Origin of the sequence: Pseudomonas sp. LAIL14HWK12:I1, assembly GCF_003202095.1 — a bacterium.
GTDB classification, from domain to species: domain Bacteria; phylum Pseudomonadota; class Gammaproteobacteria; order Pseudomonadales; family Pseudomonadaceae; genus Aquipseudomonas; species Aquipseudomonas monteilii.
In genome coordinates, this window is record NZ_QJKG01000001.1 from 977489 (window position 1) to 1033545 (window position 56057).

Annotated in this window: 53 protein-coding genes, 5 tRNA genes and 2 pseudogenes (2 of these 60 running past the window's edge); 22 read left to right on the forward strand and 38 right to left on the reverse strand. The window is 61.9% G+C overall.

Annotated features, from left to right (window positions below; genetic code table 11):
* On the reverse strand, positions 1 to 590 hold the 5' portion of the coding sequence (locus D906_RS04455; RefSeq protein ID WP_016711968.1) for an SH3 domain-containing protein. It extends 271 nt beyond the left edge of the window; 590 of the gene's 861 nt are visible here — the first part of the coding sequence; the start codon lies at positions 588 to 590; its stop codon lies beyond the left edge, outside the window.
* 357 nt (positions 591 to 947) lie between these two features.
* Between D906_RS04455 and D906_RS04465 the strand changes: the two are divergent.
* A pseudogene (locus D906_RS04465) lies at positions 948 to 1127 on the forward strand (DUF3077 domain-containing protein); the annotation flags it as partial.
* Positions 1128 to 1203: 76 nt separating this feature from the next.
* Here D906_RS04465 and D906_RS04470 read toward each other — a convergent pair.
* The 5 genes from D906_RS04470 to dapA form a co-directional block, all read right to left on the reverse strand.
* Positions 1204 to 1293 (reverse strand) — tRNA-Ser (locus D906_RS04470).
* Positions 1294 to 1384: 91 nt separating this feature from the next.
* Complete coding sequence (purC, locus tag D906_RS04475) at positions 1385 to 2095, reverse strand: phosphoribosylaminoimidazolesuccinocarboxamide synthase (RefSeq protein ID WP_011535129.1); 711 nt, start codon at positions 2093 to 2095, stop codon at positions 1385 to 1387.
* A gap of 30 nt (positions 2096 to 2125) precedes the next feature.
* Positions 2126 to 2884 (reverse strand): MBL fold metallo-hydrolase, encoded by a 759-nt coding sequence (locus D906_RS04480; RefSeq protein ID WP_019098480.1) that lies wholly within the window; start codon positions 2882 to 2884, stop codon positions 2126 to 2128.
* Complete coding sequence (gene bamC / locus D906_RS04485) at positions 2885 to 4006, reverse strand: outer membrane protein assembly factor BamC (protein WP_016711979.1); 1122 nt, start codon at positions 4004 to 4006, stop codon at positions 2885 to 2887.
* Between the two features lie 15 nt (positions 4007 to 4021).
* Positions 4022 to 4909 (reverse strand): 4-hydroxy-tetrahydrodipicolinate synthase, encoded by an 888-nt coding sequence (gene dapA / locus D906_RS04490; RefSeq protein WP_019098479.1) that lies wholly within the window; start codon positions 4907 to 4909, stop codon positions 4022 to 4024.
* A gap of 259 nt (positions 4910 to 5168) precedes the next feature.
* On the opposite strand from dapA, the gene D906_RS04495 reads away from it, so the two are divergent.
* Both D906_RS04495 and D906_RS04500 read left to right on the forward strand, forming a co-directional pair.
* A complete protein-coding gene (locus D906_RS04495) occupies positions 5169 to 5729 on the forward strand; it encodes a glycine cleavage system protein R (RefSeq protein WP_003254741.1) in 561 nt (186 codons plus the stop codon).
* 10 nt (positions 5730 to 5739) lie between these two features.
* Positions 5740 to 6213 (forward strand): peroxiredoxin, encoded by a 474-nt coding sequence (locus D906_RS04500; RefSeq protein ID WP_016711981.1) that lies wholly within the window; start codon positions 5740 to 5742, stop codon positions 6211 to 6213.
* 34 nt (positions 6214 to 6247) lie between these two features.
* Here D906_RS04500 and D906_RS04505 read toward each other — a convergent pair whose 3' ends face one another.
* Both D906_RS04505 and D906_RS04510 read right to left on the reverse strand, forming a co-directional pair.
* Positions 6248 to 7318, reverse strand: coding sequence for an AI-2E family transporter (locus D906_RS04505; RefSeq protein ID WP_019098477.1), 1071 nt, complete (start codon positions 7316 to 7318; stop codon positions 6248 to 6250).
* Positions 7319 to 7338: 20 nt separating this feature from the next.
* The gene (locus D906_RS04510) at positions 7339 to 7578 is read right to left on the reverse strand and encodes a sulfurtransferase TusA family protein (RefSeq protein ID WP_008097503.1); all 240 of its coding nucleotides are present in this window, start codon (positions 7576 to 7578) and stop codon (positions 7339 to 7341) included.
* 121 nt (positions 7579 to 7699) lie between these two features.
* Here D906_RS04510 and D906_RS04515 point away from each other — a divergent pair, with 121 nt between their 5' ends.
* Entirely contained in the window at positions 7700 to 9136 is a 1437-nt protein-coding gene (locus D906_RS04515; RefSeq protein WP_016711983.1) for a M48 family metalloprotease, read from the forward strand.
* A 108-nt stretch (positions 9137 to 9244) separates the two neighbouring features.
* On the opposite strand, the gene nadA is transcribed toward D906_RS04515, so the two are convergent.
* Positions 9245 to 10303 carry a quinolinate synthase NadA gene (nadA, locus tag D906_RS04520; protein ID WP_016711984.1) on the reverse strand — a complete coding sequence of 353 codons (1059 nt, stop codon included), beginning with the start codon at positions 10301 to 10303 and terminating at the stop codon, positions 9245 to 9247.
* A gap of 215 nt (positions 10304 to 10518) precedes the next feature.
* Positions 10519 to 12027 carry a YdgA family protein gene (locus tag D906_RS04525; RefSeq protein WP_027609385.1) on the reverse strand — a complete coding sequence of 503 codons (1509 nt, stop codon included), beginning with the start codon at positions 12025 to 12027 and terminating at the stop codon, positions 10519 to 10521.
* A 441-nt stretch (positions 12028 to 12468) separates the two neighbouring features.
* On the opposite strand from D906_RS04525, the gene D906_RS04530 reads away from it, so the two are divergent.
* The 4 genes and pseudogenes from D906_RS04530 (at position 12469) to D906_RS04540 (ending at position 17005) form a co-directional block, all read left to right on the forward strand.
* Positions 12469 to 13821, forward strand: coding sequence for an APC family permease (locus D906_RS04530; RefSeq protein ID WP_025753911.1), 1353 nt, complete (start codon positions 12469 to 12471; stop codon positions 13819 to 13821).
* A gap of 285 nt (positions 13822 to 14106) precedes the next feature.
* Positions 14107 to 15096 (forward strand): annotated as a pseudogene (locus D906_RS26980) (HAMP domain-containing protein); the annotation flags it as partial.
* A gap of 102 nt (positions 15097 to 15198) precedes the next feature.
* The gene (locus D906_RS26985) at positions 15199 to 15954 is read left to right on the forward strand and encodes a methyl-accepting chemotaxis protein (protein ID WP_371058798.1); all 756 of its coding nucleotides are present in this window, start codon (positions 15199 to 15201) and stop codon (positions 15952 to 15954) included.
* 91 nt (positions 15955 to 16045) lie between these two features.
* The gene (locus D906_RS04540; RefSeq protein ID WP_019098473.1) at positions 16046 to 17005 is read left to right on the forward strand and encodes a cation diffusion facilitator family transporter; all 960 of its coding nucleotides are present in this window, start codon (positions 16046 to 16048) and stop codon (positions 17003 to 17005) included.
* A 75-nt stretch (positions 17006 to 17080) separates the two neighbouring features.
* Here D906_RS04540 and D906_RS04545 read toward each other — a convergent pair.
* The 18 genes from D906_RS04545 to D906_RS04630 form a co-directional block, all read right to left on the reverse strand.
* A tRNA-Lys gene (locus tag D906_RS04545) sits at positions 17081 to 17156 on the reverse strand.
* Between the two features lie 63 nt (positions 17157 to 17219).
* Positions 17220 to 17894 (reverse strand): 7-cyano-7-deazaguanine synthase QueC, encoded by a 675-nt coding sequence (gene queC / locus D906_RS04550; RefSeq protein ID WP_016711989.1) that lies wholly within the window; start codon positions 17892 to 17894, stop codon positions 17220 to 17222.
* Between the two features lie 17 nt (positions 17895 to 17911).
* On the reverse strand, positions 17912 to 18559 hold the full coding sequence (gene queE, locus D906_RS04555) for a 7-carboxy-7-deazaguanine synthase QueE (RefSeq protein WP_016711990.1): 648 nt from the start codon (positions 18557 to 18559) through the stop codon (positions 17912 to 17914).
* 168 nt (positions 18560 to 18727) lie between these two features.
* Positions 18728 to 19534: a tol-pal system protein YbgF gene (gene ybgF, locus D906_RS04560; RefSeq protein WP_019098471.1), complete on the reverse strand. Its 807-nt coding sequence runs from the start codon at positions 19532 to 19534 to the stop codon at positions 18728 to 18730.
* 6 nt (positions 19535 to 19540) lie between these two features.
* Positions 19541 to 20041, reverse strand: coding sequence for a peptidoglycan-associated lipoprotein Pal (pal, locus tag D906_RS04565; RefSeq protein WP_003254755.1), 501 nt, complete (start codon positions 20039 to 20041; stop codon positions 19541 to 19543).
* A gap of 54 nt (positions 20042 to 20095) precedes the next feature.
* Positions 20096 to 21367, reverse strand: coding sequence for a Tol-Pal system beta propeller repeat protein TolB (gene tolB / locus D906_RS04570; protein ID WP_019098470.1), 1272 nt, complete (start codon positions 21365 to 21367; stop codon positions 20096 to 20098).
* A gap of 26 nt (positions 21368 to 21393) precedes the next feature.
* Positions 21394 to 22512, reverse strand: coding sequence for a cell envelope integrity protein TolA (gene tolA, locus D906_RS04575; protein ID WP_016711993.1), 1119 nt, complete (start codon positions 22510 to 22512; stop codon positions 21394 to 21396).
* On the reverse strand, positions 22512 to 22964 hold the full coding sequence (gene tolR / locus D906_RS04580; protein ID WP_003254760.1) for a protein TolR: 453 nt from the start codon (positions 22962 to 22964) through the stop codon (positions 22512 to 22514). The genes tolA and tolR overlap by 1 nt, the downstream gene beginning before the upstream one ends.
* Positions 22965 to 22978: 14 nt before the next feature.
* Positions 22979 to 23674 carry a protein TolQ gene (gene tolQ, locus D906_RS04585; RefSeq protein WP_010952367.1) on the reverse strand — a complete coding sequence of 232 codons (696 nt, stop codon included), beginning with the start codon at positions 23672 to 23674 and terminating at the stop codon, positions 22979 to 22981.
* 2 nt (positions 23675 to 23676) lie between these two features.
* Positions 23677 to 24129 (reverse strand): tol-pal system-associated acyl-CoA thioesterase, encoded by a 453-nt coding sequence (gene ybgC, locus D906_RS04590; RefSeq protein ID WP_016711994.1) that lies wholly within the window; start codon positions 24127 to 24129, stop codon positions 23677 to 23679.
* A gap of 125 nt (positions 24130 to 24254) precedes the next feature.
* Positions 24255 to 25301 carry a Holliday junction branch migration DNA helicase RuvB gene (gene ruvB / locus D906_RS04595; RefSeq protein ID WP_019098466.1) on the reverse strand — a complete coding sequence of 349 codons (1047 nt, stop codon included), beginning with the start codon at positions 25299 to 25301 and terminating at the stop codon, positions 24255 to 24257.
* Positions 25298 to 25915, reverse strand: coding sequence for a Holliday junction branch migration protein RuvA (gene ruvA / locus D906_RS04600; protein ID WP_019098465.1), 618 nt, complete (start codon positions 25913 to 25915; stop codon positions 25298 to 25300). The genes ruvB and ruvA overlap by 4 nt, the downstream gene beginning before the upstream one ends.
* Before the next feature lie 109 nt (positions 25916 to 26024).
* Positions 26025 to 26549, reverse strand: coding sequence for a crossover junction endodeoxyribonuclease RuvC (gene ruvC / locus D906_RS04605; RefSeq protein ID WP_003254769.1), 525 nt, complete (start codon positions 26547 to 26549; stop codon positions 26025 to 26027).
* A 121-nt stretch (positions 26550 to 26670) separates the two neighbouring features.
* A complete protein-coding gene (locus D906_RS04610; RefSeq protein WP_016711997.1) occupies positions 26671 to 27417 on the reverse strand; it encodes a YebC/PmpR family DNA-binding transcriptional regulator in 747 nt (248 codons plus the stop codon).
* Between the two features lie 113 nt (positions 27418 to 27530).
* The gene (aspS, locus tag D906_RS04615; RefSeq protein WP_019098464.1) at positions 27531 to 29306 is read right to left on the reverse strand and encodes an aspartate--tRNA ligase; all 1776 of its coding nucleotides are present in this window, start codon (positions 29304 to 29306) and stop codon (positions 27531 to 27533) included.
* Positions 29307 to 29399: 93 nt separating this feature from the next.
* A complete protein-coding gene (locus D906_RS04620) occupies positions 29400 to 29621 on the reverse strand; it encodes an FmdB family zinc ribbon protein (RefSeq protein ID WP_003254776.1) in 222 nt (73 codons plus the stop codon).
* A 92-nt stretch (positions 29622 to 29713) separates the two neighbouring features.
* On the reverse strand, positions 29714 to 30043 hold the full coding sequence (locus D906_RS04625; protein ID WP_019098463.1) for a ribbon-helix-helix domain-containing protein: 330 nt from the start codon (positions 30041 to 30043) through the stop codon (positions 29714 to 29716).
* Positions 30044 to 30213: 170 nt separating this feature from the next.
* Entirely contained in the window at positions 30214 to 30687 is a 474-nt protein-coding gene (locus tag D906_RS04630) for a Dps family protein (protein WP_003254783.1), read from the reverse strand.
* Between the two features lie 281 nt (positions 30688 to 30968).
* Here D906_RS04630 and D906_RS26935 point away from each other — a divergent pair, with 281 nt between their 5' ends.
* A complete protein-coding gene (locus D906_RS26935) occupies positions 30969 to 31562 on the forward strand; it encodes a cold-shock protein (protein ID WP_027615342.1) in 594 nt (197 codons plus the stop codon).
* A 60-nt stretch (positions 31563 to 31622) separates the two neighbouring features.
* Here the strand turns inward: D906_RS26935 and D906_RS04640 are convergent, their stop codons facing one another.
* Both D906_RS04640 and D906_RS04645 read right to left on the reverse strand, forming a co-directional pair.
* Positions 31623 to 31829, reverse strand: coding sequence for a SlyX family protein (locus tag D906_RS04640; protein WP_027615343.1), 207 nt, complete (start codon positions 31827 to 31829; stop codon positions 31623 to 31625).
* Position 31830: 1 nt separating this feature from the next.
* Positions 31831 to 32250: an HIT domain-containing protein gene (locus tag D906_RS04645; RefSeq protein WP_019098461.1), complete on the reverse strand. Its 420-nt coding sequence runs from the start codon at positions 32248 to 32250 to the stop codon at positions 31831 to 31833.
* A 690-nt stretch (positions 32251 to 32940) separates the two neighbouring features.
* On the opposite strand from D906_RS04645, the gene D906_RS04650 reads away from it, so the two are divergent.
* The 3 genes from D906_RS04650 to D906_RS04660 all read left to right on the forward strand — a co-directional run bounded on the left by D906_RS04650 (position 32941) and on the right by D906_RS04660 (position 37068).
* Entirely contained in the window at positions 32941 to 34221 is a 1281-nt protein-coding gene (locus D906_RS04650; RefSeq protein WP_019098460.1) for an OprD family porin, read from the forward strand.
* Positions 34222 to 34381: 160 nt separating this feature from the next.
* Complete coding sequence (locus D906_RS04655; RefSeq protein ID WP_016712005.1) at positions 34382 to 36097, forward strand: proline--tRNA ligase; 1716 nt, start codon at positions 34382 to 34384, stop codon at positions 36095 to 36097.
* A gap of 20 nt (positions 36098 to 36117) precedes the next feature.
* Positions 36118 to 37068, forward strand: a complete 951-nt coding sequence (locus D906_RS04660) for a hypothetical protein (protein ID WP_016712006.1) — start codon at positions 36118 to 36120, stop codon at positions 37066 to 37068.
* A gap of 40 nt (positions 37069 to 37108) precedes the next feature.
* Here the strand turns inward: D906_RS04660 and dinB are convergent, their stop codons facing one another.
* Positions 37109 to 38167, reverse strand: coding sequence for a DNA polymerase IV (gene dinB / locus D906_RS04665; RefSeq protein WP_177325286.1), 1059 nt, complete (start codon positions 38165 to 38167; stop codon positions 37109 to 37111).
* Between the two features lie 220 nt (positions 38168 to 38387).
* Between dinB and D906_RS04670 the strand changes: the two genes are divergently transcribed.
* From D906_RS04670 to D906_RS04690, 5 genes are all read left to right on the forward strand, one after another.
* Positions 38388 to 38464, forward strand: a tRNA-Met gene (locus tag D906_RS04670).
* Between the two features lie 134 nt (positions 38465 to 38598).
* Positions 38599 to 38675: transfer RNA gene (locus tag D906_RS04675), tRNA-Met, on the forward strand.
* A gap of 133 nt (positions 38676 to 38808) precedes the next feature.
* Positions 38809 to 38885, forward strand: a tRNA-Met gene (locus tag D906_RS04680).
* Positions 38886 to 39145: 260 nt separating this feature from the next.
* Entirely contained in the window at positions 39146 to 41788 is a 2643-nt protein-coding gene (gene mprF / locus D906_RS04685) for a bifunctional lysylphosphatidylglycerol flippase/synthetase MprF (protein WP_027615345.1), read from the forward strand.
* Positions 41788 to 43080, forward strand: a complete 1293-nt coding sequence (locus D906_RS04690) for a virulence factor family protein (RefSeq protein ID WP_019099843.1) — start codon at positions 41788 to 41790, stop codon at positions 43078 to 43080. Before mprF ends, D906_RS04690 begins: the two co-directional genes overlap by 1 nt.
* A 34-nt stretch (positions 43081 to 43114) precedes the next feature.
* Here D906_RS04690 and D906_RS04695 read toward each other — a convergent pair whose 3' ends face one another.
* Entirely contained in the window at positions 43115 to 45025 is a 1911-nt protein-coding gene (locus D906_RS04695) for a potassium transporter Kup (protein WP_025755056.1), read from the reverse strand.
* Positions 45026 to 45259: 234 nt separating this feature from the next.
* On the opposite strand from D906_RS04695, the gene rimO reads away from it, so the two are divergent.
* Complete coding sequence (gene rimO, locus D906_RS04705; protein ID WP_016712011.1) at positions 45260 to 46591, forward strand: 30S ribosomal protein S12 methylthiotransferase RimO; 1332 nt, start codon at positions 45260 to 45262, stop codon at positions 46589 to 46591.
* 57 nt (positions 46592 to 46648) lie between these two features.
* Here the strand turns inward: rimO and D906_RS04710 are convergent, their stop codons facing one another.
* Genes D906_RS04710 through D906_RS26735 form a run of 4 tightly spaced genes read right to left on the reverse strand, consistent with a single transcriptional unit; the run spans position 46649 to position 50688 of the window.
* Positions 46649 to 47398: a hypothetical protein gene (locus D906_RS04710; RefSeq protein WP_025755057.1), complete on the reverse strand. Its 750-nt coding sequence runs from the start codon at positions 47396 to 47398 to the stop codon at positions 46649 to 46651.
* A gap of 54 nt (positions 47399 to 47452) precedes the next feature.
* Positions 47453 to 49174: a DUF5666 domain-containing protein gene (locus D906_RS04715; protein WP_027615346.1), complete on the reverse strand. Its 1722-nt coding sequence runs from the start codon at positions 49172 to 49174 to the stop codon at positions 47453 to 47455.
* Positions 49171 to 49965 carry a DUF6502 family protein gene (locus tag D906_RS04720; RefSeq protein ID WP_019097277.1) on the reverse strand — a complete coding sequence of 265 codons (795 nt, stop codon included), beginning with the start codon at positions 49963 to 49965 and terminating at the stop codon, positions 49171 to 49173. Before D906_RS04720 ends, D906_RS04715 begins: the two co-directional genes overlap by 4 nt.
* A gap of 57 nt (positions 49966 to 50022) precedes the next feature.
* Positions 50023 to 50688 carry a hypothetical protein gene (locus tag D906_RS26735; RefSeq protein ID WP_110321035.1) on the reverse strand — a complete coding sequence of 222 codons (666 nt, stop codon included), beginning with the start codon at positions 50686 to 50688 and terminating at the stop codon, positions 50023 to 50025.
* 197 nt (positions 50689 to 50885) lie between these two features.
* Between D906_RS26735 and D906_RS04730 the strand changes: the two genes are divergently transcribed.
* From D906_RS04730 to tsaA, 4 genes are all read left to right on the forward strand, one after another.
* On the forward strand, positions 50886 to 51338 hold the full coding sequence (locus tag D906_RS04730) for a GNAT family N-acetyltransferase (protein WP_019098114.1): 453 nt from the start codon (positions 50886 to 50888) through the stop codon (positions 51336 to 51338).
* Between the two features lie 77 nt (positions 51339 to 51415).
* Entirely contained in the window at positions 51416 to 52126 is a 711-nt protein-coding gene (locus D906_RS04735; RefSeq protein ID WP_019098115.1) for an rRNA pseudouridine synthase, read from the forward strand.
* 47 nt (positions 52127 to 52173) lie between these two features.
* Entirely contained in the window at positions 52174 to 52635 is a 462-nt protein-coding gene (locus D906_RS04740; RefSeq protein WP_019098116.1) for a DUF1456 family protein, read from the forward strand.
* A gap of 6 nt (positions 52636 to 52641) precedes the next feature.
* Complete coding sequence (tsaA, locus tag D906_RS04745) at positions 52642 to 53334, forward strand: tRNA (N6-threonylcarbamoyladenosine(37)-N6)-methyltransferase TrmO (protein ID WP_019098117.1); 693 nt, start codon at positions 52642 to 52644, stop codon at positions 53332 to 53334.
* Positions 53335 to 53397: 63 nt separating this feature from the next.
* Here the strand turns inward: tsaA and D906_RS04750 are convergent, their stop codons facing one another.
* Both D906_RS04750 and D906_RS04755 read right to left on the reverse strand, forming a co-directional pair.
* Positions 53398 to 54720: a dicarboxylate/amino acid:cation symporter gene (locus tag D906_RS04750; protein WP_019098118.1), complete on the reverse strand. Its 1323-nt coding sequence runs from the start codon at positions 54718 to 54720 to the stop codon at positions 53398 to 53400.
* Positions 54721 to 55069: 349 nt separating this feature from the next.
* On the reverse strand, positions 55070 to 56057 hold the 3' portion of the coding sequence (locus tag D906_RS04755) for an ATP-binding protein (RefSeq protein WP_019098119.1). Its footprint extends 359 nt past the window's final position; 988 of the gene's 1347 nt are visible here — the last part of the coding sequence; the start codon falls outside the window, past its right edge — the gene reads right to left on this strand; its stop codon occupies positions 55070 to 55072.

Here is a 56057-nt window from a genome sequence, read left to right on the forward strand (position 1 = left end):
CCAACAGTCACGCCCTTGCGGCCGACCAGGATCCAGTCACCCGTGGAGCCGACGGCGGTGAACTCGGTGTGGTTCTTCAGGCTGCCGACTTTTTCACCGTTCTGGTTAGGCGCGGCACGCACGTTCAGGTTGTCGCTGATGGTCACGTAGGGTTCGTTGATCAGCTTCATCGACGGCACCGCCTGAATCTTCGGCGCGCGCTTGACCTCGACCTTCTTGGTCTGGGTGTATTCCTTGCCCGGCACGATCTGCGCGGTGGCGCCCGAGTGGTCGGATGTCCAGGTCACCGGCTGGGCGCTGGCGGTAGTCTGCTGTTGGCTCAACACTTCCTGGGTGCGCAGCGCCAGGGCCTGCTGGTCCTTCTCATCCAGCATGTGGCCAATGCGGTTGCCCACGTAGGCACCGATGCCACCTGCAATCAGGGCCGCGGCGATCTTGCCGTTGCCGCTGCCCATGGTCGAGCCGATGGCCACACCGGCCAGGCCACCGATCACGGTGCCCGCTTGCTCTTTGCTGATCCCGAGCTGTGCACAGGCCGTGGTAGAGGCGATGGCAACCGCCAAGAGGGACGCGACGAATTTCTTACGCAAGTGGAGCACTCCATTTTCGGTGGGGCGCACAGCCGCGTACCGCAGCCAGGGTCTGGCGGCAGCATTCGACGTTGTGCGGGGATTTCAGAGAGGGTGCAGCACTGGCTGCAGACGACAATTCAGCCGTCCAGCGAAGGGCATAGAGGGAGACCAGTACGGCGCGAAGCATCCAACGAATCCATGTCAGAAAAAGGTCATCGCCCAGCGCGTAATCATTACGGCGTTTGGTCTGGGCGTGAAAGGCGTATTAGAGGAGCGCATTGTAGCGCAAGGTGACATTGGCAGTTCAAGACAAAATGTTGCGAAAAACGGCTCTACAACAGGCCTGCTTCGCAGACCATCGCCGGCAAGCCAGCGCCCGACATCCCCTGCCAGGACGCTCGTAAACAGGCATCCGAACCGATGGGCTACGTCCGCGACCTGATCATCACCGGCTTGATGGACGACGACCGGAAACTGATCTGGGCTTCGCATTACCTCAGCGCGATGGCCAAGGCGCTGCTGGATGATGCTGAGTTGGGGATGATGAAAAAATGAGCGGCGATATGCCGATTCTCGATGGTCCAGAACGAAAAAGCCCCGCAGATCTAAATCTGCGGGGCTTCTCGATGTATGGCGGAGAGATAGGGATTTGAACCCTAGGTACTGTTGCCAGTACAACGGATTTCGAATCCGTCCCGTTCGACCACTCCGGCATCTCTCCAATGCCGCGCATCTTACCAGCGTTTTTTAAAAACGCAAACCTTTTTTTCAAAAAAATCGCGTGGTATCAGGCGCTTGCGTGAACGCGCCGCTTACAGCGGCACGCCCAGGCGCTTGGCAACTTCTTCGTAGGCTTCGATCACGTCGCCCAGGCCCTGGCGGAAGCGGTCCTTGTCCATCTTCTTGCGGGTTTCTTTGTCCCACAGGCGGCAACCGTCCGGGCTGAACTCGTCGCCCAGCACGATCTGGCCGTGGAATACGCCGAACTCCAGCTTGAAGTCGACCAGCAGGAGGCCGGCGTCATCGAACAGCTTGCTCAGCACTTCGTTGACTTTCAGCGACAGCTTTTTCATTTCCACCAGCTGCTCGGCGGTGCCCCAGCCGAACGCGACAACGTGGGATTCGTTGATGAAGGGGTCGCCCTTCTCATCGTTCTTCAGGAACAGCTCGAAGGTGGACGGCTCCAGCTTGATGCCCTCCTCCACGCCCAGGCGCTTGACCAGGCTGCCGGCGGCGTAGTTACGCACTACGCATTCGACCGGGATCATGTCCAGCTTCTTCACCAGGCACTCGTTGTCGCCCAGCAGCTTGTCGAACTGGGTCGGCACGCCGGCTTCTTCCAGCTTCTGCATGATGAAGGCGTTGAACTTGTTGTTCACCATGCCTTTGCGGTCGAGTTGTTCGATGCGCTTGCCGTCGAACGCCGAGGTGTCGTTACGGAACAGCAGGATCAAGCGGTCGGCGTCGTCGGTCTTGTAAACCGATTTGGCCTTGCCGCGGTAGAGTTCGTCGCGTTTTTCCATGATTGGGCTCCGCTTGCTTGAGGTGTTGGGCTAGGCGATTTCGCGCCAGTCGAGCCCGTGTTCCTGATTCGCCACCTGGAGCCAGTCCGGGTCGCACCCAAGGGTGTCGACGAAGCACTGGCGAGCCAAGTGTGGCAGGTTGTTCTTGCTGCTGAGGTGGGCCAGCACCAGGTGTTGCAGGTTGTTCCAGCCCAACTCGTGCACCAGGCGCGCGGCCTGGTGATTGTTCAAATGCCCTTGCATGCCCCCTACCCGCTGCTTCAAGAAGGCCGGGTAGTGACCGCGTGCCAGCAGGTCGCGGCAGTGGTTGGCCTCGATCAACAATGCATCCAGGCCCTGGTAACGCTCCAGCAACAGCGCGTCATAAGAGCCCAGGTCGGTCAGCATACCGAAGCGCCGCTGGCCATCGCTGATCACGTATTGCAACGGCTCGTAGGCATCGTGCTCGACCCGCGCGGCGGTCACTTCCAGGCTGCCGATACGCAGGCTTTGGCCACAAGCGAGAAAACCGGCCACCTCCACCGGCTTGCGCATGCCGCGCAACGTGCCTTGGCTGAGGTAGACCGGTACATTATAGCGCCGCGACAGCAAGCCCACCCCATGCACGTGGTCGGCATGTTCGTGGGTCACCAGCACCGCACTGAGCTGAGCCGCCGATACACCGAGCAGCGCCAGGCGCCGCTCGGTTTCGCGCAGGGAAAAGCCGCAATCGACCAGGATGAACGTGTCACCACTGGCGATCAGCGTGCCGTTCCCTTGGCTGCCGCTTCCGAGTACCGCGAAGCGCACTTAGCCCAGGTGGTCCTGAATGGCGCTCAGCACGCGGCGGGCGACATCGGCCGGGGCAACGGTGTTGATGTTTTTCTCGACCGTGACCTGCACGCTATCACCCACCTTGCTCAGGCGAACCTGGTAGCGCTCGGCACGGGCTTCACGCTCTTCCTTGGTCGGCTCGCTGCCGAACATCCGGCCGAAGAAGCCAGGCTGGTTCTGCTTGTCGTCCGGTTTTTCCGACAGGTTGATGTAGTACAGGCCCAGGCTGCGGTTGATGTCTTCAACACGCCACTCGCCACCCTGCTCCAGGGCACGGCCTACGCCAGACCAGGCACGGTCCAGGTCGGAACCCAGGTACAGCACCGGGTTGCCGCTGCCGTCTTCGCTCAGGCTGACACGGCTTGGCGCGTCGAAATCGCGCGCGGCCAACAGCGATACCGAACCGCCTTTCTCGGCGCTGCGGTTCATGCTGGCGAGCATTTCGTCGACCAGCAGGGCATCGGCACCCGTGTTGCTGGAGGTGGACGGGAAGTCAGGCTCGGCGGTGCTGCCGGCCGGGCGCTCGACGCTGACCACATACACCTCGGAGGTGTTGCGCTGCACGCCCGGCTCCATGCGGACACGCACGCGCACTTCGCTGTCACCGCTGCTGGCGGTGCTCGCCAGGCGCTGGCCAAGCGATGCCGACAGCTCGTCGAAACGCTGCCAAGTGGTGTTGAACTCACCGGTCTGCGGGCGCTCCTCAGCGATGCGGAAGCCATTGTCCTCGAAGAACTGGCGAGCCACCGGCCACACTTCGGCTGGCGAGTGCTGGGCCAGCACCCAACGGCTGCTGCCGCTGCGTTGCAGGCTGTAGTCGGTGACCTGGGCGGCACCGCCGGTCAGGGGTTGCGGGCGCGGCACTTCGAACTCGCCCGTGACGTGATCGTCGGCGACGTTACGCGGAATGGGCAGCAGCGGGTCAAGGCGTTTGACGTTGCTGGCGTCCGGCGGCAGCTGCATCGGCGCAGTCGGGTGCGCCTGCAGGTAGTCGCTGCCGCGGTCGCGGAAATAGCCATCCTCGCCCCACAGCCAGCCACACCCACTGGTGCTGGAGATAATCAGGGCAAGGGCGGAAAGACCAGCCAGTCGCTTCATGCGGTGTACTTCCTCTTAAACCAGTACGCCGGACTGGCGCAAGGCAGTACGGACTTTTTCGTGGCAGCCTTCGCTTAGCCAGGTCAGTGGCAGGCGAATGCCCTTTTGCATCAGGCCCATTTCGACGAGCGCCCACTTCACCGGGATCGGGTTGGCTTCGCAGAACAGGTCTTTGTGCAGCGGCATGAGTTTTTCGTTGATCGCGCGGGCCTTCTCGGCATTGCCCTCAAGGGCGGCCTCGCACAGATCGGCCATTTCACGCGGGGCGACGTTGGCGGTAACAGAAATGTTGCCCTTGCCGCCCATCAGGATCAGCTCGACGGCAGTCGGGTCATCGCCGGACAGGACGATGAAGTCCTTGCTGACGCCATCGAGGATGGCCTTGGCGCGGACCAGGTCGCCGGTGGCTTCCTTGATGCCGATGATGTTCGGCACGGTCGACAGGCGGATCACGGTCTCGGCCTGCATGTCGCAGGAGGTGCGGCCGGGTACGTTGTAGAGGATCTGCGGAATGTCGACGGCTTCGGCAATGTGCTTGAAGTGCTGGTACAGGCCTTCTTGCGTCGGCTTGTTGTAGTACGGCACTACCAGCAGGCAGGCATCGGCACCGGCGCTCTTGGCGTTCTGGGTCAGGTGCACGGCTTCGGCAGTGGCGTTGGCACCGGTACCGGCAATGACCGGAACGCGGCGGCTGCTGCGTTTGACGCGCTCGACCACGTGCTTGATGACCAGGATGTGTTCTTCGACATCCAGCGTGGCGGACTCACCCGTGGTGCCTACAGCGACGATCGCATGGGTGCCGTTTTCCAGGTGGAAGTCTACAAGTTTGTCGAGGCTGCCCCAGTCCACACGCCCTTGTGCATCCATGGGTGTGACCAATGCCACCATACTGCCCGCAATCATGTAACTGCTCCTGCCGGAAAAAGAGAGCCGTAATGGTACTGGGGGCATCGGCCTTGCACAAGCGAAGCAGGCAGGCGGAGCATTCCCCTCGGCGCCTTATTTCGCTACCCTTGATCCTTTGATCGGTGCAGCGCGGCCCGCCGGGCCGTCGACCTTGCTCCCCGCCAGCGTCCACGACCTCGCATGCGAGCCCCGGGCCCTGCCGACAGGAGGCTTTCGCCCGTCCTGTACCGACCGCTCATCGCTTTAGGAATGCTGCATGTCCACCCCCACCGTCCGCGAACAATTCCTTGTCATCAGTGCCTTGGGCCCGAACCCCATGGAACTGGCCAACGTCCTCAGCCGCGCCGCTTTCGAAAACCGCTGCGCGGTGGTCACCTCGCGCCTGAGTCGCCACGGCGAGACCAGCGCCCTGGTGCTGCAAGTGGGCGGCAGCTGGGACGCCCTGGCGCGCCTGGAGTCCACCCTGCCGGGCCTGGGCAAAAAACATGGCCTGACCCTGGACGTGGTGCGCAGCGCCGACCAGGAAGTGCGCCCGCAGGCTCTGCCGTACGTGGCCTACGTCAGCGCCGCCTACCGCCCGGACATCATCAACGAGCTGTGCCAGTTCTTCCTCGACCACCGCGTCGAGCTGGAAGCCATGACCTGCGACACCTACCTGGCTCCGCAAACCGGCAGCAGCATGCTCAACGCCCAGTTCACCGTGATTCTGCCGGCCGGTACGCAAATCAGCTGGTTGCGTGACCAGTTCCTGGACTTTGCCGATGCCCTGAACCTGGATGCGCTGATCGAACCTTGGCGCCCACAGAACCCCATGTAAGGAAACCACCATGGCTGTAGCACTCGACCAACCTGTTGCGGACTTTCAGGCCCAGGCCACCAGCGGGCAAACCGTCAGCCTGGCCGAACTCAAGGGCCAGCAAGTGGTGGTGTACTTCTACCCGAAGGACAGCACGCCGGGCTGCACCACCGAAGGCCAGGGGTTCCGCGACCAGCATGACGCCTTTGCCGCCGCCAACACCGTGGTGTTCGGCGTGTCGCGCGATGGCATCAAGTCGCACGAGAACTTCAAGGCCAAGCAAGGCTTCCCGTTCGAGCTGATCAGCGACAAGGACGAAGCCCTGTGCCAGCTGTTCGACGTGATCAAGCTGAAGAAGCTGTACGGCAAGGAATACATGGGCGTTGACCGCAGCACCTTCCTGATCGACAAGAAGGGTGTACTGCGCCAGGAATGGCGTGGGGTGAAGGTGCCAGGGCACGTGGATGCCGTATTGGCAGCAGCCCAAGCGCTGAACAAGGCTTGAGATCGTTTGGGGCCGCAAAGCGGCCCCAATCAGATCAAAGCATCGGTGAAACGCTAGGCTCCTGCCGCGGCCAGGCATCCAGCACGGCCTTGATCAGGGTCGCCAGCGGGATGGCGAAGAAAATCCCCCAGAACCCCCACAACCCGCCAAACAGCAGTACCGCGCAAATGATCGCCACCGGGTGCAGGCTCACCGCCTCGGAGAACAGCAACGGTACCAGCACGTTGCCATCCAGCGCCTGGATGATCGCGTACACCGTCATCAGGTAGATGAACTGGTCGCCCCAGCCCCACTGGAACAGCGCAATCAGCGTCACCGGCACCGTCACCACCACCGCCCCCACGTAGGGCACTACCACTGACAGCCCCACCAGCAGCGCCAGCAGTGCAGCGTAGTTGAGCCCCAGGCTGATGAAGGCGATGTAGGTGGCAATGCCACAAATCAGAATTTCGATGCCCTTGCCACGGATGTAGTTGGCGATCTGCCGGTTCATCTCGCTGCCCACCCGGTTCAGCAGGGTGCGCTGGCGCGGCAGATAGCCACTCACCCAGCGCCCGATCAGTTCGCGGTCCTTGAGGAAGAAGAACACCAGGATCGGCACCAGCACCAGGTAGATCATGGCATTGACCAGCAACGGCAGGCTCGACAGCGAGAAGGTCAGCGCCCACTGGCCAAACTTGCCGATTTCGCCACGTACCGACTCGATGGCATGCAGCACCTGCTCGTCCGACACCAGGTGCGGGTAGCGCTCGGGCAGCAGCAAAAGCAGCGACTGCCACTTACCGAGCATGCCCGGCAGCTCGTTGAACAGGGTAATAAGCTGGTGCCACAGCAGCGGCACCAGCACCAGCATGAACAGCGCCAGCGCACCCATGAACAGGGCGAACACCAACATTACCGCCAGCCGCGTCGGTACCCGCACACGCTCCAGGGCGTTGACCAGGCCCTGCATCAAGAACGCCAGCACCATACCCGCCAGCACGGGCGCGAGCATGCCGCCCAAGGTAAGAACAGCCGTGAAAGCCAGAAACAGAAGGACCGCCAGCACCACTGCTTCTTCATCGGAGAAGTAGCGCTGCATCCAGTCGCGAAGCACTTTGAACATTGACGATCCTTGGTAAAGACTCAGGCCTTGCGCAGCCAGTAAGTGTAGGTGCCGGCCTCGGCCGTTTCACGCAGCAGGGTATGACCGGCCAACTGGGCGAAAGTGCGGAAGTCACGCTGCGACCCGGCATCCGTGGCGATCACCTTGAGTACCGCGCCACTGGCAAGGCGATTGAGCTCCATCTTGGCTTTGAGCAGCGGCAAAGGGCAATTCAGCCCGCTGGCGTCCAGTTCGGCATCGCAGGTAAGGGTGTCACTCATCGCAGGGTCTCCAAAGGCGTTGCCAGACTGCTTGCTGACAGGGTCGGCTAGGATAGCGCCACTGGTCGCCAACGTGTGAGCCCGCTACAGTAGGTATCTTTGACCGACGCGAGCTTCATGCATGAATCTACTGCGCCCTACCCTGCTGACGCTGGCCTGCCTGATGGCCCTTCCCGGCCATGCTGACGACCTGCCATCACTGGGTGACGCCAGTTCCGCGATCGTTTCGCCGCAACAGGAGCACCAGCTGGGCCGCGCCTGGCTAAGCCTGCTGCGTGGCCAGGTCAACCAGCTGAACGACCCACAGCTCAAGGACTATGTCGAAACCAGCGTCTACAAACTGGCCGAAACCAGCCAGCTGCAGGACCGGCGCCTGGAATTCATCCTGATCGACAGCCGCGAGCTGAACGCCTTTGCCGCCCCGGGTGGCATTGTCGGGGTCAACGGCGGGCTGTTCCTCAACGCCCAGACCGAAGGCGAGTACGCCTCGGTACTGGCGCACGAACTGGCGCACTTGTCGCAGCGCCACTTCGCCCGAGGCGTCGAGGCGCAGCAGCGCATGCAGCTGCCGATGATGGCGGCGTTGCTGGCCGGTATCGTGCTGGCCGCCGGTGGCGCCGGCGATGCGGGCATCGGCATGATTGCCGGTACCCAGGCGGCGGCGATCCAGGAACAGCGCCGGTTCTCACGCCAGAACGAACAGGAAGCCGACCGTATCGGTATCCAGAACCTGGAAAAGGCTGGCTACGACCCGCGCAACATGCCGACCATGTTCGAGCGCCTGGCACGCCAGTATCGCTATGACGCCAAGCCGCCTGAATTCCTGCTGACCCACCCTGTGACCGAATCCCGTATCGCCGATACCCGCAACCGGGCCGACCAGGCGCCCAAGGGCGGCATTGAAGACAGCATGCGCTACCAGCTGATTCGCGCCCGGGTGGCGCTGACCTACGAAGGCACACCAGGGCTTGCCGCCAAGCGCTTCCGTGCCCAGCTGGACGAAGACCCGAAACTGGACGCCGCGCGTTACGGCCTGGCCTTGGCTCAGATCAAAGGCGGGCAGCTGAACGAAGCGCGTGAAATGCTCAAGCCGCTACTGGCCAAGGCACCCAACGACATCACCTACAACCTGGCGCAGATCGACCTGGACATCACCAACAACCGCCTGGCCGACGCCCAGCAGCGGGCCGAACGGATGCAGGGGCTGTATCCGGGCAACTACCCGCTGAAACAGGTCCGCGCCGATTTGCTGGTGAAGCAGAACAAGCCTGCCGAAGCGGAGAAGGTGCTCAACGAACTGGTCAAGAGCCGGCCGGATGACCCGGACGTGTGGTATGACATGGCTGAAGTGCGGGGCTTGTCGGGCAATACCATTGGCCTGCACCGCGCACGGGCCGAGTATTTCACCCTGGTGGGGGACTTTGACCAAGCGATCCAGCAATTGGATTACGCCAAGCGCCGGTCGGGCAGCAACTTCCCGCTGGCCTCGCAGATTGACCAGCGCCAGCGCGAGATCATGGAGCAGCAGCGCATGGTGCGGGAAATGATGGGGCGCTGAGGGCCATTCGCGGGCACGCCCGCGCCCACAGGGATCGCACCGCCTGCGAGCGCTGCGCTGTATCTGTGGGAGCGGGCGAGCCCGCGAAGAAGACGACGCGGTCTGTCGTCAGGCGTTACCGGACAGTTTCAGCCTTGCAGCCTGGGTAAAGTCCAGCATCCGGTTCAGCGGCTTGATCGCCTTGGGCACCAGCGCCGGGTCGACGAAAATCTCATCACCGCCATTACGCAAGCAGTGCAGCACGCGCTCCAGGGTATTCATCGCCATCCACGGGCAGTGCGCGCAGCTGCGGCAGGCCGCGCCATTGCCGGCAGTAGGCGCTTCGACGAATTCCTTGTCCGGGCACAGCTGCTGCATCTTGTAGAAGATGCCGCGATCGGTGGCGACGATGAAGGTCTTGTTCGGCAGGGTCTGCGCTGCCTTGATCAGCTGGCTGGTAGAACCCACCGCGTCGGCCAGTTCGATGACCGCTTCCGGCGACTCAGGGTGCACCAGGATCGCTGCGTCCGGGTACAGTGCCTTCATGTCGGCCAGCTGGCGCGATTTGAATTCTTCGTGAACGATGCAGGCACCGTCCCACAGCAACATGTCGGCACCGGTCTGCTTCTGGATGTAACGGCCCAGGTGCTGGTCCGGCCCCCAGATGATGGTCTCGCCGTTATCCATCAGGCTTTCGACGATTTCCAGCGCGCAGCTTGAAGTCACTACCCAATCGGCACGGGCCTTTACGGCAGCGGACGTGTTGGCGTAAACCACCACGGTGCGTTCAGGGTGCTGGTCGCAGAACGCAGAAAACTCTTCGACCGGGCAACCCAGGTCGAGCGAGCAGGTCGCCTCCAGGGTCGGCATCAGCACGCGCTTTTCCGGGGTGAGGATTTTTGCCGTTTCGCCCATGAAACGCACGCCAGCCACGATCACGGTCTCGGCCGGATGGTTCTTGCCGAAGCGGGCCATTTCCAGCGAGTCGGACACGCAGCCGCCGGTTTCTTCAGCCAGCGCCTGGATGACCGGGTCGCAGTAATAGTGGGCAACCAGCACTGCGTTCTGGGCCTTGAGCTCGGCAGCGATGGCCGCACGGTATTCGGCCTCCTGCTCGGCTGTCAGCGGGTTGGGCTGCTTGGCGTCGAGGTGGGCCTGAACCAACAGGCGTTCGGAAATCTGGGTCATGATCGCTGGACCTGCAGGCGCGCGTGCGCGTCAAATCGAGTGTATCACCCGGCCCTGACAGATCGGCTAAGGGCGCCGGACGGCATACTGCCCGCCACGGCCCTCTGCGGGCACGGATTATTATCGGAGGCCGAAGGCTACAGACAATCCAGCGATTACTAAAGTGGTTTTTGTGTTGCCTGTGCCGGCGACAGGGCCAGCACAGGCAGAACCAATCAACCCTGCGGCGACAACGCGGCCAGGTGCGCCGCCATCAGCATGGCGAACTCTTCCACGGTCATTTTCCTGCCGTTGAAGTCAACCATGCCATCGGCATAGTGCAGGCTGCTCACCACATCATTACCTTCGACAGTCGCCATGCCACTCTGCAGCGCCATCATGCCAACCATCTCCCCGGCCTGGCTGGACTGCATGGCAATCGCCTGAGCGTCAGTCTGACCATCCAGCAGCGCCTGCAAGGTCGCCAGGTCACCCATCATCGACTTGGACAACGACAGCTTGCTCTTCACCTCGGTGATCATCTGCTTGCTCAACTGGTCCGGCGGCAGGTCGAAGCTGGACGGGGCGGCAAAGTCCATCGACAGGTTGAAGCGGCTCTCGCCATTGGCGGTCTTGAACGACAGATTTTCAATCGCCACCTTGGGCCTGGCGGCGAGCAGCTTCTGCAGATCACCCTGGAAACGGGCCTTCTCGGCGTCGTCCATCTGGATTTGCGGCACCGGCTGGCCGGCGGCGGCGGCGGCCTCGAACTCCGCCAGATGCGCCTGGTACCACTTCGACAATGCCTGCAGTGCCGGTGCATTGACCGAAGTAATGCTCACCGCCATCTGTGCCTTACCCACTGCACGGCCATCCCAGGTGATGTCGCCAACCTTGTACTCCACGCGACCGCCCACGGTATCCGGACCATCAAGGGTTTGCAGGGCATTTTGCTCGAAGCCCTTGATCAGCATTACCTGCTGTTTGGGCCCCAGGGTGACCTTGGTTTCAGCCAGCGCCAGGTCGGCATTACCGACATAGATGGCGTCGTGCGCGGTGGCTGCCAGGTTACCGCCAAGCTTCAGGCCTTTGAGCTCGAACGTGGCAGGCGGCTGGTCGTCATGCACCAGTTTCATCACGAAACGATCGGCCTGGCCGTGGAATTTCGAAGCCTTGCCTTCCTTGTCGCCACTGACCTCCAGCTGCATGCCCGAGAAGTCGAGGCTGTTGCCATCCGCTTCGTCGAACTTGACCGGCGCCAGCCGAACCTGGCTGACCACATTACCGCCGTAGCCCAGGCTGGTTTGGGCGCTGACGGGCGCCTGCTCACCCGCTGCGGCAAACCACGGTGCGGTGGCTTCGTCCTTTTGCAAACTACTGTTGCTGACCGCCAGCACCGGCATCAGCTTGAACGCCTTGACCCGTGACCAGGGGAACGGGCCGTGCTCGATCTGGTCGGTCACGCCCACGTCGAAACTCAACACCTCGCCGTCACCCACGTTGATGTCGCGTGCTTTCAGGCGGTACTGGGCGGTACTGCTGAAGAAATGCTGCTCCAGCGACACCCGCTCGATGCTCATGCTGCCACCGGTGGTCACCAGGGCTTTCTTCAGCTCGGCGTTGCTGCGGGCAAGGGCATTGTCCAGCTCGGCCGGCAGCTGCTTGCCGGTGTACCAGGCGCCAGCGGTGGTTGCAACGGCAATGGCGATAGCCAGGCCGGAAAGGATGCCAACTGATTTCTTCATGAATAGAACCGAATGCTGTCCGTAAGGGCTTGTTGGGCGACCAAAGGCCACGCAGCGAAGATTACCACTGCAACAGGTACACAGGCGGGTGCGGATCGAGAAATGGCATTTTTTGGAAGCGTCTGACACCCAGCCCATGGACGATGCCCAATCGTTAATTTTTACGAACATTCAAATTGATCATAACCGCAAAAAACCGCGCAAAAACCGAACAAAACAGCCTTTAAATCGATAAATGTTTCAATTCAGTAACATCTTGTCATGTTTAACTTGACACCCACCTACCCATCGTTTTTTATTTTCACCACTTTGCGCGCCCCCCCGCGCCTTCCGCCGCTCCAACATAAAAGGTGAACAACATGGAGCCCACCCGCTCGCCCTTGCCGCATGCGCAATACACCGTGCCCGCCGTTTACGCCCAGCAGCAGGAGCCATGCCAGCATGCAGCATGACCACAGCGCTACCGGCAACGGCCAACTTCGCAAAACCCTGCGTCTCTGGCATGTGATCATCATCGGCCTGGCCTACCTGACACCGATGACCGTGTTCGACACCTTCGGCATCGTCAGCGGGATTACCGCCGGCCACGTACCCAGCGCCTACATCCTGGCGCTGGCCGGCATCCTGTTCACCGCCGTGAGCTATGGCACCCTGGTAAAGCGCTTCCCGCAGTCAGGCTCGGCCTACACCTACACCCAACGCGCCATCAACCCGCATGTAGGCTTTCTGGTCGGCTGGTCGTCGCTGCTGGATTACCTGCTGCTGCCGATGGTCAACGCGTTGCTGGCCAAGCTTTACCTCTCGGCCATGTTCCCGGAAGTACCAGAGTGGATGTGGGTGGCCGGCTTCGTCACCCTGATCAGCCTGATCAACATGCGCAGCGTGAACCTGGTGGCGCACTTCAACCTGTTGTTCGTGGGCGTGCAGGTAGCGATCATCGCGGTGTTCATCTACCTGTGCGTGCGCGGCCTGGACCACGGTGAAGGGCTAGGTACCGCCTGGAGCCTGGTCCCCTTCGGCGACAGCCAGACCCAGTTCAGCGCCCTGGCCGCTGGCGCGACCATCCTGTGCTTCTCGTTCCTGGGCTTTGACGCGGTTACCTGCCTGTCCGAGGAAACCCGCGATCCGAGCAAGACCATCCCACGTGCCATTTTCCTCACTGCGCTGATCGGCGGCGTGGTGTTCATCACCGTGTCGTACTTCATCCAGGCTTATTTCCCGACCATGGCGCGCTTCCACGACCATGAAGCGGCCCTGCCGGAAATCGCCCTGTACGTGGGTGGCAAACTGTTCCAGTCGATTTTCATCGCCTGTACCGTGATCAACACCATCGCCTCTGGCCTGGCCTCGCAAACCAGCGTGTCGCGCCTGCTGTACGTGATGGGCCGCGACAACGTGATCCCGGCCAGCGTCTTCGCCCGCCTGCATTCACGCTACAAGACGCCCGTGCTGAACATTGCGGTAGTGGGGCTGATTTCGCTGTCGGCAATCTTCTTCGACCTGGTGACCGCCACCTCGATCATCAACTTCGGCGCCCTGGTCGCGTTCAGCTTCGTCAACCTGTCGGTGATCAACCACTGCTACCTGCGCGAAGGCAACCGCAAAGGCCTGGCCAACCAGCTGAAATACCTGGTACTGCCGACCGTCGGCTTCTGCATCATCGTCTCGCTGTGGCTGGACCTGAATGCGCATTCGCTGATGTTTGGCGGCATCTGGGCTGCGCTCGGGCTGTTCTACCTGGGCTGGCTGACCAAAGCCTTCCGGTCGGCACCGCCCAACTACGTCGCCGAATGACCCACGCTGCCAACAACGCCCGCGCCTGACCGCGGGCGTTGTACTTGCTCGAAAAGGAAAGCCCTCATGCCGCTGCGTCGCCTCTCCATCCAATGGAAGATCACCCTGCTCGCCGGCTTGTGCCTGCTGGCCATCGTCGCCTTGCTGGTGGCCACATCGCTGACCCAGGCACAACGCAGTGCCGCGCTGGTCAACCAGGCCAACACCGCCATGCTCGACAGCAGCGCCCGCCAGCGCCTGCAGGCCCATGCCGAAACCCAGGCCCTGCGTATCCAGCGCTACTTCATGGACGCTTACCAGTACGGCAATGGCTTTGCCCGCCTGGTACAAGTTCTGAAAGCCCGTGGCGGCAGTGACCTGCGCGCCGAGCTGACCCGCCAGGCGCGTGCCAGCCTGGCCGGCAACCCGGACGTGATCGGCCTGTACCTCGTGTTCCAGCCCAACGCGCTGGATCAGCAGGACAGCCAGTTCGTCGGCCAGGATGCCGCAGGCAGCAACGACAGCGGGCGCTTCTCGCTGTACTGGTCGCAGCCCAGCCCCGGCGCACTGGAACGTGAGGCCATGCCGGAATCGATGCTCGGCGATGCCAGCATCGGCAGCAACGGCGCGGCGAAGAACCGCTGGCTGACCTGCCCGCAGGACACCGCCAAAACGTGCATGCTCGAGCCGTATCTGGACGACGTCAACGGCCGCCAGGTGCTGATGACCAGCATCGCCCTGCCGCTGCTGGAGCACGGCAAGGTAATCGGCGTGGTGGGCCTGGACATTGGCCTTGCCAACCTCCAGCAACTGAGCGTGGAGGGCCGCCGCGAACTGTTCGATGGCCAGGGCCAGGTGAGTATCGCCAGCGCTGCCGGCCTGCTGGCAGGCAACAGCCGCGACGACAGCGCGCTCGGCCAGCCCATGGACAAGGCGGTAGCCGACGGCCTGCTGCGCGTGGCCCACCCCTTCACGCCTATCCCTGACGCAGCCCCGTGGCAGGTTTTGCTGGAGCTGCCGGAAAGCGTGCTGCAGGCACCCGCCGTGGCCCTCAATCAACGCCTGGACGCACACAACCAAAGCGCCAACCTCACCAGCCTGCTGATCGGCCTTGGCGCGGCGGTGGTGGGTTTGCTGCTGGTATGGCTGACCGCACGCGGCGTTACCCGGCCCATCCTGGCCGTGGCTGCGCGCCTGAAAGACATCGCCAGCGGCGAAGGCGACCTGACCCGCCGCCTGGAATACGCCCGCGACGACGAACTGGGCCAGCTCACGGGGTGGTTCAACCGCTTCCTCGACAAGCTGCAGCCGATCATCGCCCAGGTCAAAGGCTCACTGCTGGAGGCCCGCAGCACCGCCGACCAGTCAGCCGCCATTGCCAGCCAGACCAGCAACGGCATGCAACAGCAGCACCGCGAAATCGAGCAGGTGGCCACGGCTGCCAACGAGATGAGCGCCACCGCCCTGGATGTCGCCCACAACGCCTCGCAGGCGGCTCAGGCCGCGCGCGCCGCCGACCAGGCCAGCCGCGAAGGCCTGCAGCTGATCGACAGCACCCGCCAGGGCATCGACCGCCTGGCTGCCGGCATGGACACCGCCATGGACGAGGCACGTGCCCTGCAAGACCGCAGCGGGCAGATCGGTACGGTGCTGGAAGTGATCCGCACCATCGCCGAGCAGACCAACCTGCTGGCGCTGAATGCCGCCATCGAAGCGGCCCGTGCTGGCGAGGCCGGGCGCGGTTTTGCCGTGGTCGCCGATGAAGTACGCGGGCTGGCCCAGCGCACGCAGGTGTCGGTGGAGGAGATTCGCCAGGTCATCGAAGGCTTGCAGCAAGGCACCCAGGATGTCGTGGGCGCCATGCACGAGGGCCAGCGCCAGGCACAGGACAGCGCAACGCGCATGGAACAGGCGCTACCGGCACTGCAGCGCATTGGCGAAGCGGTGACCGTGATCAGCGACATGAACCTGCAGATTGCCTCGGCCGCGGAAGAACAGAGCGCGGTGGCTGAGGAAGTGAACCGCAACGTAGCCGGCATTCGGGATGTGACCGAGTCGCTGGCGGGCCAGGCCGACGAATCGGCCCGCATCAGCCAGGCACTGAACCGGCTGGCCAATCAACAACAGGCGCTGATGGAGCAATTCCGCGTCTAGCCTGTAAGGGCCAATGCGCCTTCTTCGCGGGCTTGCCCGCGAAGAGGCCCCTGCAGACACCACAGCATTATCGTTTTCCAGAGCACAATTCATGCAAACCGCAACCCGATCCACCTTTTTCGACATCACCAGCGAACAGGGCCTGTTACGCACCTCGATTGCCGTCACCCTGTTCATCGCCAGCATCGGTATCGCCTTCGGCGTGGCCTCTGGCTCCTACTCCATCGTCTTCGACGGCGTCTATTCGCTGGTCGATGCCAGCATGAGTGGCCTGTCGCTCGTTGTGGTCAAACTGATCACCTCACACACCACCAGCGTGCAGATGTCACGCAAGCTGCGCGAGCGCTTCACCATGGGTTTCTGGCACCTGGAACCCATGGTGCTGGCACTGAACGGCATTCTGCTCAGCGGCGTGGCCATCTACGCACTGATCAACGCCGTCAGCAGCCTGCTGCAAGGCGGCCGTCACCTCGAATTCGGCATTGCCATGATCTATGCGGTGCTGACCGTGATCACCTGCGTGACCATCGCCGTGATCGAAGCCCGCGCCAACCGCAAGCTGAAATCAGACTTCGTGCGCATGGACGTCAAGGGCTGGGTGATGTCGGCCAGCATCACCGCCGCGCTGCTGATTGCGTTCTGCTTTGGTTACGCGGTGCAGGGCACGTCGCTGGAGTGGGTATCACCGTACATCGACCCGGCCGTGCTGGCGCTGGTGTGCCTGGTAATCGTGCCGTTGCCGATGTCGGTGGTGCGTCAGGCGCTGTCAGAAATATTTCTGGTCACCCCTGGCGACCTCAAGCTGCACGTGGATGAAGTGGCCAAGGCTTTCGTTGCCCGCCACGGGCTGCAGTCATACCGCGCCTATGTGGCCAAGGTCGGGCGCTCGCGGGAGATCGAGCTGTACTTCATCGTGCCAAAGGCCATGGCGGCGAAGACCATCGATGAATGGGACGCATGGCGCAACGAGATTGGTGATGCCGTCGGTGGCGAAGGGCCGGACCGCTGGCTGACGGTGGTGTTCACCGGGGATCCGGAGTGGGCTGAGTAAGCTGGGAGCGCATGACGCGCTGAGGACGAAAAAGCCCGCGACCGTTGCCGGTAGCGGGCTTTGACGTATTGAGTATGGTGGGTCGTGTAGGATTCGAACCTACGACCAATTGGTTAAAAGCCAACTGCTCTACCAACTGAGCTAACGACCCGTTGGATGGCGCGTATAATACTGATTTCTAACGGGAAATCAACACTTCATCAAAGGATTTTTGTCAAACATACCGTGTCGGGTCTTCTACACCGGCTGCCTTGAAGCCATCTGCACGCAGGCGGCAGCTGTCACATTTACCACAGGCACGGCCTTCATCGTCGGCCTGATAGCAGGAAACAGTCAAACTGTAGTCCACACCGCGGGCGATACCAGCCTGCACGATCTGCGCCTTGCTCATGTTCTGCAGCGGCGCCTGAATGCGGAAGCCCTGCCCTTCTACGCCCGCTTTGGTCGCCAGGTTGGCCATACGCTCGAAGGCCTCGACGAACTCGGGGCGGCAATCCGGGTAGCCGGAGTAATCCACGGCATTGACGCCGATAAAGATATCCCGCGCCTCCAGCACTTCCGCCCAACCCAACGCCAGTGACAGAAACACGGTGTTCCGGGCCGGCACGTAGGTGACCGGGATACCTTCACTGGGGGCTTCCGGCACGTCAATGCTGCTGTCGGTCAACGCCGAACCACCAATACCGTCGAGGTTAAGGCCAATCACCTTGTGCTCGACCGCACCCAGGTCGCGAGCCACGCGTGCGGCTGCGTTCAGCTCGGCACGGTGGCGCTGGCCGTAGTCGAAGCTCATGGTGTAGCAGCTATAGCCTTCTGCTTTGGCCATGGCGACCACGGTGGCGGAGTCCAGGCCGCCGGACAACAGGATTACTGCGCGCTTTTCTGTCATGTGTACTTGCTCCTCAATCAACGTCCGGGTTCGTCGTTCCACAGCAGCTTGTGCAACTGCAACTGGAAGCGTACAGGCAGGTTGTCCGCGACGATCCAGTCTGCCAGGTCGCTGGCATTCACCTGATGGTGGCTCGGCGAGAACAACACCTCGCCGGCACGCTCGGCCAGGTTGTACTGGATCAGCTTGGACACCGCCCAGTCGTAGTCCTCTCGGGAACAGATAACGAACTTGACCTGGTCATTGCGGGTCAGCAGCTCGATGTTCTCGTAGCGGTTACGGTGCGACTCCTCAGAGCCCGGGGTCTTCAGGTCGACTACGCGGCTAACGCGCGTGTCGGTGCCAGCGATATCCAGCGCGCCGCTGGTTTCCAGCGACACCTCGTAACCGGCGTCACACAGGCGCTGCAGCAACGGCAAGGCATTCGGCTGGGCCAATGGCTCGCCGCCGGTGACACAGACATAACGGGGCTTGAAGCTGGCAACCTGCTCAAGGATAGAATCGAGGGTGCGAATGGTGCCGCCGGTGAAGGCATAGGCACTGTCGCAGTACTGGCAGCGCAGGGGGCAACCGGTGAGGCGCACGAAAACCGTGGGCAGCCCAGCCGTTCGCGTTTCACCCTGCAAAGAGTAAAAGACTTCGGTGATGCGTAGTGTGTCTTGCATGCTCGCCACGGGCGTGACAGCTAAACAGGCTGTCCGCCTCCGTCAGGCACTGTCGCGGACTCGACATAGCGTTATCCGCGGCAGCGTGTTTACGAAAAAAGGGCATTGATTCTAACGAAAAAACCCGCGACTGGCGCGGGTTTCTTTCGAAAGGTACAGCTACAGCGCTTAGAGCTTCTGCAGGTCACGCTGAGCCAGTTGCGCGGCGGAGGTGCCGGGGTACTGGGTGATGACCTGTTGCAGGATGCCCTTGACCTTGTCGGTGTGCCCCATGCGACGCTCGACATCGGCCAGCTTATAGAGCGAATCCGGCACTTTGCTGTGTTTCGGGTACTTCTGGCTGACCTGGGCAAAGGCCTGGCTGGCACCTTGCAGGTCGCCCTTGGCCAGGTTCACTTCACCCAACCAGTACTGGGCATTGCCGGCGTACTGGCTGTTGGGGTATTTGCGCAGGAAGGCATTGAACGCCTGGCTGGCCTTGTCGAAGTCTTTCTGCTTGATCAGGTCGAAAGCGGCATCGTAGTAGAGCTTTTCTTTCGCCGGATCACCGGGCTCGCTACTGGCGGCCGGTTGTTGCGCAGCAGCACCTGCTGCTGCATCGGGGGCGGTATTGGAAGCACCACCACCGGAGGAATTGTCAGGGGTTGCGGCAGGCGCAGCGCCACTGTTGATGCGACGGTCCAGGTCCTGGTATCGCTCCAGGTTTTCCTGCTTCATGCGCGACACATCGTTTTGCAGCTCTTCGATGATGCCTTGCTGGCGGGAAAGCTGATCCTGCATCTGTTGCAGCTGCATGAACAGCTGGCCCTGTGCAGAGGCAGGGGCCGAAGCCCCCGACCCGGCATAGGCGCCGCTCGTGCCATAACCCGCAGGCGGATAAGCGCCTGCGTTGTCATCTACTACAGGGACCTCAGCCCAGGCCGCGAGCGGCAGGCTGAGTGCGAGGACGGTTACTACACGGCGGCACATACGCATAAGAACTTACTTACGCAGTTCTACGCGACGGTTCTGAGCCCAGGACTGCTCGTCGTTGCCGGTGGCAACTGGACGCTCTTCGCCGTAGGAAACCAGTTCCAGCTGAGCAGGGGAAACGCCCTGCAGAACCAGGTAGCGCTGAACGGCTTTCGCACGACGCTCACCCAGAGCCATGTTGTACTCGCGGGTGCCGCGCTCGTCGGTGTTGCCTTCCAGAACAACGCGGTTGCCGTTGGCTTTCAGGTCCTTGGCGTGAACGTCCAGAGCGCGCATGGCTTCTGGCTTCAGGTCCGAGCTGTCGTATTCGAAGTAGAAGGTGGTGATTGCGCGCAGGGCAGCTTCTTCGCTCAGGGAGCCGTCAACTGCGCCAGTGTTGGCACCGTAGCCAGCGTTCGGGTCTACAGCAGCGCCTTCGCCTGCATTGTCACCGCCCTTCGAGGAGCAACCTACAGCTACGGCCATGGCCAGAGCCAGCGCAGCAAATTTACCAAACTTCAGCATTTCCATCGTGAAACTCCTAATGAAACCCCAGTGTGTTAAGCAAAACGTATTACGCCGCAATCAGTTCAGGTAAGGGGACCAGGACGGTTCTCTGACTTCGCCTTGAGCGGTAGGAAGTGGGAGCCTCACGCGGCCATTAAGCGACACGAGCATCAAGACTCCCCGGCCCTGCTGGCGGGTGGCGTAGATTAGCATGGTGCCGTTGGGCGCAACAGTGGGAGACTCATCAAGACTTGTTTCAGACAGAATCTTTACACTTCCGCGCTGCAAGTCCTGTGCCGCCACTTTAAAGTTGGTAAAGCCCTGTTGGCGATGGATCATCACCAAGGTTTTTTCGTCCGCCGAAAGTTTCGGGTTGGCGTTGTAGTTACCCACGAAGGTTACACGCTCGGCACCACCACCACCGACCGACTGTTTGTAGATCTGCGGTTTGCCGCCACGGTCGGAAGTGAAGTAAAGCGTGTTGCCATCTTTACCCCAGAATGGTTCGGTATTGATACCCGGGCCGGCGGTAACACGGCTGATCTGGCGCGATGCCACGTTCATAACGTAGATGTCCGGGTTGCCGTCTTTCGACAATACGAACGCCAGGCGCGAACCGTCCGGCGACCAGGCTGGCGCACCGTTCAGGCCTTCGAAGTTGGTCACCTGCTCGCGGCGGCCGGTATCGATGTTCTGGATGAAGATGCGCGGGCGCTTCTGCTCGAACGACACATAGGCGATACGCTTGCCATCCGGCGCAAAGCGCGGCGACAGGATCGGCTCACGCGATTGCAGCAGGGTAACTGCACGCGCACCGTCGTAGTCCGAACGCTGCAGGGTGTAGCGGGTGTTGTTGGTGGAGAAACGCTCGGCCGTCACGTACAGCATGCGGGTGGAGAACGCACCCTTGATGCCGGTGAGCTTCTCGAACGACTGGTCGGCAATGTAGTGCGCCATGTCGCGCAACTGGTCGGTGCTACCCGCGACGCTGCCGGTCAGCACTTGCTGCTCGGTAGCGACGTTGAACAGCGCGTACTGCACCTGCAGACGACCGCCTGCCGGCACGATGCTGCCCACCATCACGTACTGTGCACCCAGCGCTTTCCAGTCGCGGAAGATCACTTCGCTGGCCTGCGACGGCTGGCTGATCATGTTCTGCCGCGGAATTGGCGAGTAGTAGCCAGAGTTGCGCAGGTCGTTGCCGATGATATCGGCAATGTCTTCTGGCAACACGCTGCCGCCCTGCAGACCGAACGGCACCACCGCGATCGGGGTTGCCCGGTCGCTGCCGCTGGTGACCAGGATGTTCTTTTCCTCTGCCACAGCCATGCCTGCCACGCAGCACAGCATGACCAGCAGTCCTCTAAGACGTTTAATCACAACGCTAGATCCTCAGGTGTAAATGTCATCTTGAACGAACGATATTGGTTGAAATCGCTCGGCTTCATACCCTGCATCTCGGTCAAACGACCAATGTTCTTCACCGCAGCCACCGCCGAACTGTCGTACGGGCCGTCACCACTTGAACGGGCCACGCTGACACTGGTGATGGTACCGTCCGGCAACATGTTGATCTGCAGGACCACCGTCATGCCCTTGCGCGCGGAAGGCGGACGCGCCCAGCCTTCGGCCGCTCGCATGCGGATCAGGTCGTCGAAGTCGCCGGCCACCTGGTCACCCTGCTCGTCGGCCAGCGCTTGCTGCCGCTCGGTGGTGTCGGACAACAGCTCGGCCAGGGCCTGCGCTTTTTTGTCTTCTGCCGCCTTGCGGGCCGCTTCCTGTGCCTTTTTCTTCTGGGCGTCTGCAGCGGCCTTTTTCTTGGCCTCTTCAGCTGCCTTCTTCTTCGCGTCCTCGGCCGCCGCTTTCTTCTTGGCGTCCTCGGCTGCTTTCTTCTTGGCCTCTTCGGCTGCCTTTTTCTTGGCGTCCTCGGCGGCTTGTTTCTTCGCCTCTTCAGCGGCCTCTTTCTTGGCCTCTTCTTCGGCTTTTTTCTTGGCTTCTTCCTCGGCCTTCTTCTTGGCGATGTCGGCCTGCTGCTTCTCGGCGGCCTTCTTCGCCTCGTCGGCCTTCTTGGCTTCGGCGGCTTTCTTGGCCTCGGCAGCCTTGGCGGCTTCAGCGGCCTTGGCAGCGTCCTCGGCTTTTTTCGCCTCGGCGGCTTCGCGGGCCTCTTCGGCCTTTTGAGCAGCGTCGGCTTTCTTTTGTTCCGCGGCCTTCACGGCCTCCTGCTCGACCTTCTTCTGCTCCAGCTGCTCGACCTCGGTCTGGCGCGAAGCCGTTTTCTTCGCTTCCCCGGCAATCTTCTGATTGGTCTGGGTAGTCGCCTGGCTCTTGGACTTGAGCTGGTACAGGGTAGCCTGAACAATCGGCTTGGATGGCGGCAGCTCAGGCGTCATGGCAAAACTGACGAACAGCAAGGCGAACACCAACACATGCAGGCCGATGGCCCAGACACTGGGCCAGAAGTAGCTTTCCGAGGCGGATGGCTCTCGCTGTTGCATCAGGGCGCCTCGGTAATCAGGCCAACGTTACCGACACCGGCCTTCTGCAACCCGCCCATGGCACCCATGACCGCGCCATAGTCGACAGCCTTGTCGCCACGAATGAACACCTGGGTCTGCTTGCCCTGGTCACGACCGGCAGCAATGATCTTGGTCACGGCGTCGGTCATGGCGGGCAAGGTCATGGCCTTGTCCATCTGCTTGTCGGTATCGACTTCGCTGCCGAGGTTCCAGTAATAGGTTTTATCGGCCTTGATGGAGATGGTGAGGATCTGGACGTTGTTGTCCTGCGGCAAGGCTTCGCTGGAAACCTTGGGCAAGTCGACCTTCACGCCCTGGTTGAGCATGGGCGCCGTCACCATGAAGATGACCAGCAGCACCAGCATCACGTCGATGTAGGGCACCACGTTCATCTCGGCGACGGGCTTGCGTTTGTGGCGAACTCGGGCCATGGGCTTCTACCTGATTACTCTTCGCTGGTGTGCACTTTGCGGTGCAGGATCGCCTGGAACTCGTCGGCGAAGGTGTAGTAACGACCGATCAGCACTTCACTGCGCGCGGCGAAACGGTTGTAGGCGATGACCGCCGGGATTGCCGCGAACAGGCCGATGGCAGTGGCGATCAGCGCTTCGGCGATACCCGGGGCCACGGTGGCCAGGGTGGCCTGCTGGGCGCTGGCCAGGCCACGGAAGGAGTTCATGATGCCCCATACGGTACCGAACAGGCCGATGTACGGGCTGGTCGAACCGACGGTGGCCAGGAATGGCAGGCTCTGCTCGAGTTTTTCTTCCTCGCGCGAAATGGCCACGCGCATGGCACGGCCAACGCCTTCCATGACCGCATCCGGGTCAACACCCGGCTGCTGGCGCAGGCGCGAGAACTCCTTGAAGCCGGCACGGAAAACCTGCTCTACACCGGAGTCCGGGTCTGGGTTGCTGCCTGCCTGGCGGTACAGCTTGGACAGGTCGATGCCCGACCAGAAGCGCTCCTCGAAGGCATCCAGCGCACGACGACCGGCGCGCAGCATGGTGCTGCGCTGGAAGATCATGATCCATGAAGTGACCGAGGCGGCCACCAGGGTCAGCATTACCAGCTGTACCACCACGCTGGCATTGCTGACCAGACTCCACATGGAGGTATGGTCGACGACGTTAGCTTCCACGCTTATTCTCCTGCATTCGATTGATTACCCGAGCCGTCCGCCGCAAAGGCGTCGCGCAGCTGGGGGGGTATGGCTCGGGGTTTGAAAGTGTCGGCGCGCACGGCGGCCACCAGGAACTGCCCTTCGCAAAGCAGCGTTTCATCCTTTTCCCGCCAGACCTGCTGCACGAAACGCAGGCTGGCGCGATTGAGTTCAAGTACTTGCGCGGTTACCCGCAATTCGTCATCCAGCCGCGCCGGCGCGTGATAGCGCGCTTCGCTGGAATGGACCACGAACAGCAGGTTGTCTTCGGCCAGTTGCGACTGGGAAAAGCCCAGGTGCCGCAGGCGTTCGGTGCGCGCGCGCTCCATGAATTTCAGGTAGTTGACGTAATACACCACGCCGCCCGCATCGGTATCTTCGTAATAGACGCGACAACGGTGTGCGAACGGTTCGAGCTGATTTTGCGCGCGCATACTCTAGTGCTTACTCCTCAGCTTGCCAATCCGCTGTGGCAACTGTTTTTTCTTCATTAATGTCTGATTGCCAGCGCACCCTGGGCATGCCAGCGGTAGGACCACGAAAAGTCGCATTCGATCTGTCATTCATCACCTGGTTCTGAAAAATCACCGCCCTCCCCCAAGCGCCCGGGAATATTCAGGCCAAAGTGCAGATAGGCATGCCGGGTAACAACGCGGCCGCGCGGCGTGCGCATGATATAGCCCTGCTGGATCAGGTACGGTTCGAGCACATCCTCGATGGTGTGGCGCTCTTCGCTGATCGCCGCCGCCAGGTTGTCCACGCCTACCGGGCCACCATCGAACTTCTCGATCATGGTCAACAGCAGGCGGCGGTCGGAATGGTCGAAACCGCGCTCGTCGACGTCCAGCAGGTTCAGCGCCATGTCGGCCACGGCCTTGGTGATCTGGCCCTTGCCGCGCACCTCGGCGTAGTCGCGCACGCGGCGCAACAGGCGGTTGGCGATACGTGGCGTGCCACGGGCACGACGGGCAATTTCGTAGGCACCCTGATCTTCGATGACCAGGCCAAGGATGTTCGCCGAACGGCTAACGATGGTGGCCAGGTCTTTGTCGCTGTAGAACTCCAGACGCTGCACGATACCGAAGCGGTCACGCAGCGGGTTGGTGAGCATGCCGGCACGGGTAGTCGCGCCGACCAAGGTAAACGGCGGCAGGTCGAGCTTGATCGAACGGGCGGCCGGGCCTTCGCCGATCATGATGTCGAGCTGGAAGTCCTCCATGGCCGGGTACAGCACCTCTTCGACGACCGGTGACAGCCGGTGGATCTCGTCGATGAACAGGACGTCGTGCGGTTCGAGGTTGGTCAGCATGGCCGCCAGGTCACCTGGACGCTCAAGGATCGGGCCCGAGGTGCTTTTGACCGAAACGCCCATTTCCTGGGCGATGATGTTGGCCAACGTGGTCTTGCCCAACCCGGGCGGTCCAAAGATCAGCGTGTGGTCGAGCGACTCGTTGCGCCCACGAGCGGCCTGGATGAACAGGGCCATCTGCTCGCGCACGACCGGCTGGCCGATGTACTCGTCCAGGCGCAGCGGGCGAATCGCCCGGTCCTGGACTTCTTCACGGTCGCGGCCACTGGCGGCGATCAGGCGGTCGGCTTCGATCACTTGGTAATCATCCCTTTCAGGCTGCGGCGGATCAGTTCTTCACTGCTCAGACCTGCCTTGTCCTTGATCGCGGCGATTGCCTTGCTGGCTTCCTGCGGCTTGTAGCCCAGCGAGACCAGCGCGCTGACCGCATCGGCCTCGGCAGTGGACTCGCTGGCGAGCGGCAATGGCCCATCGGACACCAGGGTGAACATGGCTGGCGAAGTTTCCCAGGCCTTGAAGCGGTCTTTGAGCTCGACCAGCAAGCGTTCGGCGGTTTTTTTGCCGACACCGGGCACGCGCACCAAGGCCGAAGTATCCTGGGCTTGCACGCAACGCACCAGTTCGTCGACTTCGAGGCCGGACATCAGCGCCAACGCCAGCTTCGGGCCCACGCCGTTGAGGCGGATGAGCTCCCGGAACAGCTCGCGCTCGCGCTTTTCGGCAAAGCCATATAGCAGGTGAGCATCTTCGCGCACCACCAGATGAGTGTGCACGGTGACGCTTTCGCCCACCTTGGGCAGACGGTACAGCGTGGTCATGGGAACTTCCAGTTCGTACCCAACGCCGTTGACGTCGATAATCAGGTGCGGCGGCTGTTTTTCCGCCAAGGTGCCGCGCAAACGTCCAATCACGTTCCGATCCTTCCTCTCGGGGAGCCGGTCAAAGACCGCTCAACCCTATCAGCAAATGCAGCGGGTGAACGCATCACCCGAACAAAATGTGTATCAGCGCATGAAGCGCCTACAGACGCAAGCGCCCGCCACGTCGCCGTGCCGTGCTCAGGCCATGCGGTACCAGGCTTGAACGGGTATGCGCATGGCACAAGGCGATGGCCAGCGCATCGGAGGCGTCAATCTGCGGCTTTTGCGTCAATTTCAACAGGTGCATGACCATCATCATCACCTGCTCCTTGTTAGCCCCACCGGTACCGGCTACCGCCTGCTTGACCTGGGTGGCGCTGTATTCGGCGATTTCCAGGCCGGCTTCGGCGGCCGCGACGATGGCCGCACCGCGGGCCTGGCCGAGCTTTAGCGCCGAGTCGGCGTTACGGGCCATGAACACCCGCTCGATGCCCATGGTGACCGGGCCGTGCTGGGCAATGATTTCACTGACACCACGAAAAACGATCTGCAGCCGCTCGTGCAACTCGCCGCTGCCGGTGCGGATACAGCCCGACGCCACGTACTCGCAACCACGGGCGGTTTGGCGTACCACGCCATAGCCGGTGATGCGTGAGCCGGGGTCGATACCAAGAATCAGAGTCATAGTGCCTGTTTGTTCAAAATGTACGGCCCTTTCGCGGGCAAGCCCGCTCCCACAAAGACCGCACGGCCCCTGTGGGAGCGGGCTTGCCCGCGAATAGGCCATCAAGGCCAACGAAAGAACCTTAGCCGAGGTTTTCCATGATCTCATCGGAAATCTGGGCATTGGAGTAGACGTTCTGCACGTCATCCAGGTCTTCGAGCATGTCAATCAGCTTGAGCACCTTTTCGGCACCCTCCTGGTCGAGCTCGGCGCTGGTGGTCGGCTGCATGACGATTTCTGCGTCAGCGGCCTTGAAACCCGCCTCTTCCAGGGCGTTGCGCACGGCATAGAAGCTGTTGAACGAGGTGAACACGTCGAACGAGCCGTCGTCGTTGGCCACAACGTCGTCGGCATCAGCCTCCATCGCTGCTTCCATCAACGCGTCTTCGTCCACGCCCGGCGCAAAGCTGATCTGGCCTTTGCGCTCGAACAGGTAGGCCACCGAACCGTCGGTACCCAGGTTGCCACCACACTTGGTGAAGGCATGACGCACGGCGGCGGCAGTACGGTTGCGGTTGTCGGTCATGGCTTCGACCATGATCGCCACGCCGCCCGGACCGTAACCTTCATAGCTGAGCTCTTCGACGTTATCGCTTTCGTTGGTGCCGGCACCCCGAGCCACGGCGCGATCGATGATGTCGCGGCTCATGTTGGCGCCCAGCGCCTTGTCCAGCGCCAGACGCAGGCGCGGGTTCGATGCCGGGTCAGCACCGCCTTGCTTGGCCGCAACGGTCAGTTCGCGGATCCACTTGGTGAAGATCTTGCCTCTCTTGGCATCCTGGCGCTCTTTGCGGTGCTTGATGTTCGCCCACTTGGAATGACCAGCCATAACGACTCCGAATCCTTTGTTTCACAAACAGCCCCGCCCCTGTACGGGGCGGGACGGAAAAATACCTGCGCCGAAACGCAAAGGCGCATCCATATGGATGCGCCCGGGACTGCTTACTCGACCTTGGTCTGCTCGCGCAGTCGAATGTGCAGCTCGCGCAGGGCCTTGGCGTCGACCATGCCAGGGGCCTGGGTCATGACGCATGCAGCGCTCTGGGTTTTCGGGAAGGCGATCACTTCACGGATCGACTGGGCGCCGGTCATCAGCATGACCAAACGGTCCAGGCCGAAGGCCAGGCCACCGTGAGGCGGAGCGCCGAACTTCAGGGCGTCGAGCAGGAAGCCGAACTTCTCTTCCTGTTCTTCTGCCTCGATACCCAGCAGACGGAATACCGCCTGTTGCATCTCTTTGCGGTGAATACGGATCGAACCGCCACCCAGTTCGGTACCGTTCAGAACCATATCGTAGGCACGCGACAGGGCTGTAGCCGGGTTGGCCTCGAGCTCTTCCGGGGTGCACTTCGGCGCGGTGAACGGGTGGTGCAGCGCGGTGAAGCTGCCGTCTTCGTTTTCTTCGAACATCGGGAAGTCGACGACCCACATCGGCGCCCACTCGCAGGTCAGCAGCTCGAAGTCGTGACCCAAGCGGATACGCAGCGCGCCCAGGGCTTCGCTGACCACCTTGAACTTGTCTGCACCGAAGAACACGATGTCGCCGTCTACGGCACCGACGCGGTCGAGGATGGTGTTGAGGTTGGCCTCAGGGATGTTCTTGACGATCGGCGACTGCAGGCCCTCGACGCCCTTGGCGCGCTCGTTGACCTTGATGTAGGCCAGGCCCTTGGCACCGTAGATGCCGACGAACTTGGTGTACTCGTCGATCTTGCTGCGCGGCATGCTGGCACCGCCAGGCAGGCGCAGGGCGGTCACACGGCACTTAGGATCGTTGGCCGGGCCGGCGAACACTTTGAAGTCGACGTCTTTCAGCTGGTCGGCAACGTCGACCAGTTCCAGCGGGTTACGCAGGTCTGGCTTGTCGGAGCCGTAGCGGCGCATGGCTTCTTCGAAGGTCATGTGCGGGAATTCGCCGAACTCCAGGTCCAGCACTTCCTTGAACAGCTTGCGGATCATGCTTTCGGTCAGGCCCATGATCTCGCTTTCATCGAGGAAGCTGGTCTCGATGTCGATCTGGGTGAATTCCGGCTGACGGTCGGCACGCAGGTCTTCGTCACGGAAGCACTTGGCGATCTGGTAGTAGCGGTCGAAGCCGGCCACCATCAGCAGCTGCTTGAACAGCTGGGGCGACTGCGGCAGGGCGAAGAAGCTACCGGCGTGGGTACGGCTTGGCACCAGGTAGTCACGCGCACCTTCGGGCGTGGCACGGGTGAGGATCGGGGTTTCGACGTCGAGGAAGCCGTTTTCGTCGAGGAAGCGGCGGATGCTGCTGGTGATGCGCGAACGCAGGCGCAGCTTGTCGGCCATTTCCGGGCGACGCAGGTCGATGAAACGGTAGCGCAGGCGGGTTTCTTCGCCAACGTCGGAGTACTCGTTCAGCGGGAACGGCGGGGTTTCCGCTTCGTTGAGCACGTTCAGCTGGTAGCCGAGGATCTCGATGGCGCCGGAGGCCATGTTGGCATTCACCGCACCGTCTGGGCGCTTGCGCACCTTGCCGGTGATCTGCACGACGTATTCGCTGCGCACGCGGTCGGCGGCGGCGAAGGTTTCGGCGCGATCCGGGTCGAACACGACCTGGGCCATGCCTTCGCGGTCACGGATGTCGAGGAAGATCACCCCGCCGTGGTCGCGGCGACGATGGACCCAGCCGCAAAGGGTGACTTCCTGGCCGTCCAGGCTCTCGTTCAGTTGGCCGCAATAATGGCTGCGCATCATGATGGTGGTTTCGCTTCTCGTGATTCGTGTATTCGGTGGAGGCCTTGGCCGCCCGGAGGGCTAATACTGCAAGACCCGGTCACAGCATTCAACTCAGTCGGCCTTGTCGCCGCCTGCCAGATTCTTTTTTGCCCCGGTCTTGAAGTCGGTTTCGTACCAACCATTACCGCTCAGGCGGAAGCCTGGCACCGACAGCAGCTTTTTCAGCGCCGGGGCCTGACAGGCCGGGCAATCGGTCAGCGGCGCGGCGCTGATCTTCTGCAGCACTTCCATGCGGTGCTCGCAGGATGCACATTGATAGTCATAAAGGGGCATGGGTGTCTCTCGTCAACCACAACGCTGGCTGCCGGGGCAGCAAAAAGCGGGATTATATATGGTTAACAGGCACTGCGCAGCCCGCCCGGCGATCAGCGCACACTTGGCGGGTTTTGCAGCCAGGCGACGCAGATGACCCGGATCAGCCCACTGAAGTTACGCACCCCACCCTGGCGCAAGTGCACTTCGCGGTCCACGTAGGACAACACCGCACTGACCGAACAGCGGTTAGCAGCGGCGATACGCTCCAGGATGCCCCAGTAGATGGCCTCCAGACGCAAGCAGGTGGAAAACCCGTTCAACCGCACCGAACGCGACACCGGCTGGATCTGCAACATGTCGAAATCCGCCTTGAACGGATCCATGCACTGCTTTGCCGGCCAGCTCCCCTGCCCAGCCATACGCTTGCTCGCTTGCATCATGCGCCCTACTTCCTCATCACAGGTAACAGGTGACGTATGAAGCGCTGATAGCCGGGCTTGGAGCAGCGGCAAAATCTTCCTGCACAAATACTTAATTTCTTAAACGTGAAGCAGAAACTGCGGGAGCGGGCACGCCCGCTCCCACAGTGTCAGGTGACAGCTTTGGATAACTATTTGCCGTCGAGCAGCACCCGCAGCATCCACGCGGTTTTTTCGTGCACCTGCATGCGCTGGGTCAGCAAGTCGGCAGTAGGTTCGTCACTGACCTTGTCCACCACCGGGAAAATGCTGCGCGCCGTGCGCACCACGGCCTCCTGCCCCTGTACCAGCTGGCGGATCATCTCGTCCGCCGGGGGTACACCTTCCTCCTCCTTGATAGACGAGTGCCGCGCATAGAATGCATACGAGCCCGGCGCCGGGAAGCCCAAGGCCCGGATACGCTCGGCGATGGAGTCGACCGCCAGCGCCAGCTCGTTGTACTGCTCTTCGAACATCAGGTGCAGGGTACGGAACGACGGGCCGGTGACGTTCCAGTGAAAGTTATGGGTTTTCAGATACAGCACGTAAGTATCCGACAACAGGCGGGATAGCCCATCGACGATGGACTTGCGATCTTCTTCGCTGATACCGATATCGATTGCCATGAAGCTCCCCTTTCCATAAGGCTTGAGACTCAAGCGGACGGGGACCACTGTAGCAACACTTCGCCCCTGCCGCATGTGACATGGCGCAACACATTGCCCGCCGGGCGGCCTGCGGTTTGAGTAGCCTGCGGCTTTACTGTTAAATAGGCACCGTGCCACCCGTGCGGACTGTCATTGCCGGGTGCATAGGCTGGCCTGCCACGTGTTCGCGCTCTACACCTCATGCGCACCGTGCTGCCCGCTCTTCCTGTGATCGGCCTTATCAACTGTGAGCCAACCCCATGTTCAAGATCGTCCATCTGGTGACGGGCGTGGCAGCCTTGCTGCTATCGCTCATACCCAGCCTGAAAAGCGACGCGACACCCTTCCTGCAACAACCTGACGCGGTCTACCTGACACTCCTCGGCCTGCTCAACCTGGTTCTGGCCCCGGTCGTGCCCCTGTACTACCGCGGCGCGCGGCAGCAGTTGCAGCACCTTGCCTGCGCCCTGCTGGTGGTGGCGGTGGTACTGCAAACCCTGACATTGCTGGCCCGCCCGGAAATGGGCAACCTCGCCGCACTGGTCTGCGCGGCACTGGCAGTGGCCCTGCACCTGGCCGTGGGTTTTGCCCGCAGCCCGCGCAGGGCACGCAACAGCCAGCATGCCGCTCAGGATGCCGGCAATCGGGATACCGGCACCGTCAAGTGGTTCAACACGTCGAAAGGCTTTGGCTTCATTTCCCGCGATTCGGGTGATGACATCTTCGTGCACTTTCGCGCCATTCGCGGCGAAGGCCATCGCATTCTGGTCGAAGGCCAGCGCGTTGAGTTCTCGGTGATGCACCGCGACAAGGGCCTGCAGGCCGAAGATGTGGTTGCGGTCACCCGCCGCTGATTGCCACTTCATCCAGAGGCATATTTACCGGCATGCCGGCGAATATGCCTCTGCGATGCATCAATAATGAGGCGGTGGCGCCTCCTCCCCTTCGCTGCCGTACTGGCCGACCGTCTCTTCATAACGCTTGATCAGCTCGGCCATCTGCGATTGCAGCCGCTCGATCACCCGCGCCTGCTCGACCACCACGTCATTCAACGCCTGGATAGTGTCATCCTGGAACGCCTGGCGGGTTTCCAGTTCGACAATACGTAACTCCAGCGACATCTCAGGCCTCCTGGTAACCAGCAAGTTGCAGCCCACGCAGGCGCTGGCGAATGGCATTCAACTGATCGTCGCTGTAGGCCACCGCCGGGCACTTGCCCCACACCGGTGCCGGCCAGGCAGCATCGTCACGCTGGCGCACAATAACGTGCATATGCAGCTGGCTGACCACGTTGCCCAGGGTGGCCACGTTCATCTTGTCGGCGCCGTAGCTGGCTTTCAGCGCCTCAGCCAACAGGGTTGTTTCCTGCCACAACTGCTGCTGCTCCGCCGCTTCAAGCTCGAACAGTTCGCTGATGCCGGCGCGCTTGGGCACCAGGATGAACCATGGGTAGTTGGCATCCTTGCTCAGCAGCAACTGGCACAGTGCAAACTCCCCCAGCACCAGGGAATCCTGCTGCAAACGCGAATCGAGGACGAACACGGCATATCTCCTTCAGGCAAAACCAACCCGCTTCAAGCGGAAATCAGGCCTGCAAGGATACCTTGCACACTCCCGGTAACACAGCGCTACTTTTCGCACCAAAATGAGGCCTTCTGTCCACACTCTCCACACCTGTCACCCCACAAACGACTCTGGATGAACAAGTTGCGGTAACACATTGACTTTAATGGCAGCTTTTTAAATTTTAATGATTCTCGACTCCAACACGGGCGCGAGCCGGCTTCACCCCGTGTTTACGGGACTTTCTGACCCTCGGTAGCAGGTTTTGTGAAAATTTCATGAAGTGTTGCGAATTTTGAGCACGCTTGTTGCATTCCCTTCACGCCAAGTCGGCACGACATCTGCAATGGCAGGTGAACGCGACAAATAACAACAGCGGCATTGGTTACCAGGGAGTTCCCCTAACCTAAACCGGTAATTACAGGTTTGTTACGGTGACAGGAACAGCGCTGGCGTTGTACGGCCCTAAACCGGGGCGTGATTTGCGACATGGAAATACCTAAAAGCGACAGGGTGAAAAAGTTCCGAAAAGAGTGCTTATAGCCATATCGCCAACAACAGTCAGCGTGCTATACATTTTCGCCGACATAACAAGAAAGAGCTGCTCCATATAACTAAAACACATGGATGCAGCGGTACTCTTCCTAAAAACCAAAGGAGCAAATCACGATGCGCGTGATGAAGTGGAGCATGATCGCCCTGGCCGTTGCGGCAGGGACCTCGCAGTTGGCAATGGCCTCGGCACAAGACGAGTCCAAAGGTTTCCTCGAAGACAGCAAGCTGAACGTAAAAACCCGCATGCTGTACTTCAGCCGTGACTTCCGTAACAACGACAGCGGCAAGAGCCGCGTCGAAGAAACCGGCCTGGGCTTCCTGGGTACCTTCGAGTCGGGCTTCACCCAAGGCACCGTGGGCTTCGGCGTTGACGCCATCGGCATGCTGGGCCTGAAACTGGACAGCGGCAAAGGCCGCGCCGGCACCGGCCTGTTCCCGACCGGTTCCGACGGCCGTTCGCAAGATGATTACTCCGAAGGCGGCGGTGCAGTTAAACTGCGCGTCTCCAATACCGTGCTGAAGTTCGGCGACCAGTTCACCGCCCTGCCGGTATTAGCCACCGACGACAGCCGACTGCTGCCAGAAGTTGCTGAAGGCGGCCTGATCACCAGCAACGAAATCGATGGCCTGACCCTGCACGCCGGTCACTTCACTGCCCTGAACGCGCAGGCCCAGACTTACCACGACAGCCTGCGCCTGACCGAGGCCAACGTCTTCGGTGGCACCTATGCCATCAACGAAAACCTCAGCACCAGCGTCTACTACTCGCGCATCGAAGATCACTTCCGCAAGTGGTACGGCAACATCAACTGGGCGCTGCCGATCAGCGACAAACAAGGCCTGGTGTTCGACTTCAACATCTATGACACCAAGTCCATCGGCGACAACCTGACCGGCGCCTTCGTCAGCAAGGCTGACGGCAGCAACGAACTGGACAACATCGCAGCCAGCCTCTCGGCCGCCTACAACATTGGCGCCCACACCTTCACCCTGGCTTACCAGAAAGTCAGCGGCGACGGCGACTACGCCTACGGCGTCGACGGTGGCGGCACCATCTTCCTGGCCAACTCCGTTGCCCGCTCCGACTTCAACGCCGAAGACGAGAAGTCCTGGCAGGCTCGCTACGACCTGAACTTCGCCGAATACGGCGTACCTGGCCTGACCTTCATGACCCGCTATGTGCGCGGTTCCGGTGCCACGACCGAAAGCACCAACAACGGTAAGGAATGGGAACGCGACGTAGACGTCAAGTACGTGCTGCAAAGCGGCCCGGCCAAAGACCTGAGCTTGCGCGTACGTCAGGCCACCTACCGTTCCGCCGACGGCGTTTACTACGGTTCGAGCTCGATCGACGAGCTGCGCCTGATCGTGGAATACCCGCTGAGCATCCTGTAAGCCTGGCTTGCAGTGCCCCGCACCTGAAAAAGCCCGGCGATCACGCCGGGCTTTTTCTTGGCTGACAAGCGTCACGCCCTGGGGCATCCTGTACGCCTTCGTTTCCCCCCCGTACAATGCGGGGCTATTTCAACGTCTTAGGCAATCGACACGGCTAACCATGCGCACCAGTCAATATTTGCTCGCCACCCAGAAAGAAACCCCTGCCGACGCAGTGGTCATCAGCCATCAGCTCATGCTGCGTGCCGGCATGATCCGCAAACTGGCCTCCGGCCTGTACACCTGGCTGCCGATGGGCCTGCGGGTAATGCGCAAGGTCGAAGCCGTGGTACGCGAGGAAATGAACGCCGCCGGCGCCCTGGAAGTGCTGATGCCAAGCATTCAGCCCGCCGAGCTGTGGCAGGAGTCCGGCCGTTGGGAACAGTACGGCCCAGAGCTGCTGCGCCTGAAGGATCGCCACCAGCGTGATTTCTGCGTTGGCCCGACCCACGAAGAAGTCATCACCGACCTGGCCCGTAACGAGCTGTCCAGCTATAAACAGCTGCCGCTCAACCTGTACCAGATCCAGACCAAATTCCGTGACGAGATCCGCCCGCGCTTCGGCCTGATGCGTGGCCGCGAGTTCATCATGAAGGACGCCTACTCGTTCCATGCCGACCAGGCTTCCCTGCAGGAAACCTACGACCGCATGCACCAGGCGTACAGCAACGTGTTCACCCGCCTGGGCCTGGACTTCCGCCCAGTGCAGGCCGACACCGGCTCGATCGGTGGCAGCTATTCGCACGAATTCCACGTACTGGCCGAGTCCGGCGAAGACGACGTGATCTTCAGCGACAGCTCCGACTACGCCGCCAACATCGAGAAGGCCGAGGCCATTCCGCGTGAAACCGTGCGCCCTGCCCCTACCGAGGAGCTGCGCCTGGTCGACACGCCAAACGCCAAAACCATCGCCCAGCTGGTGGAAAACTACGGCCTGGCCATCGAGAAAACCGTCAAGACCCTGATCGTGCGCGGCGCCGAAGAAGGCAAGCTGATTGCCCTGGTCGTTCGTGGCGACCACGAGCTGAACGAAATCAAGGCCACCAAGCTGGAACAGGTTGCCGACCCACTGGTCATGGCCACCGAAGCCGAACTGCGCGACGCCATCGGCGCCGGTGCCGGCTCGCTCGGCCCGCTGAACCTGCCACTGGAGTGCATCATCGACCGTTCGGTTGCCCTGATGAGCGACTTCGGCATCGGCGCCAACATCGACGACAAGCATTACTTCGGCGTGAACTGGGAGCGTGACCTGCCAGTCCCTCAGGTGGCCGACCTGCGCAATGTGGTCGAAGGCGACCCAAGCCCGGACGGCCAGGGTACCCTGGTGATCAAGCGCGGCATCGAAGTGGGCCACATCTTCCAGCTGGGCACCAAGTACAGCGAAGCGCTGAAGTGCCAGGTACTGGGCGAGAACGGCAAGCCGGTAACCCTGTCCATGGGCTGCTACGGCATCGGCGTGTCCCGCGTGGTCGCCGCTGCCATCGAGCAGAGCTATGACGACAAAGGCATCATCTGGAACGACGCCCTGGCCCCGTTCCAGATCGCTCTGGTACCGCTGCGCTACGAAACCGACGTGGTCCGCGAGGCAACCGACAAGCTGTATGCCGAACTGACCGCCGCCGGCTTTGAAGTGCTGCTGGACGACCGCGACAAGAAAACCAGCCCAGGCATCAAGTTTGCCGACATGGAGCTGATCGGTATCCCGCACCGCATCGTCGTCAGCGATCGCGGCCTGGCCGAAGGCAACCTTGAGTACAAGCACCGCACCGAGCAAGACGCCCAGGCGTTGCCGCTCAATGAAGTGCTGAGCTTCCTGCAGGCCCGCGTTCGCCGCTGATAACCAATGCACGAGTGATCATGTTCAAGCGAAGTACCTTTACCCTGGGGGGCGCCGCACTGTGCGGCGCCCTGCTCGTCAGCGGCTGCGCCAACCAGATGTCCCAGCGCAGCGACCATGAGGAGCGCGTCGAGCGCAAATTGCTCGAGCACACCCTGCAGATCGATGTCGGCGAGCCGAAGGTGATGGAGCTTCCGCAACGACGTGTGCGTGTGCATGAACAGAAGCGCTTCGAAGTCACCGAGTTCGAAGTTACCCGTCGTTACGACCGCTACACGCCGTACCAGCCCTGGCGCGAGATCTACGAGATCCCGCTGGGTGCCGTGGCCGTGGTGGCGGGCGTCGGGGCCAACGTGGTCAACGTCTTCGCCTTGGGCAACCTGCCGGAAAGCATCACTCATGACTGGCTCAGCTACGGCGTGGACGGGCTCAACCCGTTCATGAACGTGCCGTCCAACGGCCGCGCCCAGCAGAACCTGGCCGGGATCAGCGAGGTGCAGAAAGGCAAGCGCGAGGAATCGACCAGCGTGCCCTGGAGCGAACGCCTGGTCGAGGTCAAGGCTGGCAAGATGACCCACGAACTGACTACCGACAGGAACGGCGTGCTACGCCTGAACCTGCTCGACAGCCCGTTCTCGGAGCAGAACCTCAACCACATCGGCACCCTGCACCTGCAGGTACTCGACGAGGACAACGCGGTGCGTGGCGATGCCAGCCTGCTGGTCAGCGCCACCCTGCGCAACAAGCTGCTCGAAGCCCATGAGCTGATCTTCGACGACCTCGAAGATGACGATGTCGGCCAATGGGTCCACCGGGTCAAGCGCCTGTCCGAGCTGGGCCTTGAAGAAGAAGCCAGTGAAATGGAACAAAGCCTGATCGAGCTGACCCGCAACGATCCGGAGCTGCAGCAGGAGTTTCTACAGTCGCTGACCAAGGCCACTGGCCGGTTGGTGGCTGACCCTGGACTGTAGGAGCGAGCTTGCTCGCGATGGGCCGCATATGCGGCCCTTTTTATTCAGGTACAAACAATTCCAACTGCTCATGCGCCCCGCGCAAATCGCGCAACCTCACCCCCACCCCCAGCAAGCGTACCGGTTTGCCTCCACGGGCGAACGCCTGCCCCAGCAACTGTAGATAGCTTTCCAGGTCCCTGCCCGCGCCGGCCTGCTCCAGGGTTGTCTGGCTGAAGTCATGGAACTTGACCTTGACGAAGGGTTTGTCCGGCCGGTAACTGCTGTCCATGCGGGCGATGCGTTCATTCAGGCTTTCCAGCAGCTCAGGCAGCCGAGCCAGGCAGCTGGCCAGGTCTGGAAGGTCGGTGTCGTAGGTGTTTTCCACACTCACCGACTGTCGACGGCTGTCGTTGTGCACCGCACGTTCGTCGATCCCCCGCGCAAGCCCCCACAAGCGCTCGCCAAAACTGCCAAACTCGCGCACCAGCGCCAGGCGCGACCATTCGCGCAGTTCCAGACAGGTTTCAATACCCAGCCGTGCCAGTTTGTCTGCCGTCACCTTGCCCACCCCGTGCAACCTGGCCACCGGCAAGGCAGCCACGAACGCCTCCACTTCACCCGGGGTAATCACGAACAGGCCATTGGGCTTGCGCCAGTCGCTGGCAATCTTGGCCAGGAACTTGTTCGGCGCCACCCCCGCCGATACGGTGATATGCAAGGTACGGGCGACCCGCCGGCGAATATCCTCGGCAATACGCGTGGCGCTGCCCGAGTACCAATGGCTATCGCTCACGTCCAGATAGGCTTCGTCCAGCGACAACGGCTCGATCAACTCAGTGTAGTCGCGGAAAATGCCATGGATTTCGCGCGAGGCCTCTCGGTAAGCCTCGAAGCGCGGCTTGACGATCTGCAAGTCGGGACACAGTTTAAGTGCATGGCGCGACGACATGGCCGAGCGCACACCATAGGCACGCGCCTCATAGTTACAGGTGGCGATCACCCCACGGTGGTCGGGTGAACCTCCGACCGCCATGGGGCGCCCCGCCAGACGCGGGTCGTCACGCATCTCGATTGCAGCGTAGAAGCAATCGCAGTCGACGTGGATGATCTTGCGCAAGGACATGGATGGCCGTCAGCACTGTAAATTCATACAGATAGTATCGCATGCACCCTGCCCTGAAACAGCTACCCGCGCCAGCATTCGACAATTGGCCTGAAAGCCGCGCCGCGCCTGAGCTGCATCTTGCCGACGAGTGCTAAGGGTTTGAACAAAAAAGGTTTTTCCTGAATATTTGCTTGACAGCAGGAAGTAAATCCGTAGAATTCGATCTCACAGGCGCGGGATGGAGCAGCCTGGTAGCTCGTCGGGCTCATAACCCGAAGGTCGTCGGTTCAAATCCGGCTCCCGCAACCAGATTCGAGAAAAGGCCACTGTTAACGCAGTGGCCTTTTTCTTTGCCTACTGAAAGGCAATTTCAAAAAAATCTCGAAAAATCAAAGCGTAGCGCTTGACATACACATTACAAACTGTAGAATTCGCCCCACTGACGCGGGATGGAGCAGCCTGGTAGCTCGTCGGGCTCATAACCCGAAGGTCGTCGGTTCAAATCCGGCTCCCGCAACCAGATTCAAGAAAAGGCCACTGCTAACACAGTGGCCTTTTTCTTTGCCCACTGAAAAGTACGGCGAATAAAACACGTCAAATCGAAGCCAAATGCTTGACATACGATTGGCAGACTGTAGAATGCGCACCTCTGACGCGGGATGGAGCAGCCTGGTAGCTCGTCGGGCTCATAACCCGAAGGTCGTCGGTTCAAATCCGGCTCCCGCAACCATATTCGTCAGAACAAACCCCGCCTGTTTAACAGCAGCGCGGGGTTTGTTGTTTCTACGCCCCTGCATTTCATCGCTTCCTTTTCCCCGCCCCTCCAGCCATCCCGCAGGCTTGAGGCATCGTACCCCGGATGAACTATCTTTAACCCTGCCAGGCCGCTGAAAGCGCCTGAGGCCGGAGTAATATTGGATACGTTTTCCTAAGGGACTCTCACTTGGCCGCACCTTCTCTCCACCTCGCGCAGCATGCCCGGGGCAACTCATGACTTCCCATAACCCCGAACCTCCGGTGCCACTCGCCTCGGCACTGCCCGGTGCCGTGCAACGCCTGCCCTTGCTCGAACGCCTGAGCCGCTACCGCCAGCCCATCGGCCTGGCAGTGACCTTGGTGCTGTTCACCATGGCTTTGATTGCCTGCCGCCACCTGCTGAGCGAGCTGGATATCTATGCCTTGCACGACGCCATGCTCAGTGTGCCGACCCAGTCGTTGCTGGGCGCCTTTGTGGCGACGGTGGCGGGCTTCGTGATCCTGCTGGGTTACGAGTGGTCGGCCAGCCGCTATGCCGGGGTGAAGTTGCCAGTGCACAGCCTGGTGCTGGGCGGCTTCAGCGCCTTTGCCATCGGCAATGCCATCGGGCTGTCGATGCTGTCAGGCGGATCGGTGCGCTACCGGCTCTATGCACGCCAAGGGCTGGGGGCTGGCGAAGTCGCTCGCATGACGGTGTTTGCCAGCTTGTCGCTGGGCTGTGCGTTGCCTCCCCTGGCAGCCTTGGCGACCTTGAGCGACCTGCCGGCAGCCTCGGCTGCACTGGGGTTGCCGCCGGGCCTGCTGGCAGGCATCGCCATTGCCGTGCTGGTGGCATCCGCCCTGCTGGTGTTCGGCTTGTACCGCCGGCGCCTGGCCGAGCAACCGCTGGCGAACAACCTGCTGGTACAGGTGGGCCGCCGCACGCTACGCCTGCCGGGTGCACGGCTGGCGGCCCTGCAACTGCTGATCACCGCGCTGGATGTGGCAGCCGCCGCCACTGTCCTGTATCTGCTGCTGCCCGCAGCACCACCTTTCGGGGCATTCGTGCTGGTGTACCTGCTGGCGTTGGCCGCTGGCGTACTCAGCCATGTGCCGGGCGGCGTCGGGGTGTTCGAAGCGATTCTGCTGGCAGCCTTTGCCGACCAGCTCGGTGCTGCACCGCTGGCGGCCGCCCTGCTGCTGTACCGGCTGATCTATGTGGTACTGCCATTGCTGCTGGCCTGTGTACTGTTGCTGGCTAACGAAGCCCGGCGCCTGCTGTTCGCACAGCAGGCCATCAAGGTAGCTTCCGGGCTGGCCGCACCGATTTTGTCGATTCTGGTATTCCTGTCCGGCGTGGTGCTGCTGTTCTCGGGCGCCACACCCGAAATCGACACGCGCCTGGAACACATGGGCTTCTTGGTGCCGCACCGGCTTATCGATGCCTCGCACTTCGGCGCCAGCCTGATCGGCGTGCTGTGCCTGCTGCTGGCCCAGGGCCTGCGCCGGCGCCTGTCCGCCGCCTGGTTGCTGACTACCGTGCTGTTATTGGTGGGCGCCCTGCTGTCGCTGCTCAAGGGGTTTGACTGGGAAGAAGCGTGCCTGCTGACCTTCACCGCGACCCTGCTTGCCCTGTTCCGTCGCTCGTTCTACCGCCCCAGCCGCCTGCTGGAGTTGCCCTTCTCGCCGGTGTTCCTGGTGGCCAGTGCCTGCGCAGTCGGCGCTTCGGTCTGGCTGCTGCTGTTCGCCTACCAGGATGTGCCCTACAGCCATCAGCTGTGGTGGCAGTTCACACTCGATGCCGATGCCCCACGCGGCCTGCGTGCCACCATGGGCAGCGCCTTGCTGCTGGCTGCCGTGGCGCTGACCTGGCTGCTGCGCACCGCCCCTCCTGTGATCCACCTGCCCGATGAAGAGGAACTGCAGCGCGCCAACCGTATTTTGCTGGCTTCCGACCAACCCGACGGCGGCCTGGCCCTGACGGGCGACAAAGCGTTGCTGTTCCACCCGCGTGACAATGCCTTCCTCATGTACGCACGGCGTGGCCGCAGCCTGGTGGCCCTGTACGACCCCATCGGCCCGGCCCAGGAGCGTGCCGAGATGATCTGGCAGTTCCGTGACCTGTGCGACCTGCACCACGCTCGCCCGGTGTTCTACCAGGTACGTGCCGAGAACCTGCCGTTCTACATGGATATAGGCCTGACAGCACTGAAGCTGGGTGAAGAAGCCCGTGTCGACCTGCGCCGCTTCGATCTGGAAGCCAAGGGCAAGGAGATGAAAGACCTGCGCTACACCTGGAATCGCGGTGGTCGCGACGGCCTGAGCCTGGAAATCCATGAACCCGGCCACGCCCCGCTGGCAGAGCTGAAGGAAATTTCCGATGCCTGGCTCGGCGGCAAGAACGTGCGTGAGAAAGGCTTTTCGTTGGGGCGCTTCAGCCCGGACTACCTGCAACACTTCCGCATCGCGCTGATTCGCTTCCAGGGCCGCCCGGTAGCCTTCGCCAACCTGCTGGAAACCCATGGCAACGAGCTGGCAAGCCTCGACCTGATGCGTGCGCACCCCGAAGCCCCCAAGCTGACCATGGAGTTCATGATGATCGGCTTGATCCTGCACTACAAAAGCCATGACTACGCCCGCTTCAGCCTTGGCATGGTGCCGCTTTCCGGCCTGCAACCGCGGCGAGGTGCGCCCTTGACCCAGCGCCTGGGTTCGATGGTGTTCCGCCGGGGCGAGCAGTTGTACAACTTCCAGGGGCTTCGCCGCTTCAAGGACAAATTCCAACCGGACTGGGAACCCCGCTACATGGCCGTGCCGGCCGGGCTCGACCCGCTGGTAGCACTGGCCGACACCGCCGCCCTGATTGCAGGCGGCCTGACTGGATTGGTGAAACGTTGATGACCCGACGCTATTGGCTGTACCTGCTGGTCCCCCTGCTGCTGGCCGCCCTGGGTGGCGCGCTGGCGTTCTGGCTGTGGACGCGCCCGGCCCCCGAGGCGCGCCTGGAGCAATTGAGCATCAATGACACCCACATCACCCGGGTGACCCCTGGCGTACACCCGAAGGCCCGGGTAGCCATTGGTGTGCCACAGGACCAAGCATTGACCGACAAGCAACTGCTGGACCTGAGCCAGGCCGGCGAAGCCCAGCTGGTGCAGGTGGTGCTGCCGCCGAACGACTGTAGCAAACAGCAACAGGCCATGGACCAAGCCCTGACCGAATTGTCGGCAAAGCCGACGCTGGTCGCCGGTATAGGCCCTGGTGCCGCCCAGGCCTGGCGTTGGCTGGCCAGCCAGAGCGATGACAAGGCGCGGGCCATTTCAGTGGACTTCAGCCTGGAGCAACCCGGCTGTCAGGCCCCGCTGCCCAAGGCGGCACCTCATGGCCACTGGAACGTCGCCTGGAACGACAACCCGGATGACGCCAGCGCCGCTTTCGTACGTGACCAGGCGAACGCCGAAACCAGCATCAGCGACTACGACATCCACCTGCCACAAGTGCTTAAGGCCCAGCTGACCCAAGCTCTGGTTGGCCGTGACGGCAACGCCTTGGCTATTCCGGTGGTCGAGGTCCCGGCCGGGCAGACCACCGACACGGTGACCCTGTTCCTCTCCGGTGATGGTGGCTGGCGCGACCTGGACCGTGATGTGGCCGGGGAAATGGCCAAGCTGGGCTACCCGGTGGTAGGCATCGACACGCTGCGCTACTACTGGCAGCACAAGACCCCGGAGCAAAGCGCCGCCGACCTGTCCGAGCTGATGCAACATTACAGGCAGAAGTGGGGCACCAAGCGCTTCGTGCTGACCGGTTATTCATTCGGTGCCGATGTGCTGCCGGCGATCTACAACCGCCTGCCTGCCGAAGACCAGCAGCGCATCGATGCTGTGATGCTGCTGGCGTTTGCCCGCAGTGGCAGTTTCGAGATCGAAGTCGAGGGCTGGCTGGGCAAGGAAGGCCAGGAAGCACCTACCGGGCCGGAAATGGCCAGGCTGCCAGCGTCCAAGGTGGTGTGCGTGTATGGCGTGGAAGAGACCGATGAGAGCGGTTGCACCGAAAAGACTGCGGTGGGTGAACGCCTGAAGTTGCCTGGGGGGCACCACTTCGACGAGAACTACCCGGCGCTGGCCAAGCGTTTGATTGGTGAGATCGAGACGCGCCAAGGCAAATCGAGCGTCGCCGAACAGAACTGACAATGACTGGGGCCGCTTTGCGGCCCCTTGGCAATCAGATCTCGACCTGGGTCCCCAGCTCGATCACCCGGTTCAGCGGCAGGTTGAAGAAGCGCAAGTTGCCGTTGGCATTCTTCAGCAGGAAGGCGAACAGGTTACCCCGCCAGCGCGACATCCCCTCCAGCCGTGAAGCGATCACCGTCTCGCGGCTGAGGAAGTAAGTGGTGCGCATCGGGGTGAAGTCCAGATCGTCCAGGTGGCACAGTTTCAATGCCGCCGGCACGTCCGGTTCGTCCATGAAGCCAAAGTGCAGCAGCACACGGAAGAACCCGTCACCGTATGCCTCCACCTCGAAGCGCTCGTGCTCCGGCACGCGCGGGCGGTCTTCACTGACGACCGTCAGCAGTACCACCTGGCTGTGCAGCACCTGGTTGTGCAGCATGTTGTGCAACAGCGCATGGGGCACTGCGTCGGCCCGTGCGGTGAGGAACACCGCCGTGCCTTCGACGCGATGGGGCGGCTGAATACGGATACTGCTGATGAACAGCTGCAGCGGCAGTGCGCCTTCGTCGATGCGTTCGACCAGAATCTGCTTGCCGCGCTTCCAGGTGCTCATCAGCAAGTACAGCACACCACCCGCCAACACCGGGAAGGCACCGCCCTGAACAATTTTCGGCACGTTGGCGGCGAAGAACAGCCCGTCGACCAACAGGAAACCCACCAGAATCGGCACCGCCAGCACAGGGGGCCATTTCCACAGCAGCAACATGACGGCCGACACCAGAATAGTGGTCATCAGCATGGTGCCGGTCACCGCCACACCGTAGGCCGCCGCCAGAGCGCCGGACGACTCGAAACCGATCACCAGCAGCACCACACCGACCATCAGCGTCCAGTTCACCGCGCCAATGTAGATCTGCCCCTGCTCGTCGCTGGAGGTGTGCTGGATCTGCATGCGTGGAATGTAGCCCAGCTGGATGGCCTGGCGGGTCAGAGAGAACGCCCCCGAGATTACCGCTTGCGAGGCGATCACCGTGGCCATGGTCGCCAACCCGACCAACGGCAGCAACGCCCAGCCAGGTGCCAGCAGGTAGAACGGGTTACGGGCTGCGTCCGGGTTTTGCAGCAGCAGTGCACCCTGGCCGAAATAGTTCAGCACCAGCGCGGGCAGCACCAGGATGAACCAGGCCCTGGCGATCGGCTTGCGGCCAAAGTGGCCCATGTCAGCGTACAGCGCCTCGGCGCCGGTCAACGCCAGCACCACTGCGCCGAGAATGGCCACGCCCATGCCGGGGTGCACCACGAAGAAATTGATCGCCCAACCCGGGTTGAAGGCCTTCAGCACTTCCGGGCTCTGCGAGATGCCATGCACGCCCAGTGCGCCCAGCGCCACGAACCAGGTGACCATGATCGGGCCGAACAGCTTGCCGATCTTCTCGGTGCCGTGCTTCTGCACCAGGAACAATGCCACCAGCACCACCAGCGAAATCGGCACCACCCAATGGTCGATACCGTCAAACGCCAGGCCCATGCCCTCCACCGCCGACAGCACCGACACCGCCGGGGTGATCATGCTGTCGCCATAGAACAGCGAAGCGCCGATCAGGCCGCAGATCACCATCAGTGTGCGCAACCGCGGGTAGGCCGCCGTGGCACGCCGCGCCAGCGCGGTCAGCGCCATGGTGCCGCCCTCCCCCTGGTTGTCGGCACGCAGGATGAACATCACGTACTTGAACGACACCACCCACAACAGCGACCACAGGATCAATGACAGGATCCCCAGCACGCCATCATGGTTGACCGGCACCCCGTAACCGCCGGTGAAGACTTCCTTCAGGGTGTACAACGGGCTGGTGCCGATATCGCCATAAACCACCCCGACCGCCGCCACGAGCAGGCCCAGCGACCGCGCCGCGCCCTGCTTCCCCTCGTGCCCGCCCTCGGCGTGACTGCTTGCCTGAACCATCGACCACTCCCGCAGACGGCCATCACGGCCTTTAATATTCACTCTAGCGCCGGCCCCTGAAGGCACCTTCGCTCAACGGCGCGAAGCATAGCGCAGCGTTCGTCGTATTTCTGCTGGTCAAGCGACGTTACGCTCGCTAGAATTGCGCACTTTTTGATCAGAGGCGCCCAAAGCGCCCGTCAAGATCGCCCCCGATTCCGGCCGGGCGACCTGCATTCAATACCGAGGTTAGTCATGTCCACCACGCCCGCCACCCCCAAGGTAGGTTTCGTAAGCCTGGGTTGCCCTAAAGCCCTGGTCGATTCCGAGCGCATCCTGACCCAGCTGCGCATGGAAGGCTATGAAGTCGTGCCCACCTACGAGGACGCCGACGTGGTGGTGGTCAACACCTGCGGCTTCATCGACAGCGCCAAGGCAGAATCGCTGGAAGTGATCGGCGAAGCGATCAAGGAAAACGGCAAGGTCATCGTCACCGGCTGCATGGGTGTCGAAGAAGGCAGCATCCGTGATGTGCACCCGAGCGTGCTGTCGGTCACCGGCCCGCAGCAGTACGAGCAGGTGGTCAACGCCGTTCACGAAGTGGTACCGCCACGCCAGGACCACAACCCGCTGATCGACCTGGTGCCGCCTCAGGGCGTCAAGCTGACCCCGCGCCACTACGCGTACCTGAAAATTTCCGAAGGCTGTAACCACAGCTGCAGCTTCTGCATCATCCCGTCGATGCGCGGCAAGCTGGTCAGCCGCCCGGTGGGTGAAGTGCTGAGCGAGGCCGAGCGCCTGGTCAAGGCCGGGGTGAAGGAGATCCTGGTGATTTCCCAGGACACCAGCGCCTATGGCGTCGACGTCAAGTACAAGACCGACTTCTGGAACGGCCGCCCGGTCAAGACCCGCATGCTCGAATTGTGCGAAGCACTGAGCAGCCTGGGCGCCTGGGTACGCCTGCACTACGTGTACCCGTACCCGAACGTCGACGACGTGATCCCACTGATGGCCGCCGGCAAGATCCTGCCGTACCTGGACATCCCGTTCCAGCACGCCAGCCCGAAAGTGCTCAAGTCGATGAAGCGCCCGGCCTTCGAAGACCGCACCCTGGCGCGCATCAAGAACTGGCGCGAACAGTGCCCCGAGCTGGTGATCCGCTCCACCTTCATCGTCGGCTTCCCGGGCGAAACCGAGGAAGACTTCCAGTACCTGCTGGACTGGCTGACCGAAGCCCAGCTGGACCGCGTGGGCTGCTTCCAGTACTCGCCGGTAGAAGGCGCACCGGCCAACGACCTGGGCCTGGAAGAAGTGCCGGACGACGTCAAGCAGGACCGCTGGGACCGCTTCATGGCCCACCAGCAGGCCATCAGCGCCGCCCGACTGCAACTGCGCATCGGCAAGGAAATCGACGTGCTGATCGACGAAGTCGAGGAGCAAGGTTCGGTTGGCCGCAGCTTCTTCGATGCCCCGGAAATCGACGGCAGCGTGTTCATCGACGGCGATCATGGCTTCAAGCCAGGCGACAAAGTGCGCTGCCGTGTGGTGGATGCCGACGAATACGACATGTGGGCCGAGCCTATCTAAAGCGGCTGAAACACTGAAAAGCCCCTGCCCCGGTAGCCCGGCGCAGGGGCTTTTTTGTCAAAACGTGTGAAACAGCATCAGCCCCCCCTCTGCATCCGGGCTGGCATCCGAAAAGCCTTTGACCGCATACAGTTGCACTTTCCATTGCGGGTTGAGCTTGTGGGTCAGGAACAAGGTCAGTTCCTTGATCTGCGACCCTGTCGAGAGCACTTTCTGCCGCCAATCGTACGAAGCGCCCGCTGACGTGCCAGTAGCCACAGGTATGGCGAAGCCGAGGCTGACAAATACCGGGTCGTCGAAATCGCTGTCGGGCGGGTCGCCGAACTTCTTCCAGCCCAATGTCGCGAAGCCGGTGACCGGACCAAAGCCCTTGGTGATGTCGACCTGGGTGGTGTAGTCGTATTCGCCGGTACCCAGGCACTGGTCTTCATCGGCGGTGGGGAATTTGACCTTGCCGATCAGGTCCAGCATCAGGCCGCCGTCGCTGCCATCGAGCAGGGCGTACCCGGCGCTGGCAACCGTGTCGCCCAGCCCGCTCTCCACATCCCGGCAACCGCCGGGCAAGGGGTCACCATTCGGGCCGACTTCCGGGTTGGTGATGCGTAGCCAAGGCACGGTGACCTTGTAGGTCATGGGGCCGGTTTCATACTTGCCGACCACGGGCACGTACCAGATTTCCGACGTGGTGCCCGTGCCATAGTCGCCGCTTGAATAGTCCATGCCGATGGCCGCACTGAAGGTTTCAGCCAAGGTTGACGCGCTGGTGCATGACAGCAGGCAGGCGAGAAGCGGGAGGGTCGGTCTCATCAGCACCTCGGAATCCCGTCGGGAAGTGTGAGCGGACATACCCAGCCTAGTTGCCTAACGCCCGGAACGCTCCGGATGCTCGACTTTTTCGGCGGTCTCTATCTTCTCCGGCTTTTCCACTTTCTCGACCTTTTCAGGCTTTTCGACTTTCTCTACTTTTTCGACCCTCTCTACCTTCTCGACTTTTTCAACCTTCTCCACCTTTTCAGGCTTCTCGACTTTCTCCACCTTTTCGACTTTCTCTACTTTTTCGACTTTCTCTACTTTTTCGACTTTCTCTACTTTTTCGACTTTCTCTACTTTTTCGACTTTCTCTACTTTTTCGACCTTCTCTACTTTTTCGACCTTCTCAACCTTATCGGCCTTTTCTACCTTTTCGACGTCGACCCGCTCTACCCGGTCAGAACGGCCGCTGTTGCTGCTTTCAGGCTGCTCCACCGTTTCGACATGTTCTGTCTTGCCAGACTTGTCCACGCTGTCTGACTTGCCATGCCCGCGGGCGTCCTCAATGCCGCTGCCACCGCTGCGATCCTCACGGCCTTCGTTGCCAACAGCGGTCGCTTCGCGTGTGCCATGACCACTGTTGCCGGAACTGCCGGAATCACTGCTGCCGTGCTCGCTGCCATGCCCCGAATGGCCTCTGTCCGGGTTGTCGACGCGGTCATCCTGGACCTCCACACGCGTTGCCCGCAGTTCGTGAGCGCCATTGAGTACGCCACTCACCCGCACACGCTGATCGAGCGCCAACGCCGCCGACGGCTTGCCAACGATCACGGTGCCCTGCCCCAGCGTCACATTGATGCCTGCGACCACCAGTTGCCGAGCCTGCGCGCGCTGCACCAGCCCTTCGACCACCGCCTGCTGCACACGGCCAGCAAACGGCAGGCTCGGGTCACGGCGGGTTTGCGCCACTTCCAGCTGACGCCCGGTCCACTGGCCGCGCACCAGCACTTCCCGTGCCGGGGCTACGCGGGTACCCAGTTGCAGCCCTTGAAGGCTACCAGGGCGATCAATCGCCCCAATGGCACTGGCCTCTCGCAGCCCCGGCGCCCGTTCGATACGGGTCGCCACCACTTCGCCCCTGGCATCGCGCAAGCCGCTGACCCGGACCGACTCGCCCAGGTGCAGCCCTTGCGCCACCCGCGCGCCTGCGGCAAGGCGCACCGGTTGCCCCATCACCCGCAGCGGGGCCGAAGCGCTGGGGAGCGCCGTCAGCGGCCCTTCGTAGGCGTTGAGGATCGAGATACGCCCAGCCTGCAGGCCGCGCTGGGTGGCAACGGCCTCCACCGCCACAACCTGCCCGATGGCCAGGTGAGCACTGCTGGCCGGTGCACCGTTCTGACTCACCGGTACGTCCTTGCCATAATGGACTTCCATACCATTGACGCAGATCGAGGCAAACCCGGTGATGGTGCCGACAATGCCGGTACCACCGGTACCGCCCGGGCGCAGGATTGGCGCACCGGTACCGCCAACACCACCACTGCTGTGATCGAAGTAGGTGCCATCCACACCCTCGGCCACTGCACCCGTACCGCCTGTGCCACCGGGGCGCTGCGGATGCGGTGCGCCAGTGCCGCCAACACCGCCGTTTTCACTGCGCACACCGGTGCCGCCCGTTCCCCCCGGAAACTGCATGCCTGCGGCACCGGCCATACCCACTTCATCACGGCTGACACACACCGGCGCTGCGGCCACCTCGGCAGGCGCCATCAGGTTCAACCCGAAAACCAGGGCGAGCGTGATGGCACTGAGGCAGCGCACAAGAGCAGTCATGGGCCGGGTGTCTTCGACAAATCGGGTTGGGTAGCTTCAGTGTAGAAATAAAGCCCTACGGTGATGCGCTGACGTTGCTCGACAGTGGGCTCATCAGCACCCTCCAGCTCTGCTGCAAGCTGGCTGAAAGCAAGCAGTGTCTGCATGCCATCCCTGGAGACCGCTTCACGCAAGTGTTCGACGCTGGCCAGGCTCAAGGCATCGTAGTGAACACTGCGCTCAAAGAACGGCTGGCCTTCGCCACTGAGGTTATGCACCGCTGCACAGGCATGGTCATGCAGGTTGTGGCCAAAGTAGGCGGCTTTTTCATCGAAACCCGTCTGCGGCACGAATGCCTGGGCCTCCAGGTGCACACAATCCTGCTCATCGAGCCGGACGATACCAAGGCGCAACCACTCATCCAGCACAACCCGGCCACGGATATCGGTGCTGACCTTGGCCACCAGGGCATCGAATGAACAGTCGCCGCCGACACTGGCCAAACGCGGCAGCGCCAGCGCCTGGCCAGGTGCCGAGCAGAACGGCGGGCTGGTGGTCCATACATTGACCAGCTGAGCACCCAGGGTGATGTTTGCCGGCAAGGCTGCGAGCACCGTGCCGGCTTCACTACGAATCCGCCGGACATCCTTGCGGTGCACGCCTGTGAGCAGGCTGATACGGCTGTCGGTGGGCGGGGTGCCGTCCAGGCGAAACTCGCGGTGGGCTACGTCGACGAACACGTCCTTGAGCAGGTCGGCGAACATCGTATAAGTCACCCCCTTGCGCAACATCAAGCGCACCAGCGGACGCATGACACGCCGCAGTGCGCTTAACATCGAAGGGGGAGAAGTTGGGCTGATCAACGCCTGTCAGCTCCTGCTATTGTCATCACCCGGTTCGCCACCCACATGGTTGCCGCGATCGTCACCAGGTTCACCACCCACGTGATTGCCGTGATCATCGCCAGGCTCGCCGCCGACATGATTACCATGATCATCCCCGGGCTCACCGCCAACATGGTTGCCATGATCGTCACCGGGCTCACCGCCAACGTGATTGCCGTGATCGTCACCGGGCTCACCACCCACGTGATTGCCATGATCGTCACCCGCTTCAGCATGGTTGCTGCTGCGACCAGCGTTTGAATTACCGTCGTGGCCGCTGCCACTGTTGCCGGCATGGCCGCCACCGTCTCCGCCACTGCCATGGCCACCACCGCCACTTCCGCTGCCACCACCGTGGCCGCCACCACCACTTCCACCGCCGTGGCCTCCACCTCCGCCACCACTCCCGCCGCCGCCGTGGCCTCCACCGCCACCGCCGTGGCCGCCGCCTCCACCGCCACCGTGACCGCCACCGCCACCATGACCACCACCACCACCACCACCACCACCACCACCACCACCACCACCATCTTTGGCATAGGCGCTGGAGCCGTGAGAAATCGTGTCAGGGATCAAAACAATGGACGTCGAAAGCACGCCAGCTACGGCAACCGCCAGTAAGGCCTTCTTGAACAGCAGGTGGATTTGCATAGTCCGTCTCCAGGTCGTCGCCACGAGAACGCCAAATCAGTAAAAGTCTTGTTGTCAGTTTTAGCTCTTCTTTGCGTGGGATTTTTTCCCACGCTTAATTAATAGACCGCTACCCTCCGCCGTTCAAGCGCTACACAGACAAGCCGACCGGTGGTTGGGCTGCTATGTTTTCCCTATCGCCATGGAGGACCACCGGCATGCATGCGCCACTGACGTTGCAAACGCCGCGCTTGAGCGACTACAGCGAGCTGGTACAGGTGTGGGAGGACTCGGTGCGCGCCACCCATCACTTCCTGCCAGAGGGCTACATCCTGCTGCTGCGCGACCACGTGTTGCGCCGCTACCTGGATGCGGTGATGCTGGTCTGCTGCAAGGACCGGCAACGTATCTGCGGCTTCGCCGGGGTCGCCAATGGGCGCGTGGACATGCTCTTCGTCGCACCAGACTACCGTGGCCAAGGGGTTGGCAAGCGCCTGCTGCACTATGCGATCGACGAACTGAACGCCGAACGCCTGGACGTCAACGAGCAGAACCCGCAAGCCTTGGGCTTTTACCTGCATGAAGGCTTCGAAGTGTTCGGCCGTTCGGAAACCGACGGCCTGGACCAGCCCTACCCGCTGCTGCACATGCGCCTGCGCAAAACGGCGTAAATGACACAGATTCCCAGCCCCTCTGTCGCGCAGGCAGGTACAATGCGCGTCTTTCCCTGCCTTTGCGAATTACCGTCATGTCTGAACCCGTCCGCCTGTCCAAACGCCTTATCGAGCAGCTGGGTTGCTCCCGTCGCGAGGCCGAGTTGTATATCGAAGGCGGCTGGGTGACGGTCGATGGCGTGGTCGTCGAGCAGCCGCAGTTCAAGGTTGAGCAACAGCGCGTCGAGCTGTTGCCGGGTGCCCGCGCCGAAACGCTGGAGCCGGTGACCCTGCTGATGAACCAACCCGCCGGTATCGACAGTGAAACTGCCCGCGCCAGCATGAACAGGGGCAACCTCAGCGAGGCTCACCGCGAAGGCGTGCGCGCCCTGCACGGGCATTTTGCCCGGCAGGAGTGCGTGGCGCCGCTGGAGCGCGGCGCCACCGGCCTGCAGGTATTCACCCAGGACTGGCGGGTGACGCGCAAGATCAACGCCGACCTGCGCCGCCTGGAGCAGGAGTTCATCGTCGAAGTGCGCGGCGAAACCACGCCCCAGGCGCTGGAACGCCTGGCGCGCGGGGCCACGCGCAATGATCGCGAACTGCCTAAGACCAAAGCCAGCTGGCAAAACGAGACCCACCTGCGCATGGTGCTGAAAAACCCGCAGCCCGGGCAAATCGCCGAGCTGTGCGCCTACCTGCGCCTGGAGCTGTTAAGCATGCGCCGTATTCGCCTGGGTGGCGTATCGATGGGCAAACTGCCGCTAGGCCAATGGCGCTACCTGGCCACTACCGAACGTTTCTAAGCAATACGCCACGCACACGCGTGGCACCTGAACAGGATTCTGCAGCAATGAACCACAACGATGTCCTGCGCAGTCTGCGCTACATGCTCAAGGTGAACGACGCCAAGATGGCCGAAATCATTGGGCTTTCCGGCCTCGAAGTGCATCCTCTGGTGCTGGCCACCTACCTGAAGAAAGAAGAAGAGGAAGGTTTCGTACGTTGCCCTGAACGGGTGATGGCGCACTTCCTCGATGGCCTGGTGATTCACCGCCGCGGCAAGGATGACAGCCGCCCACCGCAGCCGGTCGAGCTGCCGGTAACCAACAACCTCATCCTCAAGAAGCTGCGGGTGGCCTTCGAGCTCAAGGAAGACGACCTGCACGCGATCCTCAAGTCGGTCAACTTCCCGGTCAGCAAGCCGGAGCTCAGCGCGCTGTTCCGCAAGGCCGGCCACGACAACTACCGTCCGTGCGGTGACCAGTTGCTGCGCAACTTCCTCAAGGGCCTGACCCTGCGCGTGCGCGGCTGAGTGGCCATGCAGCACACGGTTGCCCCTGTCGGCATAGTGCGCTCCTGCTTCAAGGAGAAATTCGCCATTCCACGCCAGCCGCAGCTGGCGCCTGCGGCGCGCGGCGTGGTCGAACTGCTGCCGCCGTTCGACCAGGGTGATGCGGTCGAAGGGCTGGAGCAGGTCAGCCATGTCTGGCTGCTGTTCCTGTTCCACCAGGCCCTGGAAGACAAACCCCGCCTGAAAGTGCGGCCACCGCGCCTGGGCGGCAACAAGAGCATGGGCGTGTTCGCCACCCGCGCCACCCACAGGCCCAACGGCATCGGCCAGTCAGTGGTGCGTCTGGAGGGGGTAGAGCCTGGCCGCCTGTTGCTGTCCGGGATCGACCTGCTCGATGGCACGCCGGTACTGGACATCAAGCCCTATGTGCCCTACGCCGACAGCATCGCGGGCGCCAGCAACCAGATGGCCAGTGAAGCACCTGCTGCGATTGCCGTGCAGTGGGGTGAAAACGCCCTGCCCCAGGCTCGTGAGCATGCATTACGCCTGGCTGAGCCACTGGTAGAGCTGATCGAGCAATGCCTGGCCCAGGACCCGCGACCGGCCTATCAGATACCACCGGCCGAGCGGGTGTATGGGGTGAAATTCTGGGATGTGCAAGTGAGGTGGCATTACCCGCAGCCGGAGGTGATCCGGGTGCTGGAAGTGGTGCTGGCCTGAACGCGGCACGAACATGAAAAAGGCGACCTCAAGGGTCGCCTTTTTCATTTAGCCATCCCGCTATTAGCGAGCCGGGCCTTCGGCCACGCCAAGGTCATCGGTAGGACGGGTATCAACCAGCGGAGCACCACCGGAAGCCAGCTCCGAAGCGAGCTTGTCGTTGTCCATTTCCTTGACCCACTTGGCAACCACCACGGTAGCGACGGCGTTACCTACCAGGTTGGTCAGGGCGCGGGCTTCAGACATGAAGCGGTCGATGCCGAGGATCAGCGCCAGACCGGCAACTGGCAAGTGGCCAACAGCCGACAGGGTGGCGGCCAGCACGATGAAGCCCGAACCGGTAACGCCGGCAGCACCTTTGGAGGCCACCAGCAGCACCAGCAGCAGTGTGATCTGGTGAGTGATGTCCATGGTGGTGTCGGTGGCCTGGGCGATGAACACCGCGGCCATGGTCAGGTAGATCGAGGTGCCATCCAGGTTGAACGAGTAACCGGTCGGGATCACCAGGCCGACAACCGACTTCTTGGCACCCAGGCGCTCCATCTTGGCCAGCATGCGCGGCAGTGCCGATTCCGACGAGGAAGTACCCAGCACGATCAGCAGCTCTTCACGGATGTAGCGGATCAGCTTGAGCACGCTGAAGCCGTGGGCGCGGCAGATACCGCCCAGCACCACCAGCACGAACAGCAGGCAGGTGATGTAGAAGCAGGCCATCAGGTAGCCCAGTTGCACCAGCGAGCCAACGCCGTACTGGCCAATGGTGAAGGCCATGGCGCCGAAGGCACCGATCGGGGCCAGCTTCATGATCATGTTGATGATGTTGAACATGACATGGGCAAAGCGGTCGATCATGTCCAGCACCGGCTTGCCATAGCTGCCCAGGCGGTGCAAGGCGAAGCCGAACAGCACCGAGAACATCAGCACTTGCAGGATGTCGCCGTTGGCGAAGGCGCCGACCACGGTGTTGGGGATGACGTTGAGCAGGAAGCCGACGGTGGTCTGCTGCGCGCCGGCGGCGGCGTAGGCAGCCACGCTGCTGGCGTTCAGGGTACTGACGTCGATGTGCATGCCAGCGCCTGGCTTGACCACGTTGACGACGACGAGGCCGATGATCAGGGCGATGGTGGAGACGATTTCAAAGTACAGCAGCGCGTAGCCGCCGGTCTTGCCGACCGACTTCATGCTCTGCATGCCGGCGATGCCGCTGACCACGGTGCAGAAGATGATCGGGGCGATGACCATCTTGATCAGTTTGACGAAGCCGTCACCCAAAGGTTTGAGGGCGACGCCCGTTTCCGGGTAGTAGTGGCCGAGCAGAATGCCGATGGTGATGGCGACCAACACCTGGACATACAGGGATTTGTACAGCGGCTGACGTGTCGTCATGGCTCATTTTCCTCAAGTGTGCCGGCCCACCCTTCCCAGGGTGATGGGGCACCTGAATCGCTAACCCTCCTGCACCCGGAGGGATTTGTCGTTGTGTTCGAGCTGCCTGGGCAGGCCTCTGAAGGGATCAATAGCAAGGGTGGTGCCAAAATGCCCATGAAGGGTGCAAAGGCCGTATTAGCTAGGGATAAATGCCCAACGACGGGGCGATTTGCCTGAAGAAGGCTGGCGGATTTCCGCCCAGTGGCGGGATTTGTACAGGGGGCATGGCGGGAATCCGCCCGATGCGGTTTGCCTGTGCCGGCCTCTTCGCGGGTTTACCCGCGAAAGGGCCGGCAAAGCAAGCGAATCAATCGAGGTTGAAGGTGATCCTGAACGCCGCCCCGCCCAAGGGCGAATCCCCAAGGCTCAGCTCGGCGTCATAGCTGTCGACAATGTCCTTGACCACCGCCAGCCCGATACCCTGCCCCGGGTGCTGGCTGTCCAGCCGCTCCCCCCGCTCCAGGATGCGCTCACGCTGGTCGGCCGGCACCCCCGGCCCATCGTCCTCGATACACAAGGTCAACTGCCCGGGCGCCTGCTCCAGGCTTACCCGCACCTGGCCCAGGCTCAGCCGGTAGGCGTTTTCCAGCAGGTTGCCGAGCATCTCCAGCAAGGCGCCCTGCTCCATCGGCACCTGCGCCGCATCAGGCACCTCCAGGGCCACGTTCACCTGTTTGTCCCGGTAAACCTTGGCCAGCGTGCTGGACAAACTGTCGAGCAACGGCAGCAGCCTCACGCTGTGGCGCACCAGGCCGCTCTTGCGCAGGCTGGCGCGTTGCAGCTGGTAGTCGATCTGCTGGCTCATGCGCTCGATCTGGCTTTGCAGCACCCGCGCCTGCTCACGCTCGCCGCTGCGCTGCTGCAGGCTCTCGCCCACACCTTGCAACACTGCCAGCGGCGTCTTCAGGCTGTGGGCCAGGTCATCCAGCGAATCGCGATAGCGTGTGCGTTGCTCGCGCTCACTGCGTAACAGGCGGTTGAGCGAACGGGTCAAGCGCAGCAACTCGCGAGGGTGCTCGCCGCTCAGGCCGTCGCGTGCGCCCGATTCCACCTCATCCAGCTCGTGGCTGAGCCGCCGCAACGAGCGCAGCCCCCAGGTCAAGCCCGCCCATAACAGCACCATCAATGCCAGCAAGGCAGCACCAAAACCTAGGTAGAGCTTTTCTCGCAGGCCATTGAGGGTGGCCTTGTATTCGCTCACCGGCTGCAGGGCGACAATGCTGTAAGCGGCGCTTTGGCCGCCCAGCAGCTTGATCTCGACGTCATAAACGAAGAATTCTTCGCCATCGGACTGG

Bases quoted from the DNA above. Each gene is read 5' to 3' on its own strand.
- ybgC (WP_016711994.1), bottom strand. From the start codon at position 24,129: ATGCGCGCGCAAAATCAGCTCGAACCGTTCGCACACCGTTGTCGCGTC.
- D906_RS04730 (WP_019098114.1), top strand. From the start codon at position 50,886: ATGCATGCGCCACTGACGTTGCAAACGCCGCGCTTGAGCGACTACAGC.
- D906_RS04625 (WP_019098463.1), bottom strand. From the start codon at position 30,043: ATGATGCAAGCGAGCAAGCGTATGGCTGGGCAGGGGAGCTGGCCGGCA.
- D906_RS04660 (WP_016712006.1), top strand. From the start codon at position 36,118: ATGTTCAAGCGAAGTACCTTTACCCTGGGGGGCGCCGCACTGTGCGGC.
- purC (WP_011535129.1), bottom strand. From the start codon at position 2,095: ATGGAAAAACGCGACGAACTCTACCGCGGCAAGGCCAAATCGGTTTAC.
- nadA (WP_016711984.1), bottom strand. From the start codon at position 10,303: ATGACCCAGATTTCCGAACGCCTGTTGGTTCAGGCCCACCTCGACGCC.
- ybgF (WP_019098471.1), bottom strand. From the start codon at position 19,534: ATGCGTATGTGCCGCCGTGTAGTAACCGTCCTCGCACTCAGCCTGCCG.
- tsaA (WP_019098117.1), top strand. From the start codon at position 52,642: ATGCAGCACACGGTTGCCCCTGTCGGCATAGTGCGCTCCTGCTTCAAG.
- D906_RS04650 (WP_019098460.1), top strand. From the start codon at position 32,941: ATGCGCGTGATGAAGTGGAGCATGATCGCCCTGGCCGTTGCGGCAGGG.
- D906_RS04610 (WP_016711997.1), bottom strand. From the start codon at position 27,417: ATGGCTGGTCATTCCAAGTGGGCGAACATCAAGCACCGCAAAGAGCGC.
- D906_RS04710 (WP_025755057.1), bottom strand. From the start codon at position 47,398: ATGAGACCGACCCTCCCGCTTCTCGCCTGCCTGCTGTCATGCACCAGC.
- tolB (WP_019098470.1), bottom strand. From the start codon at position 21,367: ATGCTGTGCTGCGTGGCAGGCATGGCTGTGGCAGAGGAAAAGAACATC.
- D906_RS04715 (WP_027615346.1), bottom strand. From the start codon at position 49,174: ATGACTGCTCTTGTGCGCTGCCTCAGTGCCATCACGCTCGCCCTGGTT.
- queC (WP_016711989.1), bottom strand. From the start codon at position 17,894: ATGACAGAAAAGCGCGCAGTAATCCTGTTGTCCGGCGGCCTGGACTCC.
- D906_RS04640 (WP_027615343.1), bottom strand. From the start codon at position 31,829: ATGTCGCTGGAGTTACGTATTGTCGAACTGGAAACCCGCCAGGCGTTC.
- D906_RS04735 (WP_019098115.1), top strand. From the start codon at position 51,416: ATGTCTGAACCCGTCCGCCTGTCCAAACGCCTTATCGAGCAGCTGGGT.
- D906_RS04500 (WP_016711981.1), top strand. From the start codon at position 5,740: ATGGCTGTAGCACTCGACCAACCTGTTGCGGACTTTCAGGCCCAGGCC.
- bamC (WP_016711979.1), bottom strand. From the start codon at position 4,006: ATGAAGCGACTGGCTGGTCTTTCCGCCCTTGCCCTGATTATCTCCAGC.
- D906_RS04630 (WP_003254783.1), bottom strand. From the start codon at position 30,687: ATGGCAATCGATATCGGTATCAGCGAAGAAGATCGCAAGTCCATCGTC.
- pal (WP_003254755.1), bottom strand. From the start codon at position 20,041: ATGGAAATGCTGAAGTTTGGTAAATTTGCTGCGCTGGCTCTGGCCATG.
- D906_RS04720 (WP_019097277.1), bottom strand. From the start codon at position 49,965: ATGCGTCCGCTGGTGCGCTTGATGTTGCGCAAGGGGGTGACTTATACG.
- D906_RS04740 (WP_019098116.1), top strand. From the start codon at position 52,174: ATGAACCACAACGATGTCCTGCGCAGTCTGCGCTACATGCTCAAGGTG.
- D906_RS04620 (WP_003254776.1), bottom strand. From the start codon at position 29,621: ATGCCCCTTTATGACTATCAATGTGCATCCTGCGAGCACCGCATGGAA.
- ruvC (WP_003254769.1), bottom strand. From the start codon at position 26,549: ATGACTCTGATTCTTGGTATCGACCCCGGCTCACGCATCACCGGCTAT.
- rimO (WP_016712011.1), top strand. From the start codon at position 45,260: ATGTCCACCACGCCCGCCACCCCCAAGGTAGGTTTCGTAAGCCTGGGT.
- D906_RS04510 (WP_008097503.1), bottom strand. From the start codon at position 7,578: ATGAGTGACACCCTTACCTGCGATGCCGAACTGGACGCCAGCGGGCTG.
- D906_RS26735 (WP_110321035.1), bottom strand. From the start codon at position 50,688: ATGCAAATCCACCTGCTGTTCAAGAAGGCCTTACTGGCGGTTGCCGTA.
- mprF (WP_027615345.1), top strand. From the start codon at position 39,146: ATGACTTCCCATAACCCCGAACCTCCGGTGCCACTCGCCTCGGCACTG.
- D906_RS26935 (WP_027615342.1), top strand. From the start codon at position 30,969: ATGTTCAAGATCGTCCATCTGGTGACGGGCGTGGCAGCCTTGCTGCTA.
- tolR (WP_003254760.1), bottom strand. From the start codon at position 22,964: ATGGCCCGAGTTCGCCACAAACGCAAGCCCGTCGCCGAGATGAACGTG.
- D906_RS04505 (WP_019098477.1), bottom strand. From the start codon at position 7,318: ATGTTCAAAGTGCTTCGCGACTGGATGCAGCGCTACTTCTCCGATGAA.
- D906_RS04695 (WP_025755056.1), bottom strand. From the start codon at position 45,025: ATGGTTCAGGCAAGCAGTCACGCCGAGGGCGGGCACGAGGGGAAGCAG.
- D906_RS04530 (WP_025753911.1), top strand. From the start codon at position 12,469: ATGCAGCATGACCACAGCGCTACCGGCAACGGCCAACTTCGCAAAACC.
- dapA (WP_019098479.1), bottom strand. From the start codon at position 4,909: ATGATTGCGGGCAGTATGGTGGCATTGGTCACACCCATGGATGCACAA.
- D906_RS04495 (WP_003254741.1), top strand. From the start codon at position 5,169: ATGTCCACCCCCACCGTCCGCGAACAATTCCTTGTCATCAGTGCCTTG.
- tolA (WP_016711993.1), bottom strand. From the start codon at position 22,512: ATGCAACAGCGAGAGCCATCCGCCTCGGAAAGCTACTTCTGGCCCAGT.
- D906_RS04690 (WP_019099843.1), top strand. From the start codon at position 41,788: ATGACCCGACGCTATTGGCTGTACCTGCTGGTCCCCCTGCTGCTGGCC.
- D906_RS04515 (WP_016711983.1), top strand. From the start codon at position 7,700: ATGAATCTACTGCGCCCTACCCTGCTGACGCTGGCCTGCCTGATGGCC.
- D906_RS04750 (WP_019098118.1), bottom strand. From the start codon at position 54,720: ATGACGACACGTCAGCCGCTGTACAAATCCCTGTATGTCCAGGTGTTG.
- D906_RS04540 (WP_019098473.1), top strand. From the start codon at position 16,046: ATGCAAACCGCAACCCGATCCACCTTTTTCGACATCACCAGCGAACAG.
- queE (WP_016711990.1), bottom strand. From the start codon at position 18,559: ATGCAAGACACACTACGCATCACCGAAGTCTTTTACTCTTTGCAGGGT.
- D906_RS26985 (WP_371058798.1), top strand. From the start codon at position 15,199: ATGCAACAGCAGCACCGCGAAATCGAGCAGGTGGCCACGGCTGCCAAC.
- D906_RS04655 (WP_016712005.1), top strand. From the start codon at position 34,382: ATGCGCACCAGTCAATATTTGCTCGCCACCCAGAAAGAAACCCCTGCC.
- aspS (WP_019098464.1), bottom strand. From the start codon at position 29,306: ATGATGCGCAGCCATTATTGCGGCCAACTGAACGAGAGCCTGGACGGC.
- D906_RS04525 (WP_027609385.1), bottom strand. From the start codon at position 12,027: ATGAAGAAATCAGTTGGCATCCTTTCCGGCCTGGCTATCGCCATTGCC.